Raw genomic sequence first — 54,980 nt, 5'->3', positions numbered from 1 at the left:
CCCGGTGTGCAAGAACTTCGAGGCGGCGAACGGCGACGCGGTCCGCAAGCTGACGGAGGACGGAACGGTCAAGGTCGAGTACCACCTGGCCGCGTTCCTGGACAAGAACCTCGGCGGCAAGGGTTCGCGCACGGCGCTGGCGGCGATCGGCGCCGCGGTGAACGAGGGCGTGGACAAGTTCAAGGCGTACCACGACGTGCTGTACGCCAACCAGCCGGACGAGCGCGAGGACGCCTTCGGCGACGTCAACCACCTGCTGGAGCTGGCCGACAAGGTGCCGGGGCTGAAGACGGACGCCTTCGTCAAGGCGGTCACGGACCGGACGTACGCGCCGTGGGCGAAGAAGGTCGCGGACGCGTTCAACGACAGCGGGGTGACCGGTACGCCGACGGTGAAGGTGGACGGCAAGCCGCTGACGCTGTTCAGCGGCAACAAGGCGCTGACGGCGGAGCAGTTCACCGCGCAGGTGAAGCAGGCCGCGGGCTTGCAGTGAGCACCACCGGCCCGGCCGATTCCCGGCCGGGCCGGCCCTTCCTCACCCACGGAGTGCTCTGCCATGACCGCATCGACCGCTCTGCCGTCCCACTCCTCCTCCCGTCCCGGCGCCGCGGGTCCCGCCGGTGCGTCCGGGCCCGCTCCCGGGCCGGTCGGCGCGGGCCGCGCGTTCTCGCTGTTCGTCCTGCTGGCCGCGCTGGTCGGGCTGGCCGCCTCGGCGGTGCTGACCTTCGACAAGCTGCGGATCCTGGAGGATCCTTCCTACATACCGAGCTGCAACATCAATCCGGTGATCAGCTGCGGTTCGGTGATGCGCACCGCGCAGGCCGAGGTGTTCGGCTTCCCCAACCCGCTGCTCGGGCTGGCCGCGTTCGGTGCGCTGGCGGCGGTGGGCGCGGGTCTGCTGGCGGGGGCCGCGTACCGGCGCTGGTTCTGGCTGGGGCTGCAGGCCGGGACGCTGTTCGGGGTGGGGTTCACGCACTGGCTGATCGTGCAGGCGCTGTACGACATCGGTGCGCTGTGCCCGTACTGCATGGTGGTGTGGGTGACGGTGGTGGCGCTGTTCTGGTACACGACGCTGCACAATCTGCGGTCGGGGGTGGTCCCGGTGGGGCCCCGGCTGCGGCCGGTGGTCCGGGAGGCCGCCCGCTACCACTGGGCGTTGCCGGTGCTGTGGGCGGCGGTGATCGCGCTGCTGGTCCTGAACCGGTTCTGGTCGTACTGGTCGACGCTGATCTGACGCCCGGCACCGCCGCGCGCACGCCCCCGCCGGGCCGTCAGCCGAGGACGGCCCGGCGGAAGGCGTTGCGCAGGTCGGTGAGCGGCTGGAAGTCGCGGTCGTAGTGGACCTTGTTGGTGAGCAGCAGTGCCCAGCGGCCGCGGCGGCGGGAGACCCAGATGCCGGTGCCGGTGAAGCCGTAGTGGACGAAGGTGCCGGCGGCGGGGTCGGTGCCGGCGGCGCAGAGCCAGGAGAGGCCGCGGGCGGGGGCGAGTCCGCCGGTGTGGACGCGCAGGGACTCGGTGATCCACGGTTCTCCCCAGGGGAGTCCGGTGGGCGGGGCGAGCAGGGCGGTGAGGAAGCGTTCCAGGTCGCGGGCGGTGGAGAAGGCGCCGGCATTGCCGGAGACGCCGCCGAGCAGCCGGGCCGAGGGGTCGTGGACGGTGCCGCACAGGATGCCGTCGGCGCTGCGCTCGTACTCGGTGGGCGCGGTGCGGTGGGCGGTGTCCGGGCCGAGCGGGCCGTAGCGGGTGTCGGTCATGCCGAGCGGCTGCCAGACCTGCCGGGCGGCGAGCCGGTCGAGCGGTGCGCCGGCGAGGTCCTCGACGAGGTGGCCGAGCAGGACGGCGGCCCGGTCGGTGTACTCGACGGCGAGGCCGGGCGGGCGGTGCAGCGGGGCGGCGAGGACGCCGGCCCGGATCGCCACCGGGTCGTCGCCGTAGAGTTCGGCGAATCGGGTGCGCAGCGGCAGTCCTGCGGTGTGGGTGAGGAGCTGACGGGCCGTCACCGTTCCGACGGGGTGCCGGGCGGCCGGGGCCCAGTAGTCGGCGAGGGGGCGGTCGAGGGGGAGCCGGCCGGCCTGCCGGAGGGCTCCGGCGCACGGCCAGAGGGCGACGATCTTGGTGATGCTGGCCAGGTCGAGGAGGGTGTCGTGGTCCATCTCCGTTGCGGCCCAGGGGCCTTGGCCGAGGGGGCCGGTCCGGCCGCGGGCCCGGACGCCGCCGGCGTCGCCGACCGACCAGACGCCGCCGGTCCCGGCGGTGCGCAGGCCCCCGGTGACCAGTCGGGCCAACGGGCCGTCCGGGTCGGCGAGTTCTCCGAGTCCGGCGGGTCCGGCAGGACCGGCGGGGGCGGCAGGACCAGCGCGTCCGTCAGGTGCGGCGGGTCCGGCAGGCGCGGCGGGCAGTACCGGTCCGGTCATCCGCGGTTCTCCCCCGCCCGTCGCCGGCCGTCGTCGGCCGGCGCCCCTCCCGAGGGGTCCGGTCGGTCCCCCTCGGGAGGCTACCCGGCCCGGGCGCGGGTCAGACGGCGGACGCGCCGTCGAACTCCTTGCCCAGGCAGATGCTCTGCGGGTGTTCGCGGTAGATGCCGAACTTCTCGATCGCCGCGTAGCCCTCGGAGGCGTACAGGGCGATGGCCTCGGGCTGCTCGGTGCCGGTCTCCAGGACGAACCTGGTCCGGCCGGCGTCGGCAGCGGTCCGTTCCAGGTGGCGCAGCAGTGTGCGGGCCAGGCCGCGGCCGCGCGCCTCGGGGCGGACGAACATCCGCTTCAGCTCGGCGTCGCCGTCGCGGATGCCGAACGGGGCCGCCGACTTGGCGCGCCAGCCGCCGCAGGCGACCGGCCGGCCGTCCAGGTACGCGATGACGAAGAGGCCCGCGGGCGGCTCGAAGTGGTCGGGGTGCAGGTGGGTGATGTCGCCCTCGCCGTAGCGGACGACGTACTCCTGCTGGACCTCGGCCGCGAGGAGCTGGGCGTCGGGGTGTCCGAAGCCGGTGACGCGCAGCTCGACGCGGTCGCCCTTGCGGTCGTGTGCGAAGGTTCCGCCGGTGGTGGTGCTCTCCATGGTCGTCAAGCCTACGGCGCCCGCTCAGCCCGCCTCCGGTCGGCCCTCGAACCGTGCGACCAGTGCCGTCTTCTCGAACATCCGGGCGGTGTCGACGGCGGACGGGGTGCCGGCGGCGGGGTCGGCGCCGCCGGCGAGCAGGGCGTCGAGGACGTCGTCGTTGCCCTTGAAGACGGCGCCGGCGAGCGGGGTCTGGCCGCGGTCGTTGGCCCGGTTCGGGTCGGCGCCGCGCTCCAGCAGGGCGGTGACCGCGACGGCGTGGCCGTGGTAGGCGGCGAGCATCAGCAGGGTGTCGCCGCGGTCGTTGGTGAGGTCGGCCGGGGCGCCGGCGTCGACGTAGGCGGCGAGGACGGCGGAGTCGCCGGCCCGGGCGGCGTCGAAGAGCTTGCCGGCCAGGGCGATCACGTCGGCGTCGGGGGTGTCGGTCATGTCTCGGCCTTTCTCCACGGCGCGGCCCGGGTCGGGGCCGTGCCGGTGCGGTCGGTGGTCGCGCCGGACGCACCGTAGCGCACGACACGGGGGCGGGAAGGTTGCGCGCCCGTTCGGGGGAACTTCTCCCCACCCCGGGAAACTTCCCGCCCGGGCGGCGGGAATGGCTCGGCACGCCGGAAATGCGGCACCCACGGGCCCCGGCGGGCTCGGTTCGCACACCGCCGTCCGGGTCACGGAATGGCGCATCTCCGAAGATCCACCCATTTGCACCGTTCCATCATCTATTACTTTTTGTCACGATTGTGGCACTTTCCGTGACACTGTCCCCGTCCCCTCCTCCGAGGAGCAGAACGTGATCCTCTCGATTTCCGGCATCGTCCTGTTCGGCACCATCACCTTCCTCTTCTTCCGCAGGGACGGACTCAAGGTCTCCCATGCGATCGTCTGCGCCCTCCTCGGTTTCTACATCGCCGGCTCCTCGATCGCGCCGAGCATCACCGCGGGCGGCGCGACCCTCGCCAGCCTGCTCGGCGGCATCAAGTTCTAGCGGGCCTCCCCCGCCCCACGGGCCCGGGTGCGGATCCCACCGCCCCGGGCCCGGTCGTTCCCGCCCCACCCGGCCGTTCCCGCCGGAGCCGCCACCGGACCGGCCGCCGCCGCGAACCCCGTTCCACCCGACCGTCCCACTCGCCCGGGGAGCCAGGAATGCCGCTCAACCGCCACCACCTCACCAAGGGCCGCGACCTCGTCCGCACGGCTGGCGACCACGCCTCCGACATGTTCGCGCCGCTCACCGTCGTCGGCCGGGGGCTGCGCCACCACGCCGGCTGGGCCAGGGACCGCTGGCAGGCCACCCCGAAGGAGCGGCGCGGGCCGACGGTGTTCCTGGTCGCCGCGATGCTGGTCGGGATCTTCCTGCTGCCGCACGGCCTGCTGTTCGCCCTGGTCGCGCTGATGGCCAGCGCCGCCTGGGCCGGTCGCGCGCCCAAGGCCCCGCCGGCCCCGCCCGAGCCGGACGTCGCCGAGGTCAAGCTCACCGCCCTGTACGCGGCCCTCACCCCGTACCTGGCCGGACCGGACGAGCTCGTGCCGCTCTACCGCCACGAGGGCGACTGGAAGAACGTCTTCTCCGGCTGGGAGTTCGACACCGGGGGCCGGCTCTCCCGACTGGAGATCGCCTACCCCGCGTACTTCACCGACACCGAGCCGGCCGCCCGGGCCCGGATCGAGCAGGTCGTCCAGGGCAAGGCCGGCCGGGCCCGCGAGTACCGCTTCGACTGGGACGAGGAGTCCAACCGGCTCCGGATCGCCGCCCTGGCCCCGCTGCCCACCGACATCGCCGCCCAGCGCTTCGTAGCCGCGCCCGGCGAGATCGTGCTCGGCTTCACCGACGAGGACGGCAGCGCCAGGACCATCCCGGTACAGCAGGGCGGCGCGCCCGCCCAGCAGCCGCCGGTGGTCTGGCGGACCGGTCCGCGCTCGGCCGAGCCGCACCTGCTGGCGCTCGGCGTCAGCGGCTACGGCACCTCCAGCCTGATCCGCTCGATCGCCCTCCAGGTCCTGCCGTACGCCGATCTGATGGTGATCGACGGCGCCGGTACCGGCGAGCACGCCTGCCTGGTCAACCGGCCCGGCGTGCACACCGTGGAGACCAGCCTGCACGGCGCGCTGGCCGCGCTGCACTGGGCGGCCCAGGAGACCGAGCGCCGGCTCACCGCGCTGAACGCCGCCCGGCACGCCGGCACCGCGCCGCCCGCCGACGTCACCCGGCCGCTGTGGCTGCTGCTCGACCACCCGACCGAGCTGACCGAACTGGCCCACGCCGAGGGCCGCCCGGACCCGCAGGACCTGCTGGAGCTGCCGCTGCGGCACGGCCGCGCCGCCCGGGTCACCGTGGTGGTCGCCGACGACATCGAGGCCCGGGACCGGATCTCGCCGAGCGTCCGGGCCACCGCCCGGGCCCGGGTGGTGCTCGGCCCGGCCGGCCCGGAGGAGAGCCACGCCGCCCTCGGGGTGCCGCTGGACATCGTGCCCGCCGCGCACGCCCCGGCCGGGCGCGGCTACGCCCGGATCGGCACCGGCGCCCCGGTCCGGCTCCAGCTGCCGGCCACCGTCGACCCCCTGGACGAGGAGGCGCCGGCCGCGCTGCGGGACGCCGTGATCGCCCTGCTGCCGCACCGCGACACCCGCACCGAGGCGCCCGCGCCGGTCCCGTCGGCGCAGCCGCTGCCCGCGCACCAGGACGGCACTCCGACCGTCCCGGTGGAGCTCGGTCCGACCGCGCACGCCGGGGTGGACCTCGCCAAGGGCCCGGCCGCGCTACGCTTCCGCCCACTCGCCTGACCGGCGGCCATGCATCCGAAGGGGAGGGGCGGCTCCCACCGTCGAATCCCGGCCCGGTACGCTCGTCCGGGAAAGGCCGACCGATCACCAGATGTGAAATAGGTGACACCTGGGGTGATATCACCGGCCAGATGTGACAAATCGGGCGCCGGTGGGTACAAACAGGGACGGCACAACAGACGACGCATGTCCCGGGACGGGAATCTTCGTCGGAGGCCGCGCGTTGACCGAACGACGAAGAACAGCGACCACTAGTCCTGTGGGCCATAAGCCCGGGAGGCACGATTCATGAGCGAGCGAGCTCTCCGCGGCACGCGACTCGGGGCCACTAGCTACGAGACCGACCGCGGTATCGATCTGGCTCCCCGCCAGACCGTCGAGTACGCATGTCAGAACGGACACCGATTCGAGGTTCCTTTCTCGGTCGAGGCCGAGATCCCCTCCGCCTGGGAATGCCGCTTCTGCGGCCAGGAGGCGGTACTCCTCGACGGTGACGAGCCCGAGGAGAAGAAGACCAAGCCGACGCGTACCCATTGGGACATGCTGATGGAGCGCCGGACCCGTGAGGAGTTGGAGGAGGTGCTGGCCGAGCGGCTGGCCGTGCTCCGCTCCGGTGGGATGAACCTCGCGGTGCACCCGCGGGACACCCGCAAGAGCGCCTGACCCCGCTCCCGCCGGCCGGCGGGGGCACGCGAAAAGGGACCCTGGTCACCAGGGTCCCTTTCGCGTTCCCGCTCGCTCCGGGGCCGGGCGGAGACGGCTTCGGCCCGGCCGACACGCCCGGCCGACAGGAGCCGCCGACAGGAGCGGCTTCCGCCCGCGGGCCCGCCCCACCCGGTCGGGAGGGACGGGCCCGGTCCGCCGTCGGCGCGCGGGTCAGCCGTTGAGGGGCGGGCGGTAGCCGGTGTCCGGGCCCTGCGGTCCGGCGGCCGGACCGGCGCCCGGCTCGACCACCTCGCCCTGGATCACCTTGCCGTCCGGGCGGTGGATCCGCAGCTGCTCCTGCAGCCGCATCGCGTCCGCCAGCGGGTCGGCTCCCACGGTCGCGGTGGAGCGCAGCACCTTGTCGGCCGCCCGGCGCCCGGCCGCCCGCCACAGCGCGCGGGTCGGCGGGAACAGCAGGGTCAGCGCCACCGCGTCCGAGAGGAAGCCCGGCAGGATCAGCAGCAGGCCGGCCAGCACGGTCAAGCTGGTCCCGGTCTGCGGCTGCTCCGGCCGCGGGTCGCGGGTCTGCTCGAAGGCCGCCGACAGGGCGCGCGCGCCGGCCCGCTTGATCAGCGAGCCGCCGATCAGCGCGCCCGCGATCAGCAGCAGCACCACGGTCAGGCCGCCCAGCCAGGAGCCCACCTGCACCAGCAGCCAGATCTCCAGTACCAGCCAGGCGGTCAGCAGCAGCGGCAGCGCGCGCCGCAGCTTCGAGCGCGGGGCCGGACGGGTGGGGGTGTCTTGCCGGGTCACGGTACGAATCCACTCCAGGCGGTGCTCTGCGCGCCGCACGGGAGGTCCGGGCCGGCTACGGCACCACCTGGTCCAACGGCCGGCCGGCGGCCGGTGTTCCGCCGGGCGCGGGCCGGGCGGAACACCGGGTCACTCGCCCGGGGCGGGCGGGCCGCCGGGAGCGGTGGCGCCGGCGTCCGCGGGGGCCGTCGCGCGGCGGCGGCGGGCCAGCAGCACGCCCCCGGCGCAGGCCAGCAGGCCGGCCACCGCGAGCGTCCACTCGGGGGCGGCACCGACCCGGTCGGCGACGGTGGTGCCGTCGCGCAGCGGGACGGTCGCGGTCAGCTCGGCGGCGGTCAGCTCCTCGGTGCGCTGGACGACCGTGCCGTCCGGGGCGATCACCGCGCTGATGCCGCTGGTCGCGGCGATCAGCACCGCGCGGCCGTGCTCGACGGCGCGCAGCCGGCTCATCGCGAGCTGCTGCTCCGGCTGCCCGGTCTTGGCGTAGGTGGCGTTGTTGGTCTGCACGACGAGGACCCGGGCGCCCTGGTCGACGGTGTCGCGGACGATCTCGTCGTAGGCGACCTCGAAGCAGATGACGTCGCCGATCCGGGCCGGGCCGAGCTGCATGACGCCGTTGTGGTCGCCGGGGTAGAAGTCCCGGGCGACCCGCTGGAGACGGGTGATGACCTTGGAGAGCTGGTCGCGGAAGGGCACGTACTCGCCGAACGGCACCGGGTGCTGCTTGGTGTAGGAGGCGCCGGGGCCGGTCTTCGGGTCCCAGACGATGCCCTCGTTCTGCACGTGCTGCTCGTCCGGGCCGTCGACGAGGGTGCCGACCAGGGTGGGCACGCCGATCGCGCGGACGGCCTGGTCGATCCGCCGGTAGGCGGCCGGGTCGGAGAACGGGTCGAGGTCGGAGGAGTTCTCCGGCCAGATCACGATGTCCGGCCGCTCGGCCCGGCCCGCCGTGATGTCGTCGGCGAGCTTCTCGGTGGCGGAGGCGTGGTTGTTGAGGACCATCATCGGGCGGCCGAGGAAGTCCATGCCGGGGTTGGGCACGTTGCCCTGGATGACGGCGACCTTGACGGTGTCGGCGGCCGCGGTGGGCACCGGCACCAGGAACCCGGCGAGCATGGTGGCGACGGCGCCGAGCGCGGCGAGGGCGGCCGCGACCGGGCGGCGGTCGGCGCCGCGGCCGGTGGCCCGCACGACGGACCAGGCCAGCAGGGTGCCGGAGAGGGCGACGGCGAAGGTCACCAGCGGGGCGCCGCCGAGCGCGGCCAACGGGGTGTACGGGGTGGCGGTGTTGGCGAAGGCCAGCCGGCCCCAGGGGAAGCCGCCGAGCGGCAGCCGGTCGCGGGCCCACTCCTGGGTGATCCACAGGCAGGCGCCCCAGAGCGGCCAGCCGGGCAGCCGGGAGGTGACGGCGAGGCCGGAGCCCAGGGCGGCCAGGAAGAGCGCCTCGACGACGGACAGGCCGACGGTGGCGTCCCAGCCGACCACCCGCAGCCAGCTGAGCAGCATCAGGAAGAACGGCAGGCCGAAGGCGAAGCCGGTCCAGGCCGCCTGGCGGGCGGTGCGGCCCCGGGTCAGCAGGGACAGCGCGGCGACGCCGAGCAGGGAAAGCGGCCACAGGTCGAACGGCGGGAAGGCCAGCGCGAGCAGCAGCCCGGCGAGCGCGGCCAGTCCGGTGCGGGGCAGGCCGGCCCGGATCCTGGCGAGGGCCCGGGCCACGCGGCCGGGGCCGGGTGCCTCGTCGGGGGTTTCGGGTGCGGTACCGGACCGCTCCTGGGTGACGGGCATGACCACCGTCGCACCATCTCTCTCGACGCCGTCCCGCTGTGGTGTACGGGGACGGCTGTTCGGACGCTGTCCGAAGAAGGTACCCCGACCGGACACCCCGCCGTGAGCTGAGGGTCGCTTTGCGCCGTCCCGGCGGGGACGGTCGGCGCGGGGTCGACGCGGTCGGCGCGGTCGGCGCGGGGACGACGCGGTCGGCGCGGTCGGCGCGGGGACGGCGGCGGCGGGCGCGGGGACGGCGGCGGGCGCGGACCGCCGCGGCCGGTCAGCGCGGGGCGTAGGTCGCCTCGGCGAACGGCCAGGTGGTGGTCGGCCAGTCGGAGACGGCGCGGTACAGCGGGGCGTCCAGCCCGGCCCGGTCGGCCCGGCCCCAGGAGCTGACCGCGGCGACGCCGGGCCGCTCGCGGTCCGGGTAGACGTAGACGCAGCCGACGACCGCGTCGCCGGGGACGGCGAGCACGCTGTAGGTGAAGCCCCGGCGGGCCTCGAAGTCGGCCGCGTGGCGGCGCAGGTCGGCGAGGTTGCGGTCGGGGTCCATGCCCTCGGCCGGGGGCCAGGTGCCGTGCCCGAAGCCGGGGGTGGCGCGGATGTGGGCGATGCTGCCGGTCCAGGCGGCGTGGTCGGCCTCGTTGTGCTGCTCGCCGAGGGGTTCCAGGCGGAACCCCTCGGCGTCGAGCGCACGGGGGACGGTGAAGTCGGCGGGAACGAACGGCTGGTCGGTCATGGGGCCGACCTGGGGCCGTCGGCCCGCGCCGGTCACTCGGTTTCCGCGGGGGCCGGGGCGGCGGCCCCGGCCAGGTGCACGGTGCGGCCGCGGACGACGGTGCGCAGGCAGGTGGGCAGCGGGTGGCCCGGGGTGAGGTCCGGCAGGCCGGGGGTGCCGGAGCGCGGGTCGGTGGACCAGCCGGCCACCCGGTCGTCCGGGGCCTGGACGACCAGGTCGGTCGCGGCCCAGATCGCGTAGCTGGCGACCGCGCCGGGGACGAGGACGCCGTCCTGGTCGCGGCCGACCGCCCGCCAGCCGCCGCGGGTGTGGGCGGTGAACGCGGCCCGGACCGAGATCCGGTGCTCGGGGGTGCGGTGGAAGGCGGCGGCCCGGACGGTGCCCCAGGGGTCGAGCGGGCTGACCGGGGCGTCCGAGCCGAAGGCCAGCGGGACACCGGAGCGCAGCAGCGCGGCGAACGGGTTGAGCGCGGCGGCCCGCTCGGCGCCCAGACGACGGGCGTACATGCCGTCCGGACCGCCCCAGGCGGCGTCGAAGGCGGGCTGCACGGAGGCGGTGAGGCCGAGTTCGGCGAAGGCGGCGACAGTCTTGTCGTCGAGGGCCTCGGCGTGCTCGACCCGGTGGCGCAGCGCCCGGACCCGGTCGGCGCCGATCCGGTCGCCGGCCGCCCGGACGCCCTCCAGCACGGCGGCGACCGCGGCGTCCCCGATGGCGTGGAAGCCGGCCTGGAGGCCGGCCTCGGTGCAGGCCGTGACGTGGTCGGCGATCTGGGCGGCGGTGAGGTAGGAGGTGCCGGTGTGCGCGGCGTCGGCGTAGTCGTGGTGCAGGCAGGCGGTGTGCGAGCCGAGCGCGCCGTCGACGAAGAGGTCGCCGCCGGCGCCGACGGCGCCGAGCCGGCGGGCGGTGTCGACGCCGCCGCGCTCGGCGAGCTCGCCCCAGTAGCCGAACACCTCGGGGCCGTCGCCCTCGGCGGCCAGCTCGAGCAGGGCGGTGAGGTCCTGCTCGGAGGAGATCTCGGGGCCGGCGCACTCGTGCAGGGCGCCGATGCCGAGTTCGGCGGCGCGGGCGAGGGCGGCGCGCTGGGCGTGGCGGCGCTGGGCGGGGGTGAGCCGGGCCAGCGCGGTCGCGCGGACGGCGTGGTGGGCGTCGCGGGTGAGCGGGCCGTCGGGGTGGAAGCCGGGCCGGTCGGCGAGGCCGTCGGTGAGGGCGCGCAGCGCGGTGGTGGCGAGCCCGGAGTGCACGTCGGTGCGGGAGAGGTAGACGGCGGCGCCGCCGGCGGCGGCGTCCAGCTCGGCGAGGGTCGGCGGGCGGCCCTCGGGCCAGCCGGTCTCGTCCCAGCCGTGGCCGATGAGGACGCCGCCGGGCTGCTCGCGGGCGGTGAAGGCGGTGACGGCGGCCAGGGCGGCGGCCAGCGAGGGGGTTCCGGTGAGGTCGAGGCCGGTGAGCGCGAGGCCGGTGGCGGTGGCGTGCGCGTGGGCGTCGACGAAGGCCGGGGTGACCAGGGCGCCGTCGAGTTCGACGATCTCGTCGGCGGTCCGCGCGTAGGCCTCGGCGGCGCCGTCGCTGCCGACCCAGGCGACGTGCTCGCCCTCGACGAGCATGGCGGTGGCGAAGGGGTCGGCGGGGCTGTAGACGGCGCCGCCGCGCAGCAGGACGGTCCGGGAGTTGCGTTCGGTCATGGGCCAAGTCTGCACCCCCCGGAGGGCCGGTCAGAGCCTCGGGGGGCGGGCCTCGTAGGGGGTGGACAGGACGACGGTGGTGCGGGTGGAGACGCCGGCGGCGCTGCGGATGCGTGCCAGCAGGTCCTCCAGGTCGCCGGGGGCGCCGACGCGGACCTTGAGGATGTAGTTCTCCTCGCCGGCGACGCTGTGGCAGGCCTCGATCTCGGGCAGGTCGGCCAGTCTCTCGGGTGTGTCGTCGGGGGCGCTGGGGTCGAAGGGTTTGACCGAGATGAACGCGGTGAGCGCGAGGTCGACGGCGTCGGGGTCGATGATCGCGGTGTAGCCGCGGATCACTCCGCGCTGTTCGAGGCGGCGCACCCGCTGGTGCACCGCCGAGGTGGACAGGCCGGTGGCCTTGCCCAGGTCCGTGTAGCTCATCCGGCCGTCCTGGAGGAGCAGTCGGACGATGCGTTGATCGAGATCCTCCACAAGGCGCAAACCTACCCTCTCGGGGGCGCGCGGATCGCCGCGGCGGGGGGCGCGGACGGCGTCGGGCCGGGGGCGCACGCGGGACCGGCAGGGGGGCGCGGAGACGCGTCCGGCGCGCCCCGGGGTGCCGTACGGGCACATGCCGGACGAATGTGGCGAAGGACACACCCGGTGCATCACAGTGCGCCGAACTGCAGGGTTATGAGTCCGCGTCGGCGGGAAGTGCTGGTTGTGGCCCCGGGCGACCACGCCGGGCCCGATCCGAGGGGGATCACCATGCGCGTTACCGACCAGCGCCCGACGGGCGCGGACGACGCCCACGATACGACCGACCGCGAGGACCTCGCGGTCCCCTACGACGCCGCGCCGGGGGTGGATCCGGGCGAGGCCGAGCCGTGGGAGACCGTCCGGGTCGACTGCCCGTCCTGCCGGCGTCCGATCGCCCTGGTGGGCGACGAGGAGCGGCTGCCGCAGCACGCCGTGCTGCCCCGGGCCTGGCACCCCTTCTCCCCCACCCTGTGCCCGGGCTCGGGCACCCCGACGGACGACCTGGCCGAGGTGGAGTGCGCCGAGGAGGCCGACTCGGCCGGCCTGGCCGCGCTGCTCGCGCTGCCGGGCGAGCACGACTGGCGCACCCAGCCGTTCTCGCACGCGCTGGTGCACCGCCCGGTCCGCTCGGGCTCCGTCCCGGCCATCCCCGAGCAGCGCAGCCGGTTCTCCCGGCGCTGAGCGCCGGCCGCGCGCCAGGGCATCGCGCGTCGGCCCCGACGATCGGCGGCACGGCCCCCGGTCCCGCTCCGTACCCAGGAGCGGCACCGGGGGCCGTTCGCGTGCCGCCCGCCGGGCGCCCCAGGGGGCGGCGGCGGGCCGGGCGGCGGTCAGCCCTTGGTGAGGTGGCGGCCGATCACCAGGCGCTGGATCTGGTTGGTGCCCTCGACGATCTGCAGCACCTTGGCCTCGCGCATGTAGCGCTCGGCCGGGAAGTCCTGGGTGTAGCCGTAGCCGCCGAGCACCTGGACGGCGTCGGTGGTCACCCGCATCGCGGCGTCGGTGCAGAACAGCTTCGCCATCGCCGCCTCCTTGGAGAACGCCTGGCCGGCGTCGCGGCGGCGGGCGGCGGACAGGTAGAGCGCGCGGCCGGCCTCGATCTGGGTGGCCATGTCGGCGAGCATGAAGGACAGGCCCTGGAAGTCGGCGATCGGCCGGCCGAACTGGTGGCGGCCGCGCGCGTAGTCGACGGCGGTGTCGAGCGCGGCCTGGGCGACGCCGATCGCGCAGGCGGCGATGCCGAGCCGGCCGGAGTCCAGCGCGGCGAGCGCGATCTGGAAGCCCTGGCCCTCGCTGCCGATCAGCCGGTCCCGGGAGACCCGGGCACCGTCGAAGTGCAGCTGGGCGGTGGGCGAGGACTTCATGCCCATCTTGTGCTCCGGCGGGGCGGCCGACAGGCCGGGCTGGGTGCCGGGCACCAGCAGGCAGCTGATCCCCCGGGCGCCCTCCTCGCCGGTGCGCACCAGCGCGCTGTAGAAGTCGGCCTCGCCGCCGTGGGTGATCCAGGCCTTGGTGCCGCCGACGACGTACTCCTCGCCGTCCAGGTCGGCCCGGGTGCGCAGGGCGGCGGCGTCGGAGCCGGACTGCGGCTCGGACAGGCAGTAGGCGCCGAGCTGCTCGCCGGAGAGCATCCCGGGCAGCCAGCGGCCGCGCTGCTCGTCGGTGCCGAAGGTGGCGAGCGCGTGGCAGGAGAGGGTGTGCACGCTGACGCCCAGGCCGACGGCCAGCCAGCCGGACGCCAGCTCCTCCAGCACCTGGAGGTAGACCTCGTAGGGCTGCTCGCCGCCGCCGTACGCCTCGTCGTACGGGAGGGAGAGCAGACCGGCCTCGCCGAGCGTGCGGAAGACCTCGCGCGGGAAGCGGCCGGCGGCCTCGTCCTCCGCGGCGCGCGGCTTCAGCTCGCGCTGGACGAGGTCCCGGGTGAGGTTCAGGAGCTCGCGGGCCTCCTCGCTGGGCAGCTGGCGGTCCACGGACTTCGCGGGGGAGGTGGTCATGGCGGCTGGTCGCCTCCTCGGTCGTGCGCCGGGCCCCGGGGTGTGGTCGGGCCCGCGCGGGGTGTGGCAGCCTCGGCCGGGCGGCACCGGATTGCGGTGAACGGCCGTTCACAGGCATGGCGATGCGAGTATGCCTGATCGGGACGCCGCCGTCACGGGTAGCACTCGAACACTGTCCGGACCGGCGCGGAGTCCGCCGTAGGGTTGACGTTGTGGCTTCTTCCAAGACTTCCGCCGCCCCGGTAGTGGGGCCAGTGGGGCCGGGCGCCCGCCCGACCGCCCGGCCGGGCGCGCGGCCCGGCCCAGGCGGGCCGGTACGGACCCCGGCGGCCGCCGGCGCGTTGGCCGCCCTCGCCGCCGAACTGCGGGCGCTGCCGCCGTCCTGCGGCCCGGTGCGCCTGGTCGCGGTGGACGGCCACGCGGGCTCGGGCAAGACGACCTTCGCCGCCCGGCTGGCGGCCGCGCTCGGCGGCGCCCCCGTGGTGCACCTGGACGACCTGGCGACGCACGCCGAGCCGTTCGGCTGGACCGGGCGGCTGCGCGACCAGGTGCTGGAGCCGCTGGCGGCGGGCCGGGACGCGGAGTACGAGGTGTACGACTGGACGCTGCGCCGGTTCGCCGGGACGGCGGCGGTGCCGCTCGCGCCGGTGGTCCTGGTCGAGGGGGTCGGCGCCGGGCGGCGCGCGGTGCGGCCGGAGCTGGCCCGCCTGGTGTGGATGGAACTGGACGCGGCGGCGGCCCGGCGGCGGGGCGAGGAGCGGGACGGTCCCGCGCTGGCGGAGTTCTGGGCCGGCTGGGCACTGGCCGAATCGGCACATTTCGCCGCGGACCCGAGCCGCCCGCACGCCGGGACCCTGGTCGACGGGGTGACCGGACGGATCGCGCCGGGCACCGTCGGTGAACCTTCAACAATGACCTTGACCTGCGACGTCACCAGGAAATAGGTTCTCTCTCGTTCGCGGAATTGTTGATTCCGCAACTTCGGACCCGGCATCCCCGGCTTGTTCCCCCGTGAGCCGGGGGTGCCGTCCGACTCCCCCACCCCGGGGCCGGCCACCCCTCAACGGCCGCCCGCCCGATCGCTTTTGACATCGTGCGACACCCTTCCGGATCAGCGCCGCGCCGGTACGATTCCAGGCAGGCGCAGATGCGCCCCGGGGGCGGACGACCACCGGCGGGTCCGCACACCGCCGCACCGGTCGGGCCCCGAGCCACATCGCGGGGGGCGTTGAGTGGAGAGTTCCAACAGCAACACCGCGGGCGGACCGGCTCCGAACCGGCTCGCCGACCGGGCCTGGCTGCGTGCCATGGACGCCTACACGGCCGGGGCGTACACCCGGGCCGAGGAGGAGTTCCGCGCCGCCGTCCGGCTCGACCCCGGCATGGCCGACGCCTGGCTCGGCCTGCACGCGCTGCGCAGTGACACCTCCGGCGCGCTGCTCGCGATGCACCGGCACCGGGAGCGGTTCGGCGAGCAGCGCCGACGGCACGGACGCCCGCTCAGTTCCTGGTACTGGCTGGGCTGGTGGGTGCAGCCGGTGCTGGAGACCGCCCGGGACCTCGCCCTCGCGCACGCCTCGCACTGGCTGGACGGCCGCCACCTCACCGAGCTGGACCACGCCCTGGAGCAGTGCCCGGCCCCCGCCGAGGACCCGTCCGCGCGTTTCCTGCACGCCTGCCGCTCCTACCTCCTCAAGGACTGGGAGCAACTGATCCGGGACACCGACCGGCTGCTCGACGATCCGCTGCTCGGCATCGAGGCCGGGCTGTTCGCCGGTATGGCCCGGGTCCGGCTGGACATGTGCGCGCAGGCCCAGCCGCCGCTCGCCGCCTCGCTGGCCCGCTGCCGCTCCGAGCAGCCGCAGCGCAAGGAGCTGCGGTACTGGCTGGCCCGCGCCTACGAGGGCGCCGGGCGCAGCGCGGCCGCGCTGCCGCTGTACCGGGCCGTGCACCGGGCCGACCCGGCGTTCATGGACACCGCCGCCCGGCTGGCGGCGATCTCGGCGGAGGACGGCCTCGCGGACGCCCTGCTGGACGGCGCCGGGATCGGCGGCCGGGACGCGGGGCGCGGGGCGGAGGACGACGCGATCGACGCGGCGCTGCTGGACGCGGCGGTCCTGGAGCAGGCGGGTTTCGAGGCGCTCGGGGCCGGATCGGAGTTCGGGGCGGGCGCGGAGTTCGGGGCGGGTACGGAGTTCGGGGCGGGTACGGAGTTCGGAGCCGAGCAGGCGGCGGAGTTCGGCGCGGGCGCGGAGTTCGGGGCGGAGCAGGCGGCGACGGAGTCCGGGGCCGAGTTCGGCGCGGAGTTCGCCACCGAACAGGCGTCGGCCCTCGCGGGCGCCGAGCCGTCGGGCGCGGAGCTGCCGACCGGAGCCGGTGCGTTCGGCGGGCCCGGCGGCGCGGACCCCTTCGGGAACCCGGGCCCGGGCGGTCCGGCCGGGACCGACGACGAGGCGGAGGACGGCCACCCGACCGTGCCGACCCCGGCCGGACCGGGCAGCACCAGCGGTACCGGCGGAACCGGGAACAGGCCCGGTGGCGGGGCGGGCGCACCGCCACCGCTGGTGACCAACGGACGCGCCGGCTCGACCGCCCCGCAGCCTGCCGCCGCCTCCCCCGCCGCCCCCGCGGCGGCGCGCGCCGAAACCGCTCCGGCCCACGTGGCGAGCATCAGTTCGACCCCTGAACACGAGGACCACCGCGCCGAGTTGGACGCCGCGCTGGCCGAACTCTCCCGGATGGTCGGCCTGGAGCCGGTCAAGCGGCAGGTGCGGGCGCTCTCGGCGCAGCTGCGGATGGCCCGGCTGCGCGCCGAGCAGGGCCTGCCGGTCCAGCCGCCCAAGCGCCACTTCGTCTTCTCCGGGCCGTCCGGCACCGGCAAGACCACCGTCGCCCGGATCCTCGGCCGGGTCTTCCACGCCCTCGGCCTGCTCTCCGGGGACCATCTGGTGGAGGCTCAACGAGCCGACCTGGTCGGTGAGTTCCTCGGCCAGACGGCGGTGAAGGCGAACGAGCTGATCGACTCCGCACTGGACGGCGTGCTCTTCATCGACGAGGCCTACAGTCTCTCCAACTCCGGTTACAGCAAGGGCGACGCGTACGGCGACGAGGCACTGCAGGTGCTGCTCAAGCGGGCCGAGGACAACCGGGACCGGCTGGTGGTGATCCTGGCCGGCTACCCGGAGGGCATGAACCGGCTGCTGGCCACCAACCCCGGGCTCAACTCCCGCTTCACCAGCCGGGTCGACTTCCCGAGCTACCGCCCCGGCGAGCTGACCGCGATCGGCGCGGCGCTCGCCGGGCAGGACGGCGACGGCTGGGACGAGGACGCGGCCGAGGAACTGGCCTCGATCTGCACCCATGTGGTCCGCGAGGGCTGGATCGACGAGCTCGGCAACGGCCGCTTCATCCGCACCCTGTACGAGAAGTCCTGCGCCTACCGGGACCTGCGGCTCAGCCTGCTGCGCGAGCCGCCCGGCCGGGAGGACCTCGCCACGCTGCGACTGCCGGACCTGGTGCAGGCGTACGGCGAACTGATCGACGGCCGGGGCTGAGGCGGGGCCGGCGCCGGACCGACCCGCTCGGCCCCGCCCGGCCCGGCCCCGCCCTGCCCCCGCGTCGGGCGCGGGCGCGGGGCGTCAGCCGGCCAGCGCCGCGGCCTCCAGCTCCGGGTCCAGGCCGAGGGTCGGCCGGTCCGGGCGCTGCGGCGCCACGCCGCCGATCGATTGCAGCCACGCCCAGGTGTCGGCGACCGTCTCCGCCACCGGCCGGCAGCGCAGCCCGGCGGCCAGCGCCTTGCTCACGTCCGCGCCGTGCACGGTGTCGTACAGCTCGCCCGGCGGGACCCAGAACGGCAGCTGGACCCACGGCGCGATGCCGGCCCGGGCGATCGCCCCGGGCTCCGTCCAGCGCAGCTCGGGCTCGGCGCCGGTGGCCTTCGCGCAGGCCTCCAGCAGTTCGCCCATGGTGGTGTGCCCGCGCGGGCCGACCAGGTCGAAGGGGCCGCCGAGGCCGGCCTCGACCGCGTCGAGGGTCCATGCCGCGAGGTCGCGGACGTCGATGAACTGCACCGCGAGGTCGCGCGGACCGGGGGCGAGCACCGGGCCGCCGCGGGCGATCCGGTCGAGCCACCAGGGCAGGCGGCCGATGTTCTCGTACGGTCCGACGATCAGCCCGGCCCGGATCAGCAGCGCCCGGTCGCCGAAGGCGTCCAGCGCCGCCAGCTCGCCGCCGCGCTTGGACTCGGCGTAGGGCATCTCGCCGTCGTCCGGCGAGCCCTCGACCAGCGGAGCGCTCTCGTCCGCGCCGGCCGCCGTCGGGTACGCGTACACCGACCGGCTGGACACGTACGCGTAGCGGCCGACCCGGCCGGCCAGCAGGCGGGCGCTGTCGCGCACCACCGACGGGGCGGCGGACCAGGTGTCCACCACCGCGTCCCACTCCCCCGCGGCCAGGGCCGCGAGCCCGCCCTCGGCCGTCCGGTCCCCGTGCAGCACCCGGGCCCCCTCCGGCGCGGCGTGCGTACCCCGGTGGAAGACCGTCACCTCCCAGCCCCGCTCCAGTGCCGCCTCCGCGACGGCCCGCCCCACGAATTCCGTCCCACCCAGCAGGAGAAGTCTCATGCCGACCACCCTGCCCGGCGACGATCGGCAGGGGAACCGTCCCACGCTCAGAGCGGAATCGCCGAGAGCGAAGGGGCCCCGGGAACCCCGGGCGGAACCGGGGTTCCCGGGGCCTCCCGGGGTGTCCTTGCCGTGGCGCGGGCCGCGCGCACGGCCGACGCCGCCTACGCCGCCGACGTCGGCGCGGCTCACGGGGCGTACGCGGCTTACGCGGCTTACGCGGCCGAGCGGTGGTCCGGGTCGTGCACCTCGCCGACCAGCTCCTCCAGCACGTCCTCCAGCATCACCACGCCGAGCGTCCGCCCGTCCTGGTCGAGCACGGCCGCGAGGTGGCAGGTGGCCCTGCGCATCGCTCCGAGCGCGTCGTCCAGCGGCAGGGTGCCCCGGAGCACGGTGATCGGCCGCCACAACCGGGCCGGGACGGGCACCGACGGGTCGTCGACCTCCAGGATGTCCTTGAGGTGCAGGTACCCCAGGTAGCCGTGGCCGGCCGGGTCGCCGTCGGTGACCGGGAAGCGCGAGAAGCCGGTGCGCAGCGCCAGCTCCTCGACCTGGGCGGCGGTCACCTTGGTGTCCACGGTGACCAGCTGCTCGGGGGTGAGCAGCACCTCGGTCAGCGGGCGGCGGCCCAGCTCGAGGGCGTCCTCCAGCCGCTCCTGTCGGTCCTTCGCCAGCAGTCCGGCGTCACCGGAGTCGGCGAGCAGGTAGATCAGCTGCTCGGTGGTGAAGACCGACTCGACCTCGTCCTTGCCCTCGACCTTGAACAGCCGCAGCACACCGTTGGCGAAGGCGTTGAGGAAGGCGATCACCGGGGCCAGCCAGCGGGCCAGCCGGTCCAGCGGCGGGCCGAGCCAGAGCGCGGCCTTCTCCGGGCCCGCCAGCGCCATGTTCTTGGGCACCATCTCGCCCATGACCATGTGCAGGTAGACCACGACGGCCAGCGCGATCCCGTACGAGAGCGGGTGCATCAGGCCGGTCGGGACGCCGAGCGCGTGGAACGGCCCCTCCAGCAGGTGGGCGATGGTCGGCTCGGCGAGCGCGCCCAGGCCCAGCGAGCAGACGGTGATGCCGAGTTGGGCGGCGGCGAGCATCGCGGAGACGTTGGACAGCGCGTGCAGCACGGTGCGGGCGCGCTTGTTGCCGGCCTCGGCGAGCGGTTCGATCTGGCTGCGCCGGACCGAGACCACGGCGAACTCGGCGCCGACGAAGAAGGCGTTGCCGAGCAGCAGCAGGAGTGCGACGGCGAGTTGGAGCACGGTCATCGGGTCCGGTCCTCGTCCTCGGTGCCGTCGTACGGGTGGTCGTGCCCGGAGGTGCGTTCCACCCGGACCCTGCTGGTCCGGTGCCGGTCCACGGCCTCGACGGTGAACCGCCAGCCGGGCAGTTCGGCCCGGTCGCCGGGAGCGGGCAGCCGGCCGAGCAGGTCGGTGACCAGTCCGGCCAGCGTCTCGTAGGGGCCCTCCGGGGCGTGCAGGCCGATGGCCTCCAGCTGGTCGAGCCGGGCCCGGCCGTCGGCCGCCCAGACGGGCTGTCCGTCGACCGGCGGCAACGGCAGCAGTTCGGGGCCGTCGGCCGGGTCGTGCTCGTCCTGCACCTCGCCGACGATCTCCTCGACGATGTCCTCGACGGTGACCACGCCGGCGGTGCCGCCGTACTCGTCGACTACGATGGCCATCGGCTGGAGGCGGCGCAGCTGGTCGAGCAGCCGCTCGGCGGGGAGGCTCTCGGGCACCAGCAGCGGCGGGACGGCGAGGTCGCCGACCCGGACGGTGCCGCGCCGGGCGGCGGGGACGGCCAGCGCGTCCTTGAGGGTGACGGTGCCGGTGACCTCGTCCAGGGTGTCGGTGTACACCGGGAAGCGGGACAGCCCGGTGGCCCGGGTGAGGTTGAGGACGTCGGCGGCGCTGGCGTCCCGCTGGAGCGCGGAGACGTCCACGCGGGGGGTCATCACGGACTCGGCGGTGAGGTCGCCGAGTCCGAGGGTCCGCACGAACAGGGTGGCCGACTCCTCGTCTATGGCGCCGGCCCGGGCGGAGTGCCGGGCGAGCGAGACCAGTTCGGCCGGGGTGCGGGCGTGGTCCAGCTCCTCCTGCGGCTCGATGCCGAAGGCCCGCACGGTGCGGTCGGCCGAGCCGTTCAGGACCCGGATCAGCGGGCGGCAGGCCCGGGAGAACGCCATGTGCGGGGCGGCGACCGCGCGGGCCACCTGGAGCGGGCGGGAGATCGCCCAGTTCTTCGGGACCAGTTCGCCGATCACCATCTGGACGACGGTGGCGAGCAGCATGCCGATGACCACGGAGGCGCCGCGGGAGGCACCGTCGGGGAGGCCGACGGCACCGAACAGGGGCTTCAGCAGGGTCGACAGGGCGGGCTCGGCGAGCATGCCGACGACCAGCGAGGTGACGGTGATGCCGAGCTGGGCGCCGGAGAGTTCGAAGGAGAGGTGGCGCAGGGCGCGGGAGACCCGGCCGGCCTTGGCGTCCCCGGTTCCGGCGGCGCGCTCGACGGCGCCGCGCTCCACGGTCACGAAGGCGAACTCGGCGGCCACGAAGAGGCCGTTGGCGAGGATGAGCAGGAGGGCCGCGAGAAGCAGCAGCCAGGCCGTGATCACAGTGCCGCCTGCCGTCCGTCGGTCGGATGGTGGGCGGCGCAGGTACTACCGGACGGATCGTCCATGGACGGGGAGTGTCACTCCTCAGGTCGATTTCGGGCAGGGCAATGCCTTTGCCCCGCTTTGCCAGCGTAGACCATACCCGTGCGACCGTAGGATTCACGTTCGGGCGCGGCCGGGCGTCGGATTCCGGTCACCGGGCGCCGGGTAGCGGGCGCCCGGTAGCGGGTGCGGGATGGCGGCGCCGGGCGGGTGTGCCGGTGGGCGTGCCGGTGGGTGTCGTCGGTCGGGCCGTTCGGTCGAGGCCGTTCGGTCCGGGGGGTTGGGCGGGCGTCAGCCGCCGTGGCGCGCGACCAGGTCGCGCAGGGCGCGGGCGTCGGCGATCGCCTGGTTCCGGCCCACACCGGGCTGGATGCCGACGGCGGCCAGCGAGGTGCCGTCGGCGAGGTCGAGGGTGGCCCACGGGTCGCCCTGGCGGAAGTTCACTCCGACGATCTCCGCCCAGGCCAGTCGGCGGCGGCGGACGAAGTTGACCACGGTCACGCCCTCGGCGTCGGCGCTGACCCGCGGCCGCGCCAGCATCAGGCCGACGGAGGCGAACAGCACACCGCTGACCATCATCATGATCCGGTCGTTGAGCTGCCAGTTGGCCGGAAGAGCGACCGCGATCACGGCGAACAGCACGACCAGCACGACGCAGACCGGCAGCAGCACGGCGCGGGTGCGGCGCGGGGCCCAGGTGACGGGGAACTCGGCGGGGGTGGACACGAGGGGCTCCGGGGTGGTTCGAGGGTCGGACGGTCGGTCGGGCGGGCGGGCGAGTGAGCGGTCGGGCGGGCCGGCGGGCGAGCGGGCGAGCCGTCGGGCGGTCGGCGAACGGGAGTCGGCCAACGGAAACGGGGTGGGGCGCCGACGGCGGCCCCACCCCATTCAACCGGTGCTTATGCCGGCACCGCTCAGAGGCGGCAGGCGTGGATGTTGGTGACCAGGATCGCCCGGGCGCCGATGCCCCACAGATCGTCCATGATCTGCTGGGCCTCCTTGCGGAGCACCATGGAGCGGACGGCCACCCAGCCCTCGGTGTGCAGCGGCGAGACGGTCGGCGACTCCAGGCCCGGGGTCAGGGCGACGGCGGCGCCGACCTGCTCGGCGCGGATGTCGTAGTCCATCAGCACGTAGCGGCGGGCCACCAGCACGCCCTGCAGCCGGCGCAGGAACTGGTCGACGCGCGGGTCCTCGCCGGCGCCCTTGGGGCGGATCACCACGGAGTCGGAGATCAGGATCGGCTCGCCGAACACCTCCAGGCCCGCGTTGCGCAGGCTGGTGCCGGTCTCCACCACGTCCGCGATCACATCGGCGACGCCCAGCTGCACCGCGGTCTCCACCGCGCCGTCCAGCTTGGTGACGGTCGCCTTCACACCCCGGTCGGCCAGGTGCTGCTCCACCAGGCCGGTGTAGGAGGTGGCGATCCGCAGACCCTCCAGGTCCGAGACGTCCTCGACGGCCGCGCCGACCGGGCGGGCGAAGCGGAAGGTCGAGCCGGCGAAGCCGAGCGCGAGCACCTCCTCGGCGTTGGAGTGCGAGTCCAGCAGCAGGTCGCGGCCGGTGATGCCGACGTCCAGGCGGCCGGAGCCGACGTAGACGGCGATGTCGCGCGGGCGCAGGAAGAAGAACTCGACCTGGTTGCCCGGGTCGACCAGCACCAGTTCCTTGGAGTCCTTGCGCTGCCGGTAGCCGGCCTCATGGAGCATCTCCGCCGCGGGACCCGAGAGCGAACCCTTGTTGGGCACGGCGATGCGCAGCATGGAGGTCAGTTCCTTACTCGTTCGGTGTGGGTGGGGTTTCCGGGGCCGGGACGGTCCGGGATCGGAGGTCCGTCGGTCCGGAGATCCGTCGCCTGGGAGGTCGTCGGTCCGGAGGTCCGTCGGTCTAGAGGTACTTGTAGACGTCGTCGAGCGTCAGCCCGCGGGCGACCATCATCACCTGAAGGTGGTAGAGGAGCTGCGAGATCTCCTCGGCGGTCTGCTCGTCGGACTGGAACTCGGCGGCCATCCAGACCTCGGCGGCCTCCTCGACGACCTTCTTGCCGATCGCATGGACGCCCTGCTGGACGAGCTGCGCGGTACGGGAGGACGAGGGGTCGCCGGTGGCGGCCTTCTGCTGGAGCTCGGTGAAGAGCTCCTCGAATGTCTTCGAAGCCATGATGGGACTCACCATACGGCGTGCGGGCTGACGGGCGGTAAACGGTTCCGGACCGTGGACAGTCCGGTGGACGTCCACGGTCCGGGGTGTGCTCCGGCCGGTCGGGTCAGAGCGAGCGCAGCGCGACGGCCGTGGCGACGGCCGCGGTGACCGCCTCGTGGCCCTTGTCCTCGCTGGAGCCGGGCAGGCCCGCGCGGTCCACGGCCTGCTGCTCGTTGTCGCAGGTCAGCACACCGAAACCGACCGGCACGCCGGTGTCGACGGAAACCTGGGTGAGGCCCGCGGTGGCGGCCTGGCAGACGTAGTCGAAGTGCGGGGTGCCGCCCCGGATGACCACGCCGAGGGCGATCACTGCGTCGTAGCCGCGGTCGGCGAGGCGCTTGGCGGCCACCGGCAGCTCGAAGGTGCCGGGGACGCGCAGGACGGTCGGCTCGGCGACGCCCAGCTCCTTGAGGGCGCGGTGGGCGCCGTCGAGCAGGCCGTTCATCACCTGATCGTGCCACTGGGCGGCGATCACGGCGACCTTGAGGTCGGCGGCGTTGTCGATGGTCAGCTCGGGGGCTCCGTGGCCGCTCATGTGCGGTGCCTTTCGGTGGTTCGGGGTTCGGGGTTCGGGGTGCAGGGTTCGGGGTGCGCGGTGTGTCGGGGTGTACGGGGTGCGCGGTGTGCGAGGTCCGGGTGTGCGAGGCCCGGGTGCGGGTCAGCCGTCGAGGCCGGGCAGGTCGTGGCCCATCCGGTCGCGCTTGGTCCGCAGGTAGCGCGCGTTGTGCTCGCCGGCCGGGATCTCGACCGGCTCGCGGCCCTTGACCTTGAGCCCGTGCTCGGTGAGCGCGGTGAGCTTGTCCGGGTTGTTGGTCAGCAGGGTCAGCGAGCGGACGCCGAGGTCGCCGAGCATCTGGGCGCCGATGCTGTAGTCGCGGGCGTCCGCGGGCAGGCCGAGGTCGAGGTTCGCGTCCACGGTGTCCCGGCCGCGCTCCTGGAGCTCGTAGGCGCGCAGCTTGTGCGCCAGGCCGATGCCCCGGCCCTCGTGGCCGCGCAGGTAGAGCACCACGCCCCGGCCGGCCTCGGCGACCCGCCGCAGCGAGGCCTGGAGCTGGGGGCCGCAGTCGCAGCGCAGCGAGCCGAGCACATCACCGGTCAGGCACTCGGAGTGGACCCGGACCAGCACGTCCTCGCCGTCGGGGAGCCGGCCGTCCTCGGCCAGTCCACCGGCGACCAGCGCGATGTGCTCGACACCGTCGAGGGTGCCCCGGTAGCCGACGGCGGTGAACTCGCCGTACGCGGTCGGCAGGGAGGTGACGGCGGCGCGGTCGACGTGCAGTTCGGTGCGGCGGCGGTAGGCGATGAGGTCCTCGATGGAGATGATCGCCAGGTTGTGCTCACGGGCGAAGGCCACCAGTTCGGGCAGCCGGGCCATGGTGCCGTCGTCGTTGACCACCTCGGCGATCGCGCCCGCCGGCGGCAGACCGGCCAGCCGGGCCAGGTCGACCGCGGCCTCGGTGTGGCCGGGCCGGACCAGCACACCGCCCTCGACCGCGCGCAGCGGGAAGACGTGCCCCGGCCGGGCGAGGTCGCCGGACCCGGTGCCGGGCGAGGCGAGCAGGCGCACGGTGCGGGCCCGGTCGGCGGCCGAGATGCCGGTGTCGACGCCCTCCCTGGCGTCCACCGAGACGGCGTAGGCGGTCCCCTTGCGGTCCTCGTTGACCTGGGTCATCGGCGGGAGCTTGAGCCGGTCCAGTTCGGCGCCGGTCATCGGGGCGCAGATGACGCCGGAGCTGTAGCGGACGGTGAAGGCCATCAGCTCGGGGGTGGCGGCGGAGGCGGCGAAGACGATGTCGCCCTCGTTCTCGCGGTCCTCGTCGTCCACGACGATCACGGCGCGGCCGAGCGCGATGTCGGCGACGGCCCGCTCGACCGGGTCGAGGACGAACTCGCCGACCGGGGTCGCGACGGGGCCTCCGGGCGGGATCGCGACGGGGTTCTCTGCCGGACGCGGGGCGGGGTTCTCGGTCATGCGGAGGCTCCCTGGAGGACGGGGTCGGTCACGGAGTGTGCGGTGCGGCCGCGGAGCCACCAGGCGCGCAGGCCGAGCAGGACCAGGACGAAGTACACGGAGTAGGTGAAGCCGGAGAAGACCAGGCCGTTGTTGAAGGCGAGCGGCACGCCGACCAGGTCGACGGCGATCCAGGCGAACCAGAACTCGACCCAGCCGCGGGCCTGGGCGACCATCGCGGCCAGGGTGCCGACGAAGATGTAGGCGTCCGGCCAGGCGTCCCAGGACAGTTGCGGGACGGCGGTGAAGAGCGTGCCGACCGCCAGGGTGCCGAGCGCGGTGCCGCCGATCAGTACGGCGCGCTCGCGGCCGGTGGCGAAGCGGACGGCGATGTCGCCGTTGCCGCCACCGTCGCCCCGCGCGGCGCGCTGCCATCGGGTCCAGCCCCACACGGCGGCCGTGATCACGACTATCTGCTTGCCGACGCCTCCGCTGAGATGGGCGCTCCAGTAGGCGCCGACCAGGACCAGGCCGGAGAGCAGTTGGACCGGCCAGGTCAGCCGGGAGCGCTGCCAGCCGAGGGCCAGGGCGGCGAGGCCGAGCAGGTTGCCGATGATGTCGGAGCGGTAGACGTCCTGGCCGAGCAGGTGAACGGTGCCGTTGAGCCAGTTCACCGCTGCTCCCCCGGGGTGTCGTCGGCCGGGTCCGCCGAGTTCGTCGCGTTCGTCGCGTTCGTCCCATTCGTCGCGTCCACGGCGTTGGCCGCGTGGGGTGCGTCGACTCCGGGCAGGGGCGGGAGGGTGCGGGCCTCCAGCAGCCGCTCGACGTACTTGGCGAGGACGTCGACCTCCAGGTTGACGCTCTCGCCGACGGCCCTGGTGCCGAGGGTGGTCAGCGCGAGGGTGGCCGGGATGAGGCTGACGGTGAAGCTGTCGCGGGCGGCCTCGACCACGGTGAGGCTGACGCCGTCGACGGTGATCGAGCCCTTCTCCACCAGGTAGCGCGAGACGGAGTCGGGCAGCGAGAACCGCAGCACCTCCCAGCGGAGCTCGCCGGCCGCGTCGCGTTCCCCCGGTTCGCGACTCAACAGCCGCCCGGTGGCGTCGACATGACCCTGCACCAGATGCCCTCCGAGTCGGGCTCCGAGCGCCATCGCGCGCTCCAGGTTGACCCGCCCGCCGGGCTTCAACTCGCCCAGGCTGGAACGGTGGAGCGTCTCGGCCATCACATCGGCACTGAACTCACCAGTGCCGAGAGCGAGTTCCTCGGGGGTGTCGACGACGGTCAGGCAGACGCCGTTGACCGCGATGGAGTCGCCGTGCCGCGCGCCCTCGCAGACCACCGGGCCGCGCAGACGGATACGCGAGGATTCGCCGATCTCCTCGATCGACACGACCTCGCCGAGCTCTTCGATGATGCCGGTGAACACCCGGGTTCTCCTCGCGCTTGGGGCGCGGACTCCGGGGTGTGGCACGGGAGAGGGACACGGACACGTGTGGGCACGGGGGTACGCGGGCCGCCGGACGACAACGGGACCCGTTGCCGGGCTGCCGCCGAACCGGGCGCCGGAACGAGGAGATCCCCGTTCGTCGCCGCACACCGCCTCCCGAGGTCCACCGGGGGACCACGGGCCCTGCTCACTCGTCCGCCGCGCACGCCTCCCATCCGGACTTTAACCGTCGGTCCAGGAATTTCACCTGGTCAACCGGCCGCTGGCTGCGGACGGGTCGCGGACTGTAACCGCCGGTTCGGATTTTCACCGACCCCGGAGTGCGCTGAACGTCACTGCTACTTCTGCCGTCATTCTGCCATGATCCGCGCGGAGCAAGGGAGAGGTGTCCACTGTGGCCTCTTTCACTCGGCCCCGGGGAATGGCGGCACGGGGTTGCCGGAGCGCCGCTGTCGCCGTCGCCGTCGGGCGGGGCGGGGTGGGGCGCTGCGGGGGTGGTCGGGGTGGAGCGGGGTTGTCGGTGGCGCATTCGACGACCTGGCCACGGGAGTCCGGAACTGTCCGGCGGGGGCGCCTCGGGGCGTCGTCCGGGACGTCGTCCCGCGAGCACCGGGGCATCGGCTGGCGCATGCCGCGGCGTCGACCGGGTGTCCGGTGGCGGCCCGGGGTGCGTCGGGCGCAGGCTGGTGGTACCGGGGCGGCGACACCCGCCGTCGCGGGCGACCGCGGGAGGTGCGGGAGCTATGGCCAAGTTCATGGACGTCCACCACGGGATGGCCGGCATCACCGAGGAGCAGTTGCGAATGGCTCACCAGGCGGACCTGGCGATCCAGGCCGAGGAGGGCGTGACCTTCGAGCAGGCCTGGGCCGATCCGGAGTCGGGCCACGTCTACTGCCTGTCCGAGGCTCCGTCGAAGGAGGCCGTGCAGCGGATCCACGAGCGCACCGGGCATCCGGCGGCCGAGGTGCACCCCGTTCCGCTGATCGTCTGACCGCTCGGCTGTACAGCTGGCCAATTGCCGGTTGGCCGCTTGCCCAAGCACCTTATTGGCCTCCTACCCAATTAATCGGCCATCCTGTTGTGCGGCCGCCCAACTACACTCTTGGTCGGCTGCCCAACTGGCCGATCACCCCATTGGGCAGTTGCCCAACTGCATAGTTGGTCACTTGACCAATAGCTGTTGTTCGGCCGCCCAATTGCCCGGCCGCCGAACCCGGCCGGGCGGCGGGGCTCGACGGCGGCTCGACGGAGGCCCGACGGTGGAATTCGGCGGAGCAGACCGGGTCAGGATGCGGGGACCGGCGTGAAGTGGGTGACCTCCGGCGGGTGGGCCAGGTACCGGAGTTCGCCCTCCGACCAGACCGGCCGGATCCGCCACATCGGCCCCGCGTAGCCGAGCAGTGCCGCCTCGTCGCGCCACCGGCTGACCACGAGCACCCGGTGCCCGCCCTCGGTGACGGAGCGCAGCAGCTCGCCGCCGAGACAGCCGTCGGTGCGCCCGAGTTGTGGCAGCACCCTGCTGGTCAGCACCTCGCAGAACTCCTCGATGTGCCCGGCCATGACCTGGCCGGCCCAGATTCTGATGATCACCGCGACCACCTGCCCCGAAAGCGTCCTGGCCCCATTATCGACGCGAAATCGCTAGTTGCGAGGGGTTCGGGCAGGATTTCCGGGCGGCGGACGGCCGCTCGGACTCGGCCACGGCTACCTTCATCGGTATGACCAGCACACCGGAGACCGTCGTTCCGTCAACCCCCGGGCCGGATCGGCCCACCGGCCTGTTCGAGGCACTCGCCGCCGCCTCGGTCCGCGACCCGGCCGTGCTGCGGGAGGTCTACGAGCAGCCCGGGGACCACGCCCGCCGCAAGCAGGTGGACCGCATCCACGAGGTCGCCCGGCAGCTGATCGCCTGCTCCTCGCTGGTCCTCCTGGCCAGCGCGGACGCCGAGGGGCGCTGCGACGTGTCCCCGCGCGGCGGCCCGGCCGGACTCGTGTCGGTGCTCGACGAGTTCACCCTGGCGATCCCGGACGCGACCGGCAACAAGCGGCTGGACACCCTCCACAACATCGTCGAGACCGGCCGGATCGGGCTGCTGTTCGTCGTGCCCGGCCGGGACACCACCCTGCGCGTCAACGGGCGGGCCTGCGTCTCCACCGACCCCCGGCTGCTGGAGCAGTTGACGGCGGTCGGCAAGCCGCCGCGCAGCGCGATCGTGGTCGCGGTCGAGGAGGTGTTCGCGCACTGCCCGAAGGCGTTCCTGCGCGCCTCGGCGTGGAAACCGGAGAACTGGCTCGGCAAGGACGCCCAGCCGAGTTCGGCGCAGGTCACGCTCTCGCACCTGGCGGACCCGTCGCTGACCCTCGAGGCGATCGAGCAGACCGAGCGGGAGGCTCTGCTGTACCGCTACGAGTAGCGGCGGGGGTTCACCGGGAGCCGGCTCGCGGTCGGAGGATGCGGAGGCAGAGGCGGCGGTCGGCACAGAGCCGGAACGGCGGTGCCGGGCCAGAACGGCGGTGCGGGGCCGGCCGGGGCACTCGTGTCGCCCCGGGCCGGCCCCGCACGGACCGCCGGGATCAGGCCGCGGCCCCGGACTTGGCGACGTCCACCACGCTCGCCCCGCTCGCCGCCCGCTGGACGGCCTCGACGCCCTTGTGGGCGGCGTCCTTGCTCGCGTAACCCTGGCCGGTGGCGACGATCTCGCCGTTGCCCGCCTTGAGCCGGAACCGGTACTTGCCGCCGGCGTCCTCGTACACCTCGAACTTGCCCGCCATCCGGGCCACCTCCTCGTCGACGGGACGCGCCGCGCGCCCCACCTGCACGGTGCGCCCGGCCACCGCGGGCCCGCACCCGCTCGGGGTCCGGACGGGTGACCCGGGCGGGAGCGGGTGCCGGGGCGGCCCGGGGCCGGTTGAATGGACGGATGGACTGCGTCTTCTGCGCGGTGGTCGCCGGCACGGAGCCCGCGCACCGGGTGCTGGACGACGAGGTGGCGGTCGCCTTCCTGGACCGTCGGCCGCTCTTCCCCGGCCATGTGCTGGTCGTCCCCCGCGACCACCGCCGCACCCTCACGGACCTGCCCCCGTCGGCGGTGGGCCCGTTCTTCCTGCGGGTGCAGCGGGTGGCCGCGGCGGTCGAAACCGCGCTCGGGGCGGCGGGGAGCTTCGTCGCGGCGAACAACCGGGTCAGCCAGTCGGTGCCGCACCTGCACGTCCACGTGGTGCCGCGCAACCCGAAGGACGGGCTGCGCGGCTTCTTCTGGCCGCGCCGGGCGTACTCCGACGAGGCGGACGCGGCACTGGTCGCCGAACGGCTGCGGGCCGCGCTCGCCCCCTGAACCCCGGCCGGGCCGCCCGGATCGCGCCCGCGCGGCGCCGGACCGGCCCGCGGGCAGTCCGGGCTCAGCCGACCCGGACCCCGTCCACGACCCAGTACCAGTTGTTGCTGCCGGTGTACCGGAAGCGCAGCCGCAGCCGGCCGACGCCCGCCGGGACGGCAAGGTCCAGCCGCTGACGCCCGTTGGTGTCGGCGGTGAAGCTCTTCACCTCGACCGGCGTGCCGCCGTCCCAGACCGCGAGCACCCGGGCGGTCTGGACGCCCTCCGGCCGGTAGAAGGTGTTGAAGGTGACCGGGACACTGCTCCGGCCCGCCACCGGGTACTCGGGGCTGACCAGGGTGGAGTCGTAGTTCCCCTGGAAGGTCTTGTCGGCCCACTCGTCGGAGTCGGCGACGGCGAAGACGTTGCGGGAGCGGACGTTGAGCTCGCGGTTCTGGTCCCGCTGGGCCTTGGTCCAGAACTCGTCGGTGGTGAACGACCAGCCGCGCCACTCGGTGACGCCGCCGGTGCCCATCGCCGAGTTGTCGACGGACCAGCCGGCCGGCGCGGTGCGGGTGAAGCCGAGGACGCCGGCGGCGATGCCGGTCTCGTCGACCCGGCCGGTGAGCTGCGGGCGCAGCGCGTCGAAGTCGTCCGGGACCAGGGCCGGGATCGGGGTGCCGTCGAGGCCCCAGGCGGGGTCGGTGGCGATGCCGAGGTGGGCCAGGGCGGTGGGCGCGATGTCGACCATCCGCACGTCGTGGCGGACCGAACCGGCCGGGAACGCCGAGCCGTTGGCGATCACGAAGGTCTGCCGCTCCTCCCAGGTGGAGCCGCCGTGGCCGCCGGTGGGGGTGTGGCCGTGGTCGGCGGTGATCATCACCAGCCAGTCCTCCTGGGCGTATCCGGCCCGGCCGCGGACGGCGGTGAGGATCTGGCCGACCTGGGCGTCCACGCCCCGGATCGCGTCCAGGTAGGCCTTGCTGGCGGAGCCGCTGCTGTGGCCGGCGTGGTCGACGTTGTCGAGCTGGACGAAGACCGCGTCGGGGTTGCCGTCGCGCAGCCGGGCGACGGCGCGGGCGGTGGTGCCGGTGTCGTACTCGGCGGACGGGGTGGCGACGCGGGTGTCGACCCGGCCGGAGTAGATGGTGTCGGCGATCGGCGCCCAGGACGCGACCACGTAGGTGGAGAGCGCGGGGTTCGCCGTCTCGACCCGGGTCAGGAAGTCCGGGTAGGCGGCGAAGGCGGGGGCGGTGAAGTCGTTGTCGCGGACGTTGTGCTTGTCCGGCCAGACGCCGGTGGCGATGGTGGACCAGCCGGGGCCGGAAGAGGTGCCGGCCATCGGGGCGGTGTAGAGGCTGCTCGCGGCGGTGAGGCCGCCGGCCATCAGGGCGGCGAGGTTCGGGGCGCCGGAGTCCTTGACGCGGGTGACCATGGTGCCGTCCAGGCCGATGACCAGGACCTTGGGGGTGCGGGCGGCGGCAGCGGTCGCGGGGCCGGTGGCCGTCGCGGGGGCGGTCGCGGGGGCGGCGGTGGCGGCCGTGGCCGCGCGGGCGGCGGTGGCGGCCAGCGGGCCGGCGGCGAGGGCCGCGGCGGCGCCGAGGAGCATGCCTCGGCGCGACAGGCCGGGGGCGGTGGGGCTCTGCGGGGTGGCGTGGGTCTGCTGTGCGGCGGGGATCCGGCGGTTCACGTCGTCCTCCTGATGCGTCGTCATGGCGCGGAGCGGGGCGGTGACTACGGTCGGAGCAGCGGATGGCCGGAGGTCGCCGGGTTTCCGACCCGGGTGTGAACAACGCCCGAATTCGGTCCAGACCCGTTATCTTTCTGTGATCAAACCCGACCCGCGGAGGGGATCGGGGGAAGGTCAGTCCGCCTCGAGCCGGGTGGTGAAGCTGAAGCGGTCGCCCCGGTAGAGCGAGCGGACCCGCTCCACCGGCCGGTCGGCGGAGTCCCTGGTCAGACGGTGCAGCAGCAGCATCGGGAGCGCGGGCGGGGTGCCGATCAGCAGCGCCTCGCGCGGGGTCGCCAGCACCGTCTCGATCCGCTCGTCCGCGGCGCCCAGGGAGATGCCCACCTTCTCGCCGAGGTACGCGTACAGCGAGGACCCGGGGTCGAACTCCTCCTCCAGCCCCGGCACCCGCCCGACCGCCAGATAGGTGCTCTCCAGACCCACCCGTTCACCATCCGCGAGCAGCACGCGCTCCAGGTGCCAGACCGGATCCCCGGGGTCCATCCGCAGCTGCCCGGCCAACTGGGGGTCCGCGCCGATTCGTTCGAGCCCGATCAGGGTCCGGCCGGGCACCCGGCCCTGGCGCCGCACGCCCTCGGTGTAGCTGGCCAGCGAGAGCGGCTGCTCCAGCTTGGGGCCGGCCACCACCGTGCTGCGGCCCCGCCGCCGGACCCGGCCCTGGATCAGCAGTTCGCGCAGGGCCTGCCGGAGGGTCTCCCGGGCCACCTCGAAGCGGGCGGCGAGCTCACGCTCGGTCGGCAGCACGCCCCCCTCGCCGAGCTCGTCCAGCAGCGCCTCCAGCTGGCCCTTGACGGCGTAGTACTTGGGCACCCGGCCGTGTTCCGGGATGCCCGACCTGATCGGGGCGCCGGGGCCCGACCTGGCGTCGGCGTCGGGGGTCTGATCCACCCGGACATCCTCCCAGACCCGGGGACCGGGCCATGACAGGCCGCCGGGCACCGCCGGGCACCGCCGTCGCCGGCGCCGCGGTCACGACCCGACCGCCACGACCCGCCACGACCCGGCCGACCCGATCCGCCCCGGCCGCCCGCGGGCCGCCGGACCTCGTCTCCCCGGCGCACCACCGGCCGCGTTCCGGGCGATTCGCCCCGACCCCCTTGACAGGTATAGACCACTCCGCTTGAGTCTGGAACAGCCCCGCACCCGGCCCGCACCCCGGTCGGCCCGTCCCCCACGACGCGCCCCCACCGCGGGGCCCCGGCTCCCCTGCCCCGACGTCCCTTCCTCCACGACCGTGCGGCCCCCACCGCACAAGGGGTGATCAAGTGTCCACGAAACGCCTGCTCGCACTGCTCTCCGCCGTTCTCACGGCGCTCGCGGTGATCCTGCTGCTGCCCGCCGCCAACGCCAGCGCCGCCGCCTGCGCGACGCCCTGGAACTCCTCCGCCGTCTACACCGGCGGGGCCACCGTCTCGTACAACGGCCACAACTGGCTCGCCAAGTGGTGGACCCAGAACGAGCCGCCCAGCACCGGCGGTTCGGGCGTCTGGTCCGACCAGGGCGGCTGCGGCACCGGCCCGAACCCGACCGGCACGCCCACCCCCACGGGCACCGTGAACCCGGGCGGATTCCCGGTCAGCCAGGCGCAGTTCAACCAGATGTTCCCGAACCGGAACCCCTTCTACACCTACCAGGGCCTGATCGACGCCCTCTCCGCGTACCCCGCGTTCGCCGCCACCGGCACCGACACCGTCCGCAAGCAGGAAGCCGCGGCGTTCCTCGCCAACGTCAACCACGAGACCGGCGCACTGGTCTACGTGGTGGAGCAGAACACCGCCAACTACCCGCACTACTGCGACACTTCCCAGCCCTACGGCTGCCCGGCCGGACAGGCCGCCTACTACGGGCGCGGGCCGATCCAGCTGAGCTGGAACTTCAACTACAAGGCCGCCGGCGACGCCCTCGGCATCGACCTGCTGCGCAACCCCAACCTGGTGCAGACCGACCCGGCCGTGGCCTGGAAGACCGCGCTCTGGTACTGGAACACCCAGAACGGGCCCGGCACCATGACCCCCCACAACGCCATGGTCAACGGCGCGGGCTTCGGCGAGACCATCCGCAGCATCAACGGCTCGCTGGAGTGCAACGGCGGCAACCCCGCGCAGGTGCAGAGCCGGATCAACGCCTACCAGCGCTTCACCCAGCTGCTCGGCACCGTCCCCGGCAACAACCTGAGCTGCTGACGGAGCGGCGGGACGGCGGCCGTACCTCCCGCGGACGAGCGGCGGGTGCCGAAATCGTCGTCGCGGTGGACGCCACCACCGTCCCGCCCCTCCTAGGCTCGTACTCATGAACGATCTTGGCAGCCTCGTCCAGCAGACCGCCGACCGCCTCGCCGGCCAACAGGTCGGCGCGGTGGTCGCCGGTCTCGCCCGCGGCGCGGTGGAGATCCGCGGCGCCGGACGCACCGGGCCCGGGGCCGCCGGTGGTCCCCCCGGCCCCGACACGCTCTTCGAGATCGGCTCGGTGACCAAGGTCTTCACCTCGCTCGCGCTCGCCCGGCTGACGCTGGCGGGCACCGTCACCCTCGACGACCCGCTCGCCGAGGTACTCGCCGACGCCCTCCCCTCCGGCGTCACCGTCCCCGCCAAGGGCCCGGAACCGCTCGCCCTGCGCCACCTCGCCACCCACACCTCCGGCCTGCCGAGGCTGCCCTCCGGCATGCTGCTGTCCTCCCTCCTCAGCCCCAACAAGCCCGACCCGTACGCCCACTGCACCGCGCAGTCCCTGCTGAACGGCCTCGGCCGGACCAGGCTCCGGGCCGCCCCCGGCCGCAGCTTCCGCTACTCCAACCTCGGCGCCGGACTGCTCGGCCTCGCCCTCGCCCACCGGGCCGGCGTCGGCTACGGGGAGCTCGTCCGGCGGGAGATCTGCGAACCGCTCGGTCTGAAGGACACCGTCCTGGAGCCCTCCCCCGAGCAGACGGCACGCCTCGCCCCCGGCCACACCACTCGCGGACGGCCGGTACCGGCCTGGCACCTCGCCGACCTCGCCGGCGCGGGCGGCCTCCGCTCCACGGCGGCCGACCTGGCGGTACTGCTGCGGGCCCAGCTGGCGGCGGCGCCCGAGGCGTCCGGTGCCGGGACGACGGTGTCGGCGGCGCCCGAGGCGTCCGGCGAGGCGCTCGCCACGTCGGTGGCCGCGTCCGAGCGGTCCGGCGAGGCGGCGCCCAGTACGGTGCTGGCGCCCGCGATCGCGCTCACCCGGGAGGTCCGGCACCGGGTCAACCCGGTCGCCTGGATGCACCTCGGCTGGCTCGGCCACCGCCTGCACGACCGCCAGGGCGGCCACCTCCAGATATGGCACAACGGCGGCACGGGCGGCTACCGCTCGTTCGTCGCGTTCGACCCGGAGCGCCAGGTCGGGGTGATCGTCCTCGCCAACACCCGCCGCTCCGTCGACGCCCCCGGCGTCCGCCTCCTGCGCACCCTCCAGACCACCCGCGCCACCTTCCCGGGGCGGTAGGGGTCCGGGACTGCACTTTGCAAAGTCCGGACTTTGCAAAGTGCAGCCTGCAGCCCGAGCTCCGGGCCGACAGGATCGGCCCGGAGCGCACCTGTTGCTCCGCCGATACGCGTTGGCACAAGGGCCCCAGCGGCGCCGGTGGCACCCCGGGGGCCACCGGCGCCACCTCTCCCGGGCGGTGGAGAAAAACTTTGCAAAGAGTCGGGGCCACTTTGCAAAGTGCACTTTGCAAAGTGGCCCCGGGAGAGCCACCGGACATCGCGCGCGGGTCTCCCGGCCGCCGCGGAAGCGGCGACCGGGGCACCGAACGGACCGCCCGCCGGCCACGGCACGGAGGCACACGGGACGCAGCGGTCGCGGGGAGCGGGCCCGCCGGTCGCCCCGTTCGCCGGGCGCGACCGCGCCGCCAGCCGGGCGGGCGTGCCGCGCGGGGGTGGTGGGGTGCGTGGGAGGATGGCAGGGCTGGTGGAGACGATCTCCGGGCGGTGCTGGCCCATGGTGACCGAGCATGGTGAACGAGCGTCGTGAGAGTGAGGCCGGCGGGCCCGGGCGGGTGCCGTCCGGCCCTGTGCCGCGGCCGGAGCCGGCCGAGGGCCCGGACGCGCTGCTGATGGTGCCGATCGCCACGGCGCTGATCGAGGCCGACGGCCGGATCCTGCACTGGAGCAGTGATGCCGAGGCGCTGCTCGGCTACTCCGCGGCCGAGGCGATCGGTGCGCGGGCCGCGCAGTTGCTGGCCTCGGAGGAGCAGCGGCCGGGCGTGCTGGAGCTGTTCCAGAAGATCGTGGACGGCCGCGGCTGGTCCGGTGTGTTCCCGGTGCGCCACCGGGACGGGCACCACGTCAATCTGGAGTTCCGCACTCATCCGATCGCCGGTCCGGCGGGCAGCCCGCTGGTGCTCGCGGTGGCCTCGGACGTGACCACGCTGCGTCGGATCCAGGCGGACCTGGCGGTGCTGGACGGCTTCTTCTCGCAGTCCCCGGTCGGGATGGCCGTCTACGACGCGCAGCTCGCGTTCGTGCGGATCAACGAGGCGCTGGCCCGGGTCAACGGGCTGCCGGTCGCGCGGCACCTCGGGCACCGGTTGACCGAGTTGCTGCCGGGCATCAACGGTGCGGAGAGCGAGGCCGTGATGCGCCGGGTGCTGGAGACCGGCGAACCGGTGCTGGACGCCCGTTCGCACGGCCGCACCCCGGGGGATCCGACGCACGACCACGCCTGGTCCGCGTCCTACTTCCGGTTGGAGGAGCCGGGCGGGCGGGTGCTGGGCGTGAGTTCGACCATCATCGACATCACCGAGCGTTTCCGGGCCGACGCCCGGGCCGCCCGCGCGCAGGAGCGGCTGGCCCTGCTGGTCGAGGCGACCGCCTCCATCGGCACCACGCTGGACCTGCGGCAGACCGCCCGGGAGCTGGCCGACGCCATGGTGCCCAAGGTGGCCGACATCAGCGGTGTCTTCGCGCTGGAGGCGCTGGCGGCCGGCCGGAACGTCGAGCCGCTGGACCCGGCGGCGCCGCAGCACGTGCGCCGGCTGGCCCTGGCGACCTCCGATCCGCTGTACCCGGCCGAGGCGCTGCCGGTGGACACCGTGTACGAGGTGACCCCGGACACCCCGTACGCGCGGGCGCTGGCCACCGGGCGGACGGTGGTGGTGCCGTCGTGGGAGCTGCCGCCGTTGAGCGACGCGATCACCGAGAGCCGCCGGCAAGCGTTCCTGGGCGACCGTCCGCGTTCGGTGCGGATCACGCCGCTGGTGGCGCGCGGCACCACGCTCGGCATGATCGTCTACTCCCGGCGCGGCGAACGGGAGTCCTTCGCCGAGGCCGACATCACGCTCGGTGACGAGTTGGCCTCGCGGGCCGCCGTGGCGATCGACAACGCCCGGCTCTACCTGCGCCAGCACCAGATCGTGCTCGCCCGCCAGCAGGCGCTGCGCGAGGCGAAGGCCGCGCAGGAGCGTCTGGCGCTGGTCAACGTGGCGTCCGCCCGGATCGGCACCACTCTCGACCTGACCCAGACCGCCGAGGAGCTGGCCGCCGTGGCGACGCCCCGGCTGGCGGACACGGTGGTGGTCGAGGTGCTGGACGACCTGGTGCGCGGCGAGCGCGAGGCGCGGCCGTCCGGCGACGGTTCGGCGGTGCTGCGGCGGATGGCCTTCCATTCGGCGGACCGCTCCACCCTGCGGCCGATCGACCGGAGCGGCGGGGTGCACCGGTTCCCGGCCTCCTCCCCGTACGCGTGGGCGCTCCGCCACCGCCGTCCGGTGCTGGTGCCGCGGATGGACGAGGCCGGGATGGCCTGGTTCCGGGACGATCCGGTGCGCGCCGCGGCGGTGCACGAGCAGCAGGTCCGCGCGTTCATGGTGGTGCCGCTGATCGCGCGCGGTTCGCCGGTCGGCGTCGCGGCGTTCTACCGGACGGTGGTGGAGCGCCCGTACGAGGACGACGACCTCGCGCTGGCCGGGGAGTTGGCGGTGCGGGCGGCCGTGTCGATCGACAACGCGCTGCTGTTCACCCGGGAGCGGGACGCGGCGGCGGCGCGGCAGCGCGCGCTGGACGAGGCGTGGGCCGCGCAGCAGCGGTTGTCGTTGCTCAACGAGGCGTCCAACCGGATCGGCACCACCCTCGATCTCTACCGCACCGCCCACGAGTTGATCGAGGTGGTGATTCCGCGGTTCGCCGACTTCGTGACCGTCGACCTGCGCGAGGCGGTGCTCGGCGGCGAGGACCCGGCGCCCGTGCCGCCGGACGGCTCGGTGCTGATGCGGGCGGTGGCGGTCGGCGAGCTGGACGCCGACGGGCTGATGTCGGACGCGGCGGACGCGGTCGGCGAGACCTCGCAGTCGGCCCAGGTGTACGCGGAGAGCCTGCGCAGCGGGCGGTCCATCCTGGTGTCGGAGGTCGACGAGGCCGCGCTGCGGCGGATCGTCGCGTCCGAGGACCGGGTGCAGCCGGGCCTGGACGCGGGTGTGCACTCGTACCTGATGGTGCCGTTGCTGGCGCGCGGACTGGTGCTGGGCGGCGCGGAGTTCATCCGTACCCGCAATCCGCTGTCGTTCGGTCCGGCGGACCGGGCGCTGGCCGAGGAGCTGGTCGGCCGCACCGCGCTGGCGATCGACAACGGCCGGCTCTACCGGCGGGAGCGGGAGACGGCGCTGACCCTCCAGCGCAGCCTGCTGCCGCAGGAGATCCACCGCACGCTGGGGTTGGAGATCGCCTACCGCTATCTGCCGAGCAGTGTGGTGAGCGAGGTCGGCGGGGACTGGTTCGACGTCGTGCCGCTCTCCTCGGGCCGGGTCGCGCTGGTGGTCGGCGACGTCATGGGGCACGGCATCAGGGCGGCCGCGACCATGGGGCAGCTCCGTACGGTGGCACGGACGTTGATCACCCTGGAGCTGGCGCCGGACCGGGTGATGCAGCGGCTGGACGAGGCCACCACGGCGATCGGCGAGGGCCAGTTCGCCACGTGTGTCTGTGTCGTGTACGACCCCGTCGACCGGAGCTGCACCGCCGCCTGTGCGGGCCACCTGCCGCCGGTGGTGGCCGACACGGACGGGAACGCCCGGTTGGTCGAGCTGCCGCCCGGCGCGCCGCTCGGGGTCGGCGGAGTCCCGTTCGAGAGTGTCGGGTTCACCCTCCCGGAGGACGGTCTGCTGGCGCTGTACACCGACGGTCTGGTCGAACGGCGCGGCCGCGACCTGGACGAGGGGCTGCAGTTGCTGTGCCGCACCATCGCGGACCGGCGCGGCTCGCTGGAGCAGACCTGCGACGCGGTGCTCTCCGAACTCACCGGCCGCAGCAGCGAGGACGACATCGCGGTCATCATGGCGCAGGCCCGGCCGGCCGGTTCGGACCGCATCGCCACCCTCGCGCTCGACGACGACCACGCGATGGTGGCCCACTCGCGCCGGTTCACCCGGGAGACGCTGACGGGCTGGGGGCTGGCGCCACTGGCCGACTGGGCCGAGCTGCTGACCAGCGAGCTGATCACCAACGCGCTGGTGCACGCGGGTTCGCCGACCCGGCTGCGGCTGCTGTGCAACCGCACGCTGACCGTGGAGGTGGCCGACCGGGACGCCGGCTCGCCCCGGATGCGGCGCGCGGCCGAGGAGGACGAGGGCGGGCGCGGCATCCACCTGGTGAACGAACTCGCCCACCGGTGGGGCACCCGGCAGACGCCGGACGGCAAGGTGGTGTGGTTCGAACTGGAGCTGCCGCCGGGGCTGTCGGAGCGGTGAGTACCCGGCGGGACGGGCCCGGGGACCGTCCCGCCGAGGGGTGGTCAGTTGAGGACGACGGTGTACGACGGCACGTAGTGGCCGCAGTTGGACGCCTTCTCGAAGCTGTCGACCAGCCAGGGGTGGTACTTGACGCGTTCCAGCACGGCCTGGCCGGTGGCCTTGCCGAAGACGCCGTCGACCACGAGCGGGGCGGCGGCCCAATCGGTGCTTGCCAGCTTCTGGATCCGCCGGATCCCGAGATCGGTCTCGGGCCCGAACCGGCCGTCCTCCAGGATGTGCACGTCGGTGAGCTGGTTCACGTAGTACTGGATGCAGCGGACGGTGTGGGACCAGTTCGGGTACCCGTAGCCGGTGTTGGGGAGACCGGGGTCGGCGTGGGCGGTGACCGCGCCGGAGCCCAGCAGGGCGGTGGCGGCCAGGACGGTCGCGCCGCGCCGGAGGAGACGGGTGAGTCGCATGGGACCTCTTTCCGGATGATCATCCGATCGGACGGTGGATCATATCCGGGCGTTGCGAGGGCCAGGGACCGAGGTCAGGCGTCCTCGGCCGCCAGCAGGTGTTCCAGCACCGGCAGGGCCGCGAGCAGCAGCCCCTGCTCCTCCGGGGTGAGCGCCTCCGCCCGGCGGGCGAGGTGTTCGGAGCGCTGTCGGCGGATGCCCGCGAGCAGTTCGGCGCCGGCCGGGGCGACGGCGACCAGGAAGGACCGTCCGTCGGTGGGGTCGGGGAGCCGTTCGACCACGCCGGAGGTCACCAGCGGGCCGACGGTGCGGGTCATGGAGGGTGCGGACACCCCTTCCAGGGCGGCGAGTTCGCCGAGCCGCAGTGGTCCGTGCTGCTCGATCCTGGCGATCGCGGACTGCTGGGCGAAGGTGAACTCCTGACCGGCGGAGGACTGCGCGAGCCGGCGGTGCAGCCGGGCGATCACCAGCCGCAGCCGGGCGACGGCCGCCGCGTCCAGCGGGCCCGGTCCCGCTCCCCCGGCCTCCGGCCCGGGCGCCGGTCCGGCCTGCTCCGGGGCGGTCACGAGCCCGCCCCCCGGGTCGCCGCCCGGGCCTTGCCGGCACCGTCAGCACCGTTGCCGGCACCACCGTCACCGCCGTCGTCGCCGCTACCGTCGCCCGTCCCCGCCGCGGCGGCCGCCCGTCCGGCGCGCCCGCGCAGCAGCGAGGCGACGGCGGCGACGAGCGACATCGCGATGGCGAGCGAGAACACCACCACCAGGCCGTCGTGGAACGGCCCGGAGATCAGGTGGGGGAAGAACTCCCGGCCGGTGAGCGTCCCGGCGTCGGCGGCGGGCACCTGGGCGAGGACCTGCGGGCCGAGCAGTTCGCGGATCGGGTTGTAGCCCAGGAACGCCGCGAACAGCGTGCCGACCGGTGGCAGTTGGGCGACGGTGTGGGCGTCCGCGGCGGGCACGCCCTGGGCGGTGAGCCCGTCGGAGAGGGTCTGCGGCAGCGAACCGGCCAGGCCGGCGACCATGAGCGAGAAGAACACGCCGATGGAGAGCACCATGCCGGCGTTCTGGAAGGTGGCCCGCATGCCGGAGGCGGCACCCCGGTCGGCGGCGGGCACGCTGGACATCACCAGGGCGGTGTTGGGCGCGGCGAACAGGCCGCCGCCGAGGCCGTTGAGGAAGACCAGCAGCGCGAACACCGGGTACCCGAAGTCGGTGGGCAGGGCGAGCAGGCCGGCGAAGGAGACGGCCATCACCAGCAGGCCGCCCGCGGCGAAGAGCCTGGCCCCGAACCGGTCGGACAGGTACCCGGCGACCGGCCCGGCGGCGAGGAAGCCCACGGTGAGCGGGACGAGGTAGATGCCCGCCCAGAGCGGGGTGTCGGCGTAGTCGTACCCGTGCAGCGGCAGCCAGATGCCCTGGAGCCAGACGATCAGCATGAACTGGAGCCCGCCCCGGGCGACCGAACCCAGCAGGGTGGCGAGGTTGCCGCCGGTGAACACCGGATCGCGGAAGAGCCGCAGCGGGAACATGGGTTCGGCGACCCGGCTCTCGACCAGGCCGAACACTCCGAGCACGGCGGCGCCGCCGAGCAGCCCGGCCAGCACCCACGGGTTCGTCCAGCCCATGGTGTGCCCGCCGTAGGGCTGGATACCGTACGTGATCGCGGCGAGCAGGGCGGTCAGGCCGACGGCGAAGGTGATGTTGCCCCACCAGTCGATGCGGCCCGGGCGGCGGACCCCGGTCTCGCGCAGCGAGCGGTAGGCCCAGACGGTGCCGATCACGCCGATCGGCACGTTCACCCAGAAGATGGACCGCCAGTTCCACTCGGCGAGCAGTCCGCCGAGGACGAGCCCGACGAAGGACCCGGCGATCGCGGCGACCATGTTGACGCCCAGGGCCATGCCGCGCTGCCGGGCGGGGAAGGCGTCGGTGATGATCGCGGCGGAGTTCGCCATCAGCATCGCGCCGCCGACCGCCTGCACCACGCGCCAGCCGATCAGCCAGAGCGCGCCGCCCCCGCCCTGGAGCGGGTCGAGGGAGAGGACGACCGAGGTGAGGGTGAAGATCAGGAAGCCGGCGTTGTAGATCCGCACCCGGCCCCAGATGTCGCCGAGCCGGCCGAGGGTGACCACGAGCACGGCCGTGACCAGCATGTAGCCCATCAGCATCCACAGCAGGTAGCCGACGTTGCCGGGCCGGAGCGGGTCCAGGCGGATGCCGTTGAAGATCGCGGGCAGCGAGATCAGCACGATCGACGAGTTGATCGTCGCGATCAGCATGCCGAGTGTGGTGTTGGAGAGTGCCACCCATTTGTAGCGCGGGTGGTCCGTGTCCACGTCCATCGCCCCGTCCTCCCCCGGATGGGCCGGGCCCGGCCGGGCCCGGGAATATTTAGCTGAGGTCAACTAAATTACTCCGTCCGTGGCCGCGGGAGAAGACCCCCACGGGCACGGCTACCAGGACTCCGGGTCCGACCAGGCCGCCAGGGTCCGGCGGCTCTCGAAGCGGCACGGACGGCCGGTCAGCGGATCGGTGAACTCCATCGCGGCGGAGAGCAGTTGCAGCGGCCGGCGGAAGTCGTCCGGGGCCGGCTCCGGCAGCACCACCGGGTACACCGGGTCGCCCAGGATCGGAAGGCCCAGCCCGCTCATGTGCAGCCGCAGCTGGTGCGTGCGGCCGGTGGACGGTCGCAGCAGGTAGTGGCCGAGCCCGCCGCGCCGCTCCAGCAGCGCGATCCGGCTCTCGCTGTTCGGCGGCGCGTCCAGCTCCCGGGCGGCGATCACCCCGCGCTCCTTCACGATGTGGCTGCGCACGGTGCGCGGCAGCTGCACCGCCGGGTCGAACGCCGCCACCGCCCGGTACTCCTTGCGGACCAGCCGGTCCCGGAACAGCGACTGGTAGGCGCCCCGGTCCTGCGGCCGCACCACGAACATCGCCAGCCCCGCCGTCAACCGGTCCAGCCGGTGCGCCGGGCTGAGCGCGGGCAGGGCCAGCGTGTGCCGCAGCCGGCTCAGCGCCGTCTCCACGACGTGCCGCCCGCGCGGGGTGGTGGCCAGGAAGTGCGGCTTGTCGACCACCACCAGGTGCTCGTCCCGGTGCAGCACCTCCAGCTCGAACGGGACCGGCACCTCGGCCGGCAGCTCCCGGTAGAACCACAGGTGGGCTCCCGGCCGGAACGGGTCGGCCGGACCGACGGACCTGCCGTCCTCGCCGACCACCTCCCCCGCCCGCAGCAGACCGTCCACCCGCTCCGCCGCGACCGCCGGCAACCGCTCGCCCAGGTACTCCCGCACGGTCTCCCACGGGCCGCCGGTGACCGGCAGCCGCAGATGCACCGGATCGACCCCCTGCCGCTGGGGCAGGGGGGAGGTCGGGGCCGCGCTCCTTCGTCTCATCGCGTCCGTCAGCCTAGTTCGTCCCGGACGGCGGACGGACGGCCCACCGGCGGGGGACGGCGGGCGGGCGCGGGACGGCGCACGGGCGGGGAACGGCGGACGGACCCCGCTCGACCGCCGGGATGCCGGTGCGGCGGTCGGCGGTGGAGAGTGGACGAAGGGGGCGGAGTCGACGAAAGGGGACGGAGTGGACGGCGGGGGCGGCACCCCGACGGGTGCCGCCCCCGAGCGGAGTGGTCCGGCCGTCGAGCGGTCGGACCCGTCGAGCGGCCTGGAGGCGGGTGCGTGAGCGCGAGCGGCGAGGACCCCGAGGGCGCCGCGGCACCGGGCGCCGTGCCGCCGCCGCGGCTGCCGCGGCGGACCAGGCTGCTGCTCGGCGGCGCCTTCCTGCTGCTGGTCGCGGCCGTGGTGACGGACCTGCTGACCGGCCCGGGCAGCACCCTCTCCCCCGTGCTCGCCGCCGCGCCCGTCCTGGTCGGGGCCACCACCCGCCGGGCCCGGGTACCGCTCGCCACCGGCGCGGCCGCCGTGGTCGTGGCCGGCCTGCTGGAGGACCTCAACTCCCAGTTGCCCGCCTCCGTCCACCTCGTCTCGCTGGTCACCATCACCGCCACCACCCTCGCCAGTACCGCCAACGTCGTGCTGATCGCCGCCCGCGAGCGCGAACTGTTCGAGGTGCGGACCGTCGCCGAGGCGGCCCAGCGGGCACTGCTGCGCCCACCGCCCGAACGGATCGGGCCGCTGCGGATCGCCGTCCGGTACGTGGCCGCGGCCGCCGAGGCGAGGATCGGCGGGGACCTGTACGACGTGGTAGACACGCCGTTCGGGATCCGGATCCTGCTCGGGGACGTCCAGGGCCACGGCCTGCCCGCCGTCGAGACCGCGGCGGACGTCCTCGGCGCCTTCCGCACCGCCGCGCGCACCGAACCGGACCTCGCCAGGCTCGCCGAGCACCTGGACGCCGCGCTGGCCGGGCGCCCCGCCGACGGGCGGTTCGTGACCGCCGTGCTGCTCGGCGTGGACCGGGGGGACAACGCGGCCCTGCTGGTCAACTGCGGCCACCCGCACCCGCTGCTGCGCCGTGCCGACCGGGTCACCGAGCTCGTCCCCTCCCGGCACACCCCGCCGCTGGGCCTGCTCGGCCTGCTCGGCGACGGCCGCTACACCGCCGAGCCGGTCGACCCGTGGCCCGGCGACCTGCTGCTGCTGTACACCGACGGGGTCTCCGAGGCCCGCGACGCGGCGGGCGAGTTCTACCCCCTCCCCGACCGCTTCGCCGCACTCCCGGCCGGGACGCCGGAGGACCTGATGGACGCCCTGCTGCCCGACCTCGCCTCCTGGGTCGCCCCGGGCGGCCTCGCCGACGACGCGGCGGCGCTCGCCGTCCGCTGGGACCGGTGAGCGGCGCGCACGGTGACCGGCACACGGTCACCGGCGACCGGCGAGCAGCGACCGGCCCGCAGCCGACCGCCCGCCGTTCCGGGGCGGTTGTCAGTGGGGCGTGCGAGGGTGGTCCCGCGGTCGGTACCGACCGGGCGCACGGGCTTTCGTCGAGGGGACGGTGCGATGGGCGGCAGGGCGAGCGGGGCCTTCGAGGTGACGGCGTTCGAGCCGGAGGAGACGGACGCGCAGCCGGGCGCGACGCTCGGCCGGGTCCGGATCACCAAGGAGTTCACGGGCGGGCTGACCGGGGCGAGCGTGGTGCGGATGCTGTCGGTCCTGGACGGCGCGGGCGGCCCGGCCGCCTATGTGGCGGTGGAGCGGTTCACGGGCGCGCTGGACGGGCGGCAGGGGTCGTTCGTGCTGCAGCACTCGGCGCCGGGGAGCCACGGCGAGCGGTTGGCGATCCGGGTGGTCGCGGGCACCGGCACGGGCGAGCTGGCGGGAATCACCGGGGTGTTCGAGCTGGAGGTGGACGAGGAGGGCCGGCACACGTACGTCCTGGAGTACGAACTGGGCTGAGGCGCGGCGCCTGTGCGGCTCCTCCGACTCCTGTCACGATGATGCGATCAATACACGATCGACGTCGGAGGGTGACGGATGGCCGGGGTGCCCACAGGGATCACGGACGGGGCGCGGGGGATCGACGGCGTCGTCCGGCGGCTGCGTGCGATCGCGGCCGAACTCCCGCCCACCGACGGGGTGGCGGTGTTCAACCGGATGTACCTGACGGTCACCGAGGGCGTCGGGGCCGGGCTGGACGGGTTCGCCGACCCGACCGCTGTCGCCGAGCTGGACGTGCTCTTCGCCGGGCGCTACCTGCTGGCGGTGGACGCGGTCGCGGCGGGGCGGCGGCCACCGGCCTGCTGGCGGCCGCTGTTCGAGCTGCGCGCCGACCCCGAGGTGCACCCGCTGCAGTTCGCACTGGCCGGGATGAACGCCCACATCCAGCACGACCTGCCGCTCGCCGTCGTCGACACCTGCCGTCGGCTCGGCCGGGAGCCGGAGCAGCTGGAGGACGACTACCACCGGATCAACGGTCTGCTGGCGGGGGTCGAGACGGCCGTGCGCGAGCAGCTGATGCCCGGACCGGACGTACTGGAGCGGCTGGAGCCGATGACGCACCGGATCGGGGCGTGGTCGGTCGACACCGCGCGGGAGGCCGCCTGGGGCTCGGTGCGGCTGCTCTGGGGGCTGCGCGGGCGCCCGTCGGCAGCGCGGGCCTGCGCGACGGCGCTGGACGGGGCGGTCGGGCTGCTCGGCCGTGCACTGCTCCTGCCGCTGGGCCTGCGCGACCCGGCGGCCGACGTACCGGCACTCGACGCGCTCGCAGCCGACGTACCGGTGCCGGACGCACTGGAATCCGACGTACCGGCGCTCGACGCGCAGGCGCCCGGCACGCCGGTGGCCGGCCTGCTCCCCGTGGCGAGGAGCGGACCGGCCACCGGCGGACGGGCGCCGGGCGGTGATCAGGCCCAGCTGGAGTGCAGCGGCTTGCCCTCGGCGTAGCCGGCCGCGCTCTGGATGCCGACCACGGCCTTCTCGTGGAACTCCTCCAGGCTGGCCGCGCCCGCGTAGGTGCAGGAGCTGCGCACGCCCGCGACGATGGAGTCGATGAGGTCCTCGACGCCCGGGCGGGCCGGGTCGAGGAACATCCGGGAGTGCGAGATGCCCTCCTCGAACAGCGCCTTGCGGGCACGGTCGTACGAGGAGTCCTGGGCGGTGCGGTTGCTCACGGCCCGCTTGGAGGCCATGCCGAAGGACTCCTTGTACTGGCGGCCGTCGGCGGTGGTCTGGAGGTCGCCGGGCGACTCGTAGGTGCCGGCGAACCAGGAGCCGACCATCACGTTGGAGGCGCCGGCGGCCAGCGCCATGGCGACGTCGCGCGGGTGGCGCACCCCGCCGTCGGCCCAGACGTGCTTGCCCAGGCGGCGGGCCTCGGCGGCGCACTCCAGCACGGCGGAGAACTGCGGGCGGCCGACGCCGGTCATCATCCGGGTGGTGCACATGGCGCCCGGTCCGACGCCGACCTTCAGGATGTCCGCGCCGGCCTCGACCAGGTCGCGCACACCGGCCGCCGAGACGACGTTGCCCGCGACGACCGGGACCTGCGGGTCCAGCCCGCGCACGGCGCGCAGCGCGCTGATCATCGACTCCTGGTGGCCGTGCGCGGTGTCCACGACGAGCGTGTCGGCACCGGCCTCCAGCAGGGCCTTGGCCTTGCCGGCGACGTCGCCGTTGATGCCGACGGTGGCGGCGATCCGCAGCTTGCCGGCGGCGTCGACGGCCGGGGTGTAGAGGGTGGCGCGCAGCGCGTTCTTGCGGGTGAGCAGGCCGACCAGGCGGCCGTCGCGGTCGACGACGGGGGCGAGCTTGCGGTGCGCCTCGCTGAGGCGGTCGAAGGCGTCGCGCGGGTCGATGTCCTCGTCGAGCAGCAGCAGGTCGCGGGACATCACCTCGGCGAGCGAGGTGAAGCGGTCGACGCCCTGGCAGTCGGAGTCGGTGACGACGCCGACCGGGCGGCCGTCCTCGACCACGACCAGCGCGCCGTGGGCGCGCTTGGGCAGCAGCGAGAGCGCCTCGGCGACGGTGGCGCCGGGGTCGAGGGTGATGGCGGTGTCGTGCACCAGGTGGCGCTGCTTGACCCAGCCGACGACCTCGGCGATGACCTCGGTCGGGATGTCCTGCGGGATGGCGACCAGGCCGCCGCGGCGGGCGACGGTCTCGGCCATCCGGCGGCCCGCGATGGCGGTCATGTTGGCGACGACCAGCGGGACGGTGGTGCCGGTGCCGTCGTTGGAGGAGAGGTCGACAGCCTGGCGGGAGCCCACGGCGGATCGGCTGGGGACCATGAAGACGTCGTCGTACGTGAGGTCGTACGAGGGCATGAGGTCGTTCAGGAAGCGCATGAAACGGGGCTCTCTGGCTGGGAGAAATTACACCTCGGGTGCGGGTGCGGCACGGCCGCAGGGCGCACTCGGGCGCCCCTGCACCCAACGTTCGATTCTCCGGTACCGGTAGGACAAACGCCAGCTGGCCGCTGTTTGCTGGGTCTGCGTACAAGCCATGATCAAAGCTCCGCGCGTAGATATGGAGGATCCTCCAAATCCCGGACTTTCGCCCCGGCCGGGGCCGCTCCCGTAGCATTCACGCGGTAGACGCGGCGAACGCCGTGATCGGCGAGGCGAGCGGGAACGGCAGAGGCATGGCGGCGGGACTGACGGCAGCAGCGGGCGTGGACAGCGGGCAGCGGCGGGGCGAGGCGGACACCGAGGAGATCGACTACGGCCCCGGCCTCGATCCCGAGCGGCTCCGGCTCTGCCTGGAGGTGCTGGCCGAGCTGGACGAGCTGCACGTCGACCACCCGGACGCGATCACCGTCCGCCAGGCCGTCGGCGGCATATTCCGCACCCTCAAGCAGCGCCGCCGCCAGGAGACCCGGGCCCGCAAGACCGCCAACGACCGCGACGTCACCGCGCGCACCGCGACCGGGGCCCCGAGCCGGATCGACGACGAGACGGCCGGCGCCTTCGGCCTGACCACCGTCACCACCACGGAGATCGCCGGGATCCTGGAGCGCCCCCGCTCCTGCTACATCTGCAAGCAGCGCTACGTCGAGGTCGACGCGTTCTACCACAACCTCTGCCAGGGCTGCGCGGCCAAGAACCGGGCCCGGCGCGACGCCCGCGCCGACCTGACCGGCAAGCGCGCGCTGCTGACCGGCGGCCGCGCCAAGATCGGTATGTACATCGCGCTGATGCTGCTGCGCGACGGCGCGCACACCACCATCACCACCCGCTTCCCCAATGACGCGATCCGCCGCTTCACCGCGATGCCGGACAGTGCCGAGTGGCTGCACCGGCTGAAGATCGTCGGCATCGACCTGCGCGACCCGGCCCAGGTGATGGCGCTGGCCGACGAGGTCGCGGCGGACGGCCCGCTGGACATCCTGATCAACAACGCCGCGCAGACCGTGCGCCGCCCGCCCGAGTCCTACCGGGAGCTGGTCGCCGCCGAGTCGGCGCCGCTGCCGGCCGGCGAGCTGCCGCAGTCGACCACCATCGGCCGGTTCAACAGCGGCAGCGTCGACCTGCCCGCGCTGCCGCACCAGGCCTCGGACGGCGCCGAGCGGATCTCCGCCGAGGACGTCACCTCGCTCGCGCTGGTCACCGGTTCGGCGACGCCGGACCGGATCCGGGCCGGGACGGCGATCGACGCCGGCGGCCTGGTCCCGGACCTCGCGGACACCAACAGCTGGGTGCAGACCGTCAGCGAGGTCGGCCCGGTGGAGCTGCTGGAGGTGCAGCTCTGCAACTCCACCGCGCCGTTCATCCTGATCAGCCGGCTCCGCCCGGCGATGGCCGCCTCGGCGTCCCGCCGCAAGTACGTGGTCAACGTGTCCGCCATGGAGGGCGTCTTCACCCGCGGCTACAAGGGCGCCGGACACCCGCACACCAACATGGCCAAGGCCGCGCTCAACATGCTCACCCGCACCAGCGCGATGGAGATGTTCCAGACCGACGGCATCCTGATGACCGCCGTCGACACCGGCTGGATCACCGACGAGCGTCCGCACCCGGACAAGATGCGCCTCGCCGACGAGGGCTTCCACGCCCCGCTCGACCTGGTCGACGGCGCGGCCCGGGTCTACGACCCGATCGTGCGCGGCGAGCAGGGCGAGGACCTCTACGGGTGCTTCCTCAAGGACTTCGACCGCGCCGCCTGGTAGCCGCCCGGCGGGACGGCGCGGCACCGCGCCGTCCCGCCACCCCCCTGCGGCGCCGTCCCGCCGTCCCCTGTCGCACCGTCACCCCGTCACCCCCGTTCGGAGGAACCGACGTGACCCACGCACCGCTGCTCGGCGCCGGAGTGATCGTGCCCACCGGGGACGGCCGGGTGCTGATCGGCCGTCGCACCACGGCCGGCGAGCCGCCGACCTGGAGCCTTCCCGGCGGCAAGGTCGATCCCGGCGAGTCCTTCGAGCGGACGGCCGCGCGCGAACTCGCCGAGGAGACCGGGATCGTGCTGCCCGCCGAGGAGCTGCGGGTGCTCGCGGTGCTGCTCGACCACGAGCTCGGCCGACCCCGGCTCACCGCCGCGGTGCTCGCCCCGCCGAGCCTGGCGCCCGCGGTGGTCATGGAGCCGGCCTCCTGCGGCGGCTGGGAGCGGCTGCCGCTGGACGCGCTGCCGGAGCCGATGTTCTACCCGTCCGGGCTGGTGCTGGGCACCTGGCGGGCGGAGCTGGGCTTCGCGCCCCGGCCGGGGACGCACGCGTACCCGGTCCTGCGCTGACGACCCGCCGGTCCGCACACGCGTGAACCCCGCTCCCCCTGGGCGGTTTCCAGGGGGCGGGGTCCGCACGTCCGGCCGAGCCCGGGGTCAGCCGTTGCGGGCCGCCTCAGGACCGGTGATCCGCTTCAGCAGCGGCAGCGTCGAGGCGATGATCCCGAGCGAGGCGACCAGCCCGAACAGCACCAGCCCGAAGTACACCCAACCGGGCGACACCAGGTCGTAGTCCATCTGCGACTTGAGGAACATCGCGGCCGCGCCGAAGCCCGTCCCGATCGCGACGGCCGACACCAGGAGCAGCGGCAGGGCGCTCTCCAGGCCGATCACCGCCCGCAGCATCCGCAGCGGCGCCCCGGTGAGCCGGAGCATCGCGAACGGCCGCCGCCGGTCGGACAGGCCCGCGACCACGCTCACCGCCAGGCTGCAGCCGGCGATCGGCAGGGTGGTGAGCAGCACCACGTCGGCGAGCTGGCGCCAGCCGGCGAGCGTCTTCTGCTGGGCGGAGCCGAAGTCCTGCACCATCCGGGCGTGCTGCTCCGGGAAGGTCCGGGTCAGCAGGGTGCGGACCCGCTCCTTGGCGGCGGTGCTCCCGTCGGTGGTCACGTAGAGCGACAGCACCGGCAGCCGGTCGGCCTCCGCCGCACTGATCGGCGCGGTCGGCCATTCCCGCGCGGCCTGGGAGGTGAGGCTCAGGAAGCCGAACGGCTCGACCGCGGCGACCTCGGCGCCGGGGGCGCAGTGGCCGACCACCGGGGTCCGGGCGAGGTCGGCGCAGGACACCAGGGACGCCTCGGGCCAGTCCGGCGGCGCGGTGGGGTCGTGCGCCAGACCGTCCGGGTTGGCGTGGGCGACGGCGACCCCCCGGTAGCCGGGGACGGCCCGCAGCTCGGCGAGGAACGGGGCCGGGAGGGCGTCGGCCATCACGGGGTCGCCGGGCAGGGCGCCGTGTTCCACCGCCACCCGGGTCTCCGGGTCGCCGCCGAGCGTGCCGCGGTTGGTGTCGATGGTGCCGATGACGGCGACGGTCGCGGTGGTGACGAACAGGGCCAGGATCAGACCGGCCACCGAGCGGAACCCGGCCCTCGGGTCGTCGGCGAGCCGCCGGACGGCGATCAGGGTGGCGGGCCGGCTGGTCCGGGCCGCGACCAGGCGGGCGACGGACATGGTGAGCCAGGGACCGGCGACCACCAGGCCGACCATGACCACCAGGAAGCCGGTCAGATAGGCGGCGGTCTGCCCGTCGGTGGTCTGCGGGCGGCGGCCGACGAACCAGGCGAGTTCGGCGAGCCCGGCGAGCAGCGGGGCCACCCGCCACCCGGACGGCGGCTTCGGGGTGGTCCGGCGGCTGACGCCGAGCGGGGAGACGGTGACCCGGCGCAGGGCGAGCCGGGCGGCGACGGCCGCCGCCACCGGGACGCCGACCAGCACGGCCAGCGCCTGCGGCAGGGTGAGGGCGAGGTCGTCCACGAAGAAGCGGTCGCCGGTGAACGGCACGGTCGCGACCAGCGGGCGCAGCAGCAGGTGGACGCCGAAGCCGAGGACGGTGCCGGCCACGGCGGCCACGGTGGACTCGGCGGCCGCGATCAGGGTGATCTGCCGGGGTGTCGCGCCGACCAGGCGCATCGCGGCGTAGCGCTGCTCCCGGGTGGCGGCGGACAGGCGGGTGGCCGTGCCGATGAAGATCACCACGGGGAAGAGCAGCGCGCCGGCGACCACCGAGAGGATGAGGGTCATGGCGTCGCCGCGGACGCCGCTGCCCGGGCAGTCGCCGTCGCAGGCCGGAGGCAGGGCGGTGGCGATGGAGGTGACCTGGCGGGCGCCGGGGCGGGCGGCGAGGGCCGCCGGGTCCTGGCCGCTCACCAGGACCAGGGAGTCCGGGGAGGCGAGGGCGGCCTTGCCGATCTCTCCGGCGAGGTGGCCGGGGAAGCGGTCGGCGAGCTGGTCCGCGGGGCGTTCGCGGAGCAGCTTCGCCAGGGCGGGCGAGGCGTAGTACTCGCCCGCGGCGGGAAGCTTCGACAGGCCCGGGGGGACCGGCGAGGCCGGTCCGGTGGCGGCGACCTCGACCAGGAGGAGTTCGTGGCCGTCGTAGTACTCGGGGGTGCGGTCGCGCCACCAGAGCGGGTCGGCGGCCGCGGTCCCGGTGCCGCTCCCGGTGCCGCTCTCGGTGCGGCTCTTGGCGCCGCTGTTGGCCCAGAGCACCCGGTCGTTGGCGGCGCCGACGGCGTTGACGGCGGCGAGCGTGGAGAGCAGCAGGCCGACGCCGATGGCGGTCGCGGCGGTGATGGTGAGCAGTCGGGCGACGGCCTGGCGGCCGCCGCTGACGGCGAGGCGCAGCGCGAAGGGGATCACGGGGCGACCCGCTCCGCGGCGGCGGCCGGCGTGTACGGGTTGGTGAGCACCCGGGCCCGGCCGTCCCGGACCAGGGCCTCGCGGTCGGCGTAGGCGGCGACCCGCGGTTCGTGGGTGACCAGGACGACGGTGGTGCCCTGTTCGCGGGCAGCGCCGACCATCAGTTCCATGACCTGTTCGCCGGTGAGCGAGTCCAGGGCGCCGGTCGGCTCGTCGGCGAACAGCACCCGGGGGCGGGTGACCAGGCCGCGGGCGAGCGCGATCCGCTGGGCCTGGCCGCCGGAGAGTTCGCCGGAGCGGCGGCCGCCGAGGCCGTCGAGGCCGAGCCGGGCGAACCAGGGGCGGGCCTCGGCGAGGGCGGCGCTCCGGCGGACGCCGCCGAGCAGCAGCGGCAGGGCGATGTTCTCCTCGGCCGTCAGTTCCGGGACGAGCTGGCCGAACTGGAACACGAAGCCGAAGGCGTCGCGCCGCAGGGCGCTGCGCCGGTTCTCGTCGAGGCGGTCGATCCGCTGTCCGTCGAAGTGGACCTCGCCCGCGTCGGGAACGAGGATGCCGGCCAGGCAGTGCAGCAGGGTGGACTTGCCGGAGCCGCTGGCTCCCATCACGGCGAGCACCTCCCCGGCGTCGGCGGCCAGGCTGGCGCCGCGCAGGGCCGGGGTCTCGCCGAAGGCGAGTTCGATGTCGCGGGCTTCTATCAGGGGGCTCATGCGCGTACCTCCGCGGCGAGGGCGTCCAGGCGGGCAGTGGTGAGGTCGATCCAGCGGAGGTCCGCTTCCAGGCGGAAGAGGCCGTGGTCGGCGAGCAGGCCGTCGACCAGCGGGCCGGTGCGGCGCAGTTCGGTGAGTTCGCGCATCCGGCGCAGGTGGGCGGCGCGCTGGGTGTCGAGGTACGCCTCGGCGTCGCGGCCGAGCAGCAGGGCGAGCACGACCTTGGTGAACAGCACCGACTGGAGGGTGGGTTCGGGGGCGACGGGCTCGGCGAGCCAGTGCTCGAACTCGGTCACCCCGGCCTCGGTGATGACGTAGCGCTTGCGTTCGGGCCCGTCGCCGGGCTCGGCCTCGCCGGCGACGACCTTGCCGTCCCGGGCCAGGCGGCCGAGCGTGGAGTAGACCTGACCGTACGGCAGGGGCTTGCCGCGCCCGAAGAGGGCGTCGTAGTCGCGTTTGAGGTCGTAGCCGTGGCTCGGCTCGCGCTCCAGTAGCCCGAGAAGGGTGAGGGGAACACTCATGGGAGGAACATACACCAGAGATATACACCGAGTGTATAGCTCGCGAGAATACGGCTCTGAGCTGCAAGAACGTCGTGTCGCGCGACTGAAGACCGGTCAGAGAACGCCGCGAGCGGGGGACGGCCCCAAACCCCGTCCCCCGCCCTGCACGGCGGCCCGGCGAGCCCCCACAGCGGGCCGGACCACCGCGCCCCCGGCACGGGGACGCGGCCGGTGCCAGCCTGCCGCCCCCACCCCCGTCCCGCCGAGGGCCGAACGTCCCGGTCCCGGAGCGCGGCCGGGGCCGGGAGTCCCGCACCGGACCGCCCGACCGACTCTTGTGCCCGGGGCAGGTGCCGGGGGAAATTGGAGTCCGACGGGGCCCACGCACGCCAACCGCCGTGAGGAGCACGCATCGTGTCCAGGACACCCCGCCCGGCCCGCACCGTGCCGCCGCCCCGGCGGGCCGGCCGCGCGCTGCGCCGCGCCGTCGGCCGCCGACGCACCGTCGGGGCCCGCGAACCCCTCGCCCGCCCGGTCGACCGCGCCCGCGGCCGCGCCTGGCTCGCCGCCGGCCTCGCCCTGCTCCTCGGCCTGGCCGGGATCACCGCCGCCGCCGTCCTCGGCCACCGCGCCGCCGGACGCACCGCGGAGGCCGAACGCGGCCGGCTGCACCGCACCGAGGCACTCGTCCTGGGCCGGCTCCGCGCCGAGGACCCCGGCGCCGGCCGGTGGAGCGGCGGCTACGAGAAGCGGGTCGACACCTCGCTCTCCTGGACCGCCCCCGACGGCCTGGCCCGCACCGGCACCGTCGAGGTCCCGCGCAGCGCCGCCACCGGATCCACCGTCACCCTCTGGGTCGACGACGACGGGCGGCCCGCCACTCCCCCGGCCACCGCGATCGGCCTGGCCGTCGGGGTGGCCTGCACCGGCCTGGCCGGAGCCGCCAGCCTGGCCGCCCTGATCGGCTGCCTGCTCACCCTGCGGCTGCGCGCCCTCGACCGGCGGGCCGACCGCGACTGGGAACGCTCCTGGGCCCACTGGGAACCCCGCTGGTCCGGCCGCGCCAGCCAGCCCCAGGACGACTGAACGGCACCGCGCGCCCTCGAACACCCGGACACCCGATGGAGACCCCCTTGTCCTCGTTCAGCACCGAACGGCTGACCGCCCGCCTCTGGGCCCACGCCGACGCCGACCGGGCGTACGA

52 protein-coding genes and 1 riboswitch (2 of these 53 running past the window's edge) are annotated in these 54,980 nt (G+C 74.5%); of the genes, 21 read left to right on the top strand and 31 right to left on the bottom strand.

What is annotated here, in order from left to right; all coding sequences use genetic code 11:
* Together BLU95_RS32650 and BLU95_RS32645 are read left to right on the top strand one after the other, a co-directional pair.
* A protein-coding gene (locus tag BLU95_RS32650; RefSeq protein WP_093863141.1) for a DsbA family protein crosses the window boundary here: on the top strand, nucleotides 1-493 show its 3' portion. The gene continues 332 nt to the left of window position 1, outside the view; 493 of the gene's 825 nt are visible here — the last part of the coding sequence; the start codon falls outside the window, past its left edge; the stop codon is at nucleotides 491-493.
* A 63-nt stretch (nucleotides 494-556) separates the two neighbouring features.
* Entirely contained in the window at nucleotides 557-1,234 is a 678-nt protein-coding gene (locus BLU95_RS32645) for a vitamin K epoxide reductase family protein (protein ID WP_093863140.1), read from the top strand.
* Between the two features lie 37 nt (nucleotides 1,235-1,271).
* Here the strand turns inward: BLU95_RS32645 and BLU95_RS32640 are convergent, their stop codons facing one another.
* From BLU95_RS32640 to BLU95_RS32630, 3 genes are all read right to left on the bottom strand, one after another.
* Nucleotides 1,272-2,414 carry a serine hydrolase domain-containing protein gene (locus BLU95_RS32640; protein WP_231977981.1) on the bottom strand — a complete coding sequence of 381 codons (1,143 nt, stop codon included), beginning with the start codon at nucleotides 2,412-2,414 and terminating at the stop codon, nucleotides 1,272-1,274.
* 100 nt (nucleotides 2,415-2,514) lie between these two features.
* Nucleotides 2,515-3,057: a GNAT family N-acetyltransferase gene (locus BLU95_RS32635; RefSeq protein ID WP_093863138.1), complete on the bottom strand. Its 543-nt coding sequence runs from the start codon at nucleotides 3,055-3,057 to the stop codon at nucleotides 2,515-2,517.
* 24 nt (nucleotides 3,058-3,081) lie between these two features.
* A complete protein-coding gene (locus BLU95_RS32630) occupies nucleotides 3,082-3,486 on the bottom strand; it encodes an ankyrin repeat domain-containing protein (protein WP_093863137.1) in 405 nt (134 codons plus the stop codon).
* Nucleotides 3,487-3,841: 355 nt separating this feature from the next.
* Here BLU95_RS32630 and BLU95_RS32625 point away from each other — a divergent pair, with 355 nt between their 5' ends.
* The 3 genes from BLU95_RS32625 (at nucleotide 3,842) to BLU95_RS32615 (ending at nucleotide 6,495) form a co-directional block, all read left to right on the top strand.
* Entirely contained in the window at nucleotides 3,842-4,036 is a 195-nt protein-coding gene (locus BLU95_RS32625; RefSeq protein ID WP_030306123.1) for a hypothetical protein, read from the top strand.
* Between the two features lie 158 nt (nucleotides 4,037-4,194).
* On the top strand, nucleotides 4,195-5,832 hold the full coding sequence (locus BLU95_RS32620) for a hypothetical protein (RefSeq protein WP_197698645.1): 1,638 nt from the start codon (nucleotides 4,195-4,197) through the stop codon (nucleotides 5,830-5,832).
* A gap of 288 nt (nucleotides 5,833-6,120) precedes the next feature.
* Nucleotides 6,121-6,495, top strand: coding sequence for an RNA polymerase-binding protein RbpA (locus BLU95_RS32615; protein ID WP_030396357.1), 375 nt, complete (start codon nucleotides 6,121-6,123; stop codon nucleotides 6,493-6,495).
* A gap of 213 nt (nucleotides 6,496-6,708) precedes the next feature.
* Here BLU95_RS32615 and fxsA read toward each other — a convergent pair whose 3' ends face one another.
* The 5 genes from fxsA to BLU95_RS32590 form a co-directional block, all read right to left on the bottom strand.
* Nucleotides 6,709-7,290 (bottom strand): FxsA family membrane protein, encoded by a 582-nt coding sequence (fxsA, locus tag BLU95_RS32610; protein ID WP_093863136.1) that lies wholly within the window; start codon nucleotides 7,288-7,290, stop codon nucleotides 6,709-6,711.
* 129 nt (nucleotides 7,291-7,419) lie between these two features.
* Nucleotides 7,420-9,075, bottom strand: coding sequence for an apolipoprotein N-acyltransferase (lnt, locus tag BLU95_RS32605; protein ID WP_093863135.1), 1,656 nt, complete (start codon nucleotides 9,073-9,075; stop codon nucleotides 7,420-7,422).
* 262 nt (nucleotides 9,076-9,337) lie between these two features.
* Nucleotides 9,338-9,796 carry a twin-arginine translocation pathway signal protein gene (locus BLU95_RS32600; RefSeq protein ID WP_093865287.1) on the bottom strand — a complete coding sequence of 153 codons (459 nt, stop codon included), beginning with the start codon at nucleotides 9,794-9,796 and terminating at the stop codon, nucleotides 9,338-9,340.
* 32 nt (nucleotides 9,797-9,828) lie between these two features.
* Entirely contained in the window at nucleotides 9,829-11,475 is a 1,647-nt protein-coding gene (locus BLU95_RS32595; protein WP_093863134.1) for an amidohydrolase, read from the bottom strand.
* A 30-nt stretch (nucleotides 11,476-11,505) separates the two neighbouring features.
* Nucleotides 11,506-11,946 carry an Lrp/AsnC family transcriptional regulator gene (locus tag BLU95_RS32590; protein WP_030396362.1) on the bottom strand — a complete coding sequence of 147 codons (441 nt, stop codon included), beginning with the start codon at nucleotides 11,944-11,946 and terminating at the stop codon, nucleotides 11,506-11,508.
* A gap of 276 nt (nucleotides 11,947-12,222) precedes the next feature.
* Between BLU95_RS32590 and BLU95_RS32585 the strand changes: the two genes are divergently transcribed.
* Nucleotides 12,223-12,675: a hypothetical protein gene (locus tag BLU95_RS32585; RefSeq protein ID WP_159425077.1), complete on the top strand. Its 453-nt coding sequence runs from the start codon at nucleotides 12,223-12,225 to the stop codon at nucleotides 12,673-12,675.
* Between the two features lie 149 nt (nucleotides 12,676-12,824).
* Here BLU95_RS32585 and BLU95_RS32580 read toward each other — a convergent pair whose 3' ends face one another.
* A complete protein-coding gene (locus tag BLU95_RS32580) occupies nucleotides 12,825-13,988 on the bottom strand; it encodes an acyl-CoA dehydrogenase family protein (protein ID WP_093863132.1) in 1,164 nt (387 codons plus the stop codon).
* 341 nt (nucleotides 13,989-14,329) lie between these two features.
* Here BLU95_RS32580 and BLU95_RS32575 point away from each other — a divergent pair, with 341 nt between their 5' ends.
* Complete coding sequence (locus tag BLU95_RS32575; RefSeq protein ID WP_093863131.1) at nucleotides 14,330-14,932, top strand: uridine kinase family protein; 603 nt, start codon at nucleotides 14,330-14,332, stop codon at nucleotides 14,930-14,932.
* A 363-nt stretch (nucleotides 14,933-15,295) separates the two neighbouring features.
* On the top strand, nucleotides 15,296-17,542 hold the full coding sequence (locus BLU95_RS44550; RefSeq protein WP_231978896.1) for an AAA family ATPase: 2,247 nt from the start codon (nucleotides 15,296-15,298) through the stop codon (nucleotides 17,540-17,542).
* A gap of 84 nt (nucleotides 17,543-17,626) precedes the next feature.
* On the opposite strand, the gene BLU95_RS32560 is transcribed toward BLU95_RS44550, so the two are convergent.
* The 10 genes from BLU95_RS32560 to BLU95_RS32515 all read right to left on the bottom strand — a co-directional run bounded on the left by BLU95_RS32560 (nucleotide 17,627) and on the right by BLU95_RS32515 (nucleotide 26,845).
* Nucleotides 17,627-18,610: an NAD-dependent epimerase/dehydratase family protein gene (locus BLU95_RS32560; RefSeq protein ID WP_093863130.1), complete on the bottom strand. Its 984-nt coding sequence runs from the start codon at nucleotides 18,608-18,610 to the stop codon at nucleotides 17,627-17,629.
* A gap of 215 nt (nucleotides 18,611-18,825) precedes the next feature.
* On the bottom strand, nucleotides 18,826-19,872 hold the full coding sequence (locus BLU95_RS32555; protein ID WP_093863129.1) for a hemolysin family protein: 1,047 nt from the start codon (nucleotides 19,870-19,872) through the stop codon (nucleotides 18,826-18,828).
* Nucleotides 19,869-21,221, bottom strand: coding sequence for a hemolysin family protein (locus BLU95_RS32550; RefSeq protein WP_093863128.1), 1,353 nt, complete (start codon nucleotides 21,219-21,221; stop codon nucleotides 19,869-19,871). Before BLU95_RS32550 ends, BLU95_RS32555 begins: the two co-directional genes overlap by 4 nt.
* A gap of 333 nt (nucleotides 21,222-21,554) precedes the next feature.
* Nucleotides 21,555-21,989 carry a PH domain-containing protein gene (locus tag BLU95_RS32545; RefSeq protein ID WP_231977941.1) on the bottom strand — a complete coding sequence of 145 codons (435 nt, stop codon included), beginning with the start codon at nucleotides 21,987-21,989 and terminating at the stop codon, nucleotides 21,555-21,557.
* A gap of 188 nt (nucleotides 21,990-22,177) precedes the next feature.
* Nucleotides 22,178-23,026 (bottom strand): ATP phosphoribosyltransferase, encoded by an 849-nt coding sequence (gene hisG / locus BLU95_RS32540; RefSeq protein WP_093863126.1) that lies wholly within the window; start codon nucleotides 23,024-23,026, stop codon nucleotides 22,178-22,180.
* A 124-nt stretch (nucleotides 23,027-23,150) separates the two neighbouring features.
* The gene (locus BLU95_RS32535; protein WP_030306151.1) at nucleotides 23,151-23,423 is read right to left on the bottom strand and encodes a phosphoribosyl-ATP diphosphatase; all 273 of its coding nucleotides are present in this window, start codon (nucleotides 23,421-23,423) and stop codon (nucleotides 23,151-23,153) included.
* 106 nt (nucleotides 23,424-23,529) lie between these two features.
* Nucleotides 23,530-24,000, bottom strand: a complete 471-nt coding sequence (gene ribH / locus BLU95_RS32530) for a 6,7-dimethyl-8-ribityllumazine synthase (protein ID WP_093863125.1) — start codon at nucleotides 23,998-24,000, stop codon at nucleotides 23,530-23,532.
* A 123-nt stretch (nucleotides 24,001-24,123) separates the two neighbouring features.
* Nucleotides 24,124-25,437 (bottom strand): bifunctional 3,4-dihydroxy-2-butanone-4-phosphate synthase/GTP cyclohydrolase II, encoded by a 1,314-nt coding sequence (locus BLU95_RS32525; RefSeq protein ID WP_093863124.1) that lies wholly within the window; start codon nucleotides 25,435-25,437, stop codon nucleotides 24,124-24,126.
* Complete coding sequence (locus tag BLU95_RS32520; protein ID WP_093863123.1) at nucleotides 25,434-26,090, bottom strand: nicotinamide mononucleotide transporter family protein; 657 nt, start codon at nucleotides 26,088-26,090, stop codon at nucleotides 25,434-25,436. Before BLU95_RS32520 ends, BLU95_RS32525 begins: the two co-directional genes overlap by 4 nt.
* Entirely contained in the window at nucleotides 26,087-26,845 is a 759-nt protein-coding gene (locus BLU95_RS32515; protein ID WP_093863122.1) for a riboflavin synthase, read from the bottom strand. Before BLU95_RS32515 ends, BLU95_RS32520 begins: the two co-directional genes overlap by 4 nt.
* 220 nt (nucleotides 26,846-27,065) lie before the next feature.
* Nucleotides 27,066-27,193: riboswitch (FMN riboswitch) on the bottom strand.
* Between the two features lie 416 nt (nucleotides 27,194-27,609).
* Here BLU95_RS32515 and BLU95_RS32510 point away from each other — a divergent pair.
* Nucleotides 27,610-27,858 carry an SCO4226 family nickel-binding protein gene (locus BLU95_RS32510; protein WP_093863121.1) on the top strand — a complete coding sequence of 83 codons (249 nt, stop codon included), beginning with the start codon at nucleotides 27,610-27,612 and terminating at the stop codon, nucleotides 27,856-27,858.
* Nucleotides 27,859-28,151: 293 nt separating this feature from the next.
* On the opposite strand, the gene BLU95_RS32505 is transcribed toward BLU95_RS32510, so the two are convergent.
* Nucleotides 28,152-28,457 carry an antibiotic biosynthesis monooxygenase family protein gene (locus BLU95_RS32505; RefSeq protein ID WP_159425076.1) on the bottom strand — a complete coding sequence of 102 codons (306 nt, stop codon included), beginning with the start codon at nucleotides 28,455-28,457 and terminating at the stop codon, nucleotides 28,152-28,154.
* 128 nt (nucleotides 28,458-28,585) lie between these two features.
* Here BLU95_RS32505 and BLU95_RS32500 point away from each other — a divergent pair, with 128 nt between their 5' ends.
* Nucleotides 28,586-29,281: an MSMEG_1061 family FMN-dependent PPOX-type flavoprotein gene (locus BLU95_RS32500; RefSeq protein ID WP_093863119.1), complete on the top strand. Its 696-nt coding sequence runs from the start codon at nucleotides 28,586-28,588 to the stop codon at nucleotides 29,279-29,281.
* Between the two features lie 160 nt (nucleotides 29,282-29,441).
* Here the strand turns inward: BLU95_RS32500 and BLU95_RS32495 are convergent, their stop codons facing one another.
* Nucleotides 29,442-29,702: a YegP family protein gene (locus tag BLU95_RS32495; protein WP_231977940.1), complete on the bottom strand. Its 261-nt coding sequence runs from the start codon at nucleotides 29,700-29,702 to the stop codon at nucleotides 29,442-29,444.
* An 86-nt stretch (nucleotides 29,703-29,788) separates the two neighbouring features.
* On the opposite strand from BLU95_RS32495, the gene BLU95_RS32490 reads away from it, so the two are divergent.
* The gene (locus BLU95_RS32490; protein ID WP_093863118.1) at nucleotides 29,789-30,202 is read left to right on the top strand and encodes an HIT family protein; all 414 of its coding nucleotides are present in this window, start codon (nucleotides 29,789-29,791) and stop codon (nucleotides 30,200-30,202) included.
* Nucleotides 30,203-30,266: 64 nt separating this feature from the next.
* On the opposite strand, the gene BLU95_RS32485 is transcribed toward BLU95_RS32490, so the two are convergent.
* Together BLU95_RS32485 and BLU95_RS32480 are read right to left on the bottom strand one after the other, a co-directional pair.
* A complete protein-coding gene (locus BLU95_RS32485; RefSeq protein WP_093865286.1) occupies nucleotides 30,267-31,790 on the bottom strand; it encodes an alkaline phosphatase family protein in 1,524 nt (507 codons plus the stop codon).
* 255 nt (nucleotides 31,791-32,045) lie between these two features.
* Nucleotides 32,046-32,819, bottom strand: coding sequence for a GntR family transcriptional regulator (locus BLU95_RS32480; RefSeq protein WP_093863117.1), 774 nt, complete (start codon nucleotides 32,817-32,819; stop codon nucleotides 32,046-32,048).
* A 377-nt stretch (nucleotides 32,820-33,196) separates the two neighbouring features.
* Here BLU95_RS32480 and BLU95_RS32475 point away from each other — a divergent pair, with 377 nt between their 5' ends.
* The 3 genes from BLU95_RS32475 to BLU95_RS32465 all read left to right on the top strand — a co-directional run bounded on the left by BLU95_RS32475 (nucleotide 33,197) and on the right by BLU95_RS32465 (nucleotide 39,633).
* Nucleotides 33,197-34,114: a glycoside hydrolase family 19 protein gene (locus BLU95_RS32475; protein WP_093863116.1), complete on the top strand. Its 918-nt coding sequence runs from the start codon at nucleotides 33,197-33,199 to the stop codon at nucleotides 34,112-34,114.
* Nucleotides 34,115-34,220: 106 nt separating this feature from the next.
* Nucleotides 34,221-35,396: a serine hydrolase domain-containing protein gene (locus BLU95_RS32470; RefSeq protein ID WP_093863115.1), complete on the top strand. Its 1,176-nt coding sequence runs from the start codon at nucleotides 34,221-34,223 to the stop codon at nucleotides 35,394-35,396.
* A 508-nt stretch (nucleotides 35,397-35,904) separates the two neighbouring features.
* Nucleotides 35,905-39,633, top strand: coding sequence for a SpoIIE family protein phosphatase (locus BLU95_RS32465; protein WP_093863114.1), 3,729 nt, complete (start codon nucleotides 35,905-35,907; stop codon nucleotides 39,631-39,633).
* Nucleotides 39,634-39,677: 44 nt separating this feature from the next.
* On the opposite strand, the gene BLU95_RS32460 is transcribed toward BLU95_RS32465, so the two are convergent.
* The 4 genes from BLU95_RS32460 to BLU95_RS32445 all read right to left on the bottom strand — a co-directional run bounded on the left by BLU95_RS32460 (nucleotide 39,678) and on the right by BLU95_RS32445 (nucleotide 43,488).
* Nucleotides 39,678-40,094, bottom strand: a complete 417-nt coding sequence (locus BLU95_RS32460) for a peptidoglycan-binding domain-containing protein (protein ID WP_093863113.1) — start codon at nucleotides 40,092-40,094, stop codon at nucleotides 39,678-39,680.
* A gap of 74 nt (nucleotides 40,095-40,168) precedes the next feature.
* Nucleotides 40,169-40,660 (bottom strand): MarR family winged helix-turn-helix transcriptional regulator, encoded by a 492-nt coding sequence (locus BLU95_RS32455; RefSeq protein WP_093863112.1) that lies wholly within the window; start codon nucleotides 40,658-40,660, stop codon nucleotides 40,169-40,171.
* Nucleotides 40,657-42,435, bottom strand: coding sequence for an MFS transporter (locus BLU95_RS32450; protein WP_231977938.1), 1,779 nt, complete (start codon nucleotides 42,433-42,435; stop codon nucleotides 40,657-40,659). The genes BLU95_RS32455 and BLU95_RS32450 overlap by 4 nt, the downstream gene beginning before the upstream one ends.
* 111 nt (nucleotides 42,436-42,546) lie before the next feature.
* Nucleotides 42,547-43,488, bottom strand: a complete 942-nt coding sequence (locus BLU95_RS32445) for a pseudouridine synthase (protein WP_093863111.1) — start codon at nucleotides 43,486-43,488, stop codon at nucleotides 42,547-42,549.
* A gap of 285 nt (nucleotides 43,489-43,773) precedes the next feature.
* Between BLU95_RS32445 and BLU95_RS44540 the strand changes: the two genes are divergently transcribed.
* The 3 genes from BLU95_RS44540 (at nucleotide 43,774) to BLU95_RS32430 (ending at nucleotide 46,437) form a co-directional block, all read left to right on the top strand.
* On the top strand, nucleotides 43,774-44,889 hold the full coding sequence (locus BLU95_RS44540) for a PP2C family protein-serine/threonine phosphatase (RefSeq protein ID WP_286158592.1): 1,116 nt from the start codon (nucleotides 43,774-43,776) through the stop codon (nucleotides 44,887-44,889).
* Nucleotides 44,890-45,054: 165 nt separating this feature from the next.
* Nucleotides 45,055-45,450, top strand: a complete 396-nt coding sequence (locus BLU95_RS32435) for a DUF3224 domain-containing protein (protein ID WP_093863109.1) — start codon at nucleotides 45,055-45,057, stop codon at nucleotides 45,448-45,450.
* A gap of 87 nt (nucleotides 45,451-45,537) precedes the next feature.
* Nucleotides 45,538-46,437 carry a DUF5995 family protein gene (locus tag BLU95_RS32430; protein ID WP_353653518.1) on the top strand — a complete coding sequence of 300 codons (900 nt, stop codon included), beginning with the start codon at nucleotides 45,538-45,540 and terminating at the stop codon, nucleotides 46,435-46,437.
* Here the strand turns inward: BLU95_RS32430 and BLU95_RS32425 are convergent.
* Nucleotides 46,398-47,837 carry a GuaB1 family IMP dehydrogenase-related protein gene (locus BLU95_RS32425; protein WP_093863108.1) on the bottom strand — a complete coding sequence of 480 codons (1,440 nt, stop codon included), beginning with the start codon at nucleotides 47,835-47,837 and terminating at the stop codon, nucleotides 46,398-46,400. The two genes, BLU95_RS32430 and BLU95_RS32425, sit on opposite strands and share 40 nt — an antisense overlap.
* 296 nt (nucleotides 47,838-48,133) lie before the next feature.
* On the opposite strand from BLU95_RS32425, the gene BLU95_RS32420 reads away from it, so the two are divergent.
* Nucleotides 48,134-49,657, top strand: coding sequence for an SDR family NAD(P)-dependent oxidoreductase (locus tag BLU95_RS32420; RefSeq protein WP_093863107.1), 1,524 nt, complete (start codon nucleotides 48,134-48,136; stop codon nucleotides 49,655-49,657).
* Between the two features lie 110 nt (nucleotides 49,658-49,767).
* Nucleotides 49,768-50,220: a nucleotide triphosphate diphosphatase NUDT15 gene (locus BLU95_RS43470; RefSeq protein WP_159425075.1), complete on the top strand. Its 453-nt coding sequence runs from the start codon at nucleotides 49,768-49,770 to the stop codon at nucleotides 50,218-50,220.
* An 87-nt stretch (nucleotides 50,221-50,307) separates the two neighbouring features.
* Here the strand turns inward: BLU95_RS43470 and BLU95_RS32410 are convergent, their stop codons facing one another.
* Genes BLU95_RS32410 through BLU95_RS32400 form a run of 3 tightly spaced genes read right to left on the bottom strand, consistent with a single transcriptional unit; the run spans nucleotide 50,308 to nucleotide 53,794 of the window.
* On the bottom strand, nucleotides 50,308-52,566 hold the full coding sequence (locus BLU95_RS32410; RefSeq protein ID WP_093863105.1) for an FtsX-like permease family protein: 2,259 nt from the start codon (nucleotides 52,564-52,566) through the stop codon (nucleotides 50,308-50,310).
* A complete protein-coding gene (locus BLU95_RS32405; protein WP_093863104.1) occupies nucleotides 52,563-53,273 on the bottom strand; it encodes an ABC transporter ATP-binding protein in 711 nt (236 codons plus the stop codon). Before BLU95_RS32405 ends, BLU95_RS32410 begins: the two co-directional genes overlap by 4 nt.
* Nucleotides 53,270-53,794 (bottom strand): PadR family transcriptional regulator, encoded by a 525-nt coding sequence (locus BLU95_RS32400; protein WP_093863103.1) that lies wholly within the window; start codon nucleotides 53,792-53,794, stop codon nucleotides 53,270-53,272. Before BLU95_RS32400 ends, BLU95_RS32405 begins: the two co-directional genes overlap by 4 nt.
* Before the next feature lie 396 nt (nucleotides 53,795-54,190).
* Between BLU95_RS32400 and BLU95_RS32395 the strand changes: the two genes are divergently transcribed.
* Together BLU95_RS32395 and BLU95_RS32390 are read left to right on the top strand one after the other, a co-directional pair.
* The gene (locus BLU95_RS32395; RefSeq protein WP_093863102.1) at nucleotides 54,191-54,862 is read left to right on the top strand and encodes an Rv1733c family protein; all 672 of its coding nucleotides are present in this window, start codon (nucleotides 54,191-54,193) and stop codon (nucleotides 54,860-54,862) included.
* Nucleotides 54,863-54,909: 47 nt separating this feature from the next.
* Nucleotides 54,910-54,980 carry the 5' portion of a GNAT family N-acetyltransferase gene (locus BLU95_RS32390; protein WP_197698644.1) on the top strand. Its footprint extends 454 nt past the window's final position, so only the first 71 of its 525 coding nucleotides appear in the window; it begins with the start codon at nucleotides 54,910-54,912; its stop codon lies off the right edge, out of view.

This window comes from Streptomyces sp. TLI_053 (genome assembly GCF_900105395.1).
Classification (GTDB): Bacteria; Actinomycetota; Actinomycetes; order Streptomycetales; family Streptomycetaceae; genus Kitasatospora.
The sequence above is the reverse complement of the archived record's forward strand: the minus strand, read 5'-3'. Positions and strand labels throughout refer to the sequence as shown.

What these genes read in the sequence shown, in the direction of transcription:
- BLU95_RS32645 (WP_093863140.1), top strand. Translation starts at nt 557, where the DNA reads ATGACCGCATCGACCGCTCTGCCGTCCCACTCCTCCTCCCGTCCCGGC.
- BLU95_RS32640 (WP_231977981.1), bottom strand. Translation starts at nt 2,414, where the DNA reads ATGACCGGACCGGTACTGCCCGCCGCGCCTGCCGGACCCGCCGCACCT.
- BLU95_RS32635 (WP_093863138.1), bottom strand. Translation starts at nt 3,057, where the DNA reads ATGGAGAGCACCACCACCGGCGGAACCTTCGCACACGACCGCAAGGGC.
- BLU95_RS32630 (WP_093863137.1), bottom strand. Translation starts at nt 3,486, where the DNA reads ATGACCGACACCCCCGACGCCGACGTGATCGCCCTGGCCGGCAAGCTC.
- BLU95_RS32620 (WP_197698645.1), top strand. Translation starts at nt 4,195, where the DNA reads ATGCCGCTCAACCGCCACCACCTCACCAAGGGCCGCGACCTCGTCCGC.
- BLU95_RS32615 (WP_030396357.1), top strand. Translation starts at nt 6,121, where the DNA reads ATGAGCGAGCGAGCTCTCCGCGGCACGCGACTCGGGGCCACTAGCTAC.
- lnt (WP_093863135.1), bottom strand. Translation starts at nt 9,075, where the DNA reads ATGCCCGTCACCCAGGAGCGGTCCGGTACCGCACCCGAAACCCCCGAC.
- BLU95_RS32600 (WP_093865287.1), bottom strand. Translation starts at nt 9,796, where the DNA reads ATGACCGACCAGCCGTTCGTTCCCGCCGACTTCACCGTCCCCCGTGCG.
- BLU95_RS32595 (WP_093863134.1), bottom strand. Translation starts at nt 11,475, where the DNA reads ATGACCGAACGCAACTCCCGGACCGTCCTGCTGCGCGGCGGCGCCGTC.
- BLU95_RS32585 (WP_159425077.1), top strand. Translation starts at nt 12,223, where the DNA reads ATGCGCGTTACCGACCAGCGCCCGACGGGCGCGGACGACGCCCACGAT.
- BLU95_RS32580 (WP_093863132.1), bottom strand. Translation starts at nt 13,988, where the DNA reads ATGACCACCTCCCCCGCGAAGTCCGTGGACCGCCAGCTGCCCAGCGAG.
- BLU95_RS44550 (WP_231978896.1), top strand. Translation starts at nt 15,296, where the DNA reads ATGGACGCCTACACGGCCGGGGCGTACACCCGGGCCGAGGAGGAGTTC.
- BLU95_RS32560 (WP_093863130.1), bottom strand. Translation starts at nt 18,610, where the DNA reads ATGAGACTTCTCCTGCTGGGTGGGACGGAATTCGTGGGGCGGGCCGTC.
- BLU95_RS32555 (WP_093863129.1), bottom strand. Translation starts at nt 19,872, where the DNA reads ATGACCGTGCTCCAACTCGCCGTCGCACTCCTGCTGCTGCTCGGCAAC.
- hisG (WP_093863126.1), bottom strand. Translation starts at nt 23,026, where the DNA reads ATGCTGCGCATCGCCGTGCCCAACAAGGGTTCGCTCTCGGGTCCCGCG.
- BLU95_RS32535 (WP_030306151.1), bottom strand. Translation starts at nt 23,423, where the DNA reads ATGGCTTCGAAGACATTCGAGGAGCTCTTCACCGAGCTCCAGCAGAAG.
- ribH (WP_093863125.1), bottom strand. Translation starts at nt 24,000, where the DNA reads ATGAGCGGCCACGGAGCCCCCGAGCTGACCATCGACAACGCCGCCGAC.
- BLU95_RS32525 (WP_093863124.1), bottom strand. Translation starts at nt 25,437, where the DNA reads ATGACCGAGAACCCCGCCCCGCGTCCGGCAGAGAACCCCGTCGCGATC.
- BLU95_RS32510 (WP_093863121.1), top strand. Translation starts at nt 27,610, where the DNA reads ATGGCCAAGTTCATGGACGTCCACCACGGGATGGCCGGCATCACCGAG.
- BLU95_RS32500 (WP_093863119.1), top strand. Translation starts at nt 28,586, where the DNA reads ATGACCAGCACACCGGAGACCGTCGTTCCGTCAACCCCCGGGCCGGAT.
- BLU95_RS32490 (WP_093863118.1), top strand. Translation starts at nt 29,789, where the DNA reads ATGGACTGCGTCTTCTGCGCGGTGGTCGCCGGCACGGAGCCCGCGCAC.
- BLU95_RS32485 (WP_093865286.1), bottom strand. Translation starts at nt 31,790, where the DNA reads ATGCTCCTCGGCGCCGCCGCGGCCCTCGCCGCCGGCCCGCTGGCCGCC.
- BLU95_RS32470 (WP_093863115.1), top strand. Translation starts at nt 34,221, where the DNA reads ATGAACGATCTTGGCAGCCTCGTCCAGCAGACCGCCGACCGCCTCGCC.
- BLU95_RS32465 (WP_093863114.1), top strand. Translation starts at nt 35,905, where the DNA reads ATGGTGAACGAGCGTCGTGAGAGTGAGGCCGGCGGGCCCGGGCGGGTG.
- BLU95_RS32460 (WP_093863113.1), bottom strand. Translation starts at nt 40,094, where the DNA reads ATGCGACTCACCCGTCTCCTCCGGCGCGGCGCGACCGTCCTGGCCGCC.
- BLU95_RS32450 (WP_231977938.1), bottom strand. Translation starts at nt 42,435, where the DNA reads ATGGACGTGGACACGGACCACCCGCGCTACAAATGGGTGGCACTCTCC.
- BLU95_RS32445 (WP_093863111.1), bottom strand. Translation starts at nt 43,488, where the DNA reads ATGAGACGAAGGAGCGCGGCCCCGACCTCCCCCCTGCCCCAGCGGCAG.
- BLU95_RS32435 (WP_093863109.1), top strand. Translation starts at nt 45,055, where the DNA reads ATGGGCGGCAGGGCGAGCGGGGCCTTCGAGGTGACGGCGTTCGAGCCG.
- BLU95_RS32425 (WP_093863108.1), bottom strand. Translation starts at nt 47,837, where the DNA reads ATGCGCTTCCTGAACGACCTCATGCCCTCGTACGACCTCACGTACGAC.
- BLU95_RS32420 (WP_093863107.1), top strand. Translation starts at nt 48,134, where the DNA reads ATGGCGGCGGGACTGACGGCAGCAGCGGGCGTGGACAGCGGGCAGCGG.
- BLU95_RS32405 (WP_093863104.1), bottom strand. Translation starts at nt 53,273, where the DNA reads ATGAGCCCCCTGATAGAAGCCCGCGACATCGAACTCGCCTTCGGCGAG.
- BLU95_RS32400 (WP_093863103.1), bottom strand. Translation starts at nt 53,794, where the DNA reads ATGAGTGTTCCCCTCACCCTTCTCGGGCTACTGGAGCGCGAGCCGAGC.